Annotated in this window: 50 protein-coding genes and 1 riboswitch (1 of these 51 cut by a window edge); of the genes, 22 read left to right on the forward strand and 28 right to left on the reverse strand. The window is 56.8% G+C overall.

Annotation, left to right across the window (positions count from 1 at the left end; all coding sequences use genetic code 11):
* Nucleotides 1–354 precede the first annotated feature (354 nt).
* The 3 genes from hmsP to ACESQ2_RS03885 all read left to right on the forward strand — a co-directional run bounded on the left by hmsP (nt 355) and on the right by ACESQ2_RS03885 (nt 5,529).
* Nucleotides 355–2,361, forward strand: a complete 2,007-nt coding sequence (hmsP, locus tag ACESQ2_RS03875; protein ID WP_373170172.1) for a biofilm formation regulator HmsP — start codon at nt 355–357, stop codon at nt 2,359–2,361.
* 154 nt (nt 2,362–2,515) lie between these two features.
* On the forward strand, nt 2,516–3,802 hold the full coding sequence (dctA, locus tag ACESQ2_RS03880; protein ID WP_014227166.1) for a C4-dicarboxylate transporter DctC: 1,287 nt from the start codon (nt 2,516–2,518) through the stop codon (nt 3,800–3,802).
* 221 nt (nt 3,803–4,023) lie between these two features.
* The gene (locus ACESQ2_RS03885; protein WP_049071605.1) at nt 4,024–5,529 is read left to right on the forward strand and encodes a pitrilysin family protein; all 1,506 of its coding nucleotides are present in this window, start codon (nt 4,024–4,026) and stop codon (nt 5,527–5,529) included.
* Nucleotides 5,530–5,720: 191 nt separating this feature from the next.
* On the opposite strand, the gene ACESQ2_RS03890 is transcribed toward ACESQ2_RS03885, so the two are convergent.
* Nucleotides 5,721–6,650 carry a sugar kinase gene (locus tag ACESQ2_RS03890; protein WP_042946099.1) on the reverse strand — a complete coding sequence of 310 codons (930 nt, stop codon included), beginning with the start codon at nt 6,648–6,650 and terminating at the stop codon, nt 5,721–5,723.
* 195 nt (nt 6,651–6,845) lie between these two features.
* On the opposite strand from ACESQ2_RS03890, the gene ACESQ2_RS03895 reads away from it, so the two are divergent.
* A complete protein-coding gene (locus tag ACESQ2_RS03895) occupies nt 6,846–8,897 on the forward strand; it encodes an AsmA family protein (RefSeq protein ID WP_046877725.1) in 2,052 nt (683 codons plus the stop codon).
* Between the two features lie 49 nt (nt 8,898–8,946).
* Here the strand turns inward: ACESQ2_RS03895 and ACESQ2_RS03900 are convergent, their stop codons facing one another.
* The 3 genes from ACESQ2_RS03900 to ACESQ2_RS03910 all read right to left on the reverse strand — a co-directional run bounded on the left by ACESQ2_RS03900 (nt 8,947) and on the right by ACESQ2_RS03910 (nt 12,740).
* Entirely contained in the window at nt 8,947–10,269 is a 1,323-nt protein-coding gene (locus ACESQ2_RS03900; protein ID WP_004126314.1) for an MFS transporter, read from the reverse strand.
* A 270-nt stretch (nt 10,270–10,539) separates the two neighbouring features.
* Nucleotides 10,540–11,571 (reverse strand): inner membrane protein YhjD, encoded by a 1,032-nt coding sequence (gene yhjD, locus ACESQ2_RS03905; protein ID WP_004134249.1) that lies wholly within the window; start codon nt 11,569–11,571, stop codon nt 10,540–10,542.
* Between the two features lie 269 nt (nt 11,572–11,840).
* A complete protein-coding gene (locus tag ACESQ2_RS03910) occupies nt 11,841–12,740 on the reverse strand; it encodes a LysR family transcriptional regulator (protein WP_014227163.1) in 900 nt (299 codons plus the stop codon).
* Between the two features lie 119 nt (nt 12,741–12,859).
* Between ACESQ2_RS03910 and ACESQ2_RS03915 the strand changes: the two genes are divergently transcribed.
* Both ACESQ2_RS03915 and ACESQ2_RS03920 read left to right on the forward strand, forming a co-directional pair.
* Nucleotides 12,860–13,618 carry an SDR family NAD(P)-dependent oxidoreductase gene (locus tag ACESQ2_RS03915; protein ID WP_046877724.1) on the forward strand — a complete coding sequence of 253 codons (759 nt, stop codon included), beginning with the start codon at nt 12,860–12,862 and terminating at the stop codon, nt 13,616–13,618.
* Between the two features lie 349 nt (nt 13,619–13,967).
* Nucleotides 13,968–14,576 carry a response regulator transcription factor gene (locus ACESQ2_RS03920; RefSeq protein ID WP_046877723.1) on the forward strand — a complete coding sequence of 203 codons (609 nt, stop codon included), beginning with the start codon at nt 13,968–13,970 and terminating at the stop codon, nt 14,574–14,576.
* Here the strand turns inward: ACESQ2_RS03920 and ACESQ2_RS03925 are convergent.
* The 4 genes from ACESQ2_RS03925 to ACESQ2_RS03940 all read right to left on the reverse strand — a co-directional run bounded on the left by ACESQ2_RS03925 (nt 14,573) and on the right by ACESQ2_RS03940 (nt 18,739).
* A complete protein-coding gene (locus tag ACESQ2_RS03925; protein ID WP_038423812.1) occupies nt 14,573–15,001 on the reverse strand; it encodes a lysozyme in 429 nt (142 codons plus the stop codon). The genes ACESQ2_RS03920 and ACESQ2_RS03925 overlap by 4 nt on opposite strands.
* A 53-nt stretch (nt 15,002–15,054) precedes the next feature.
* On the reverse strand, nt 15,055–15,603 hold the full coding sequence (locus tag ACESQ2_RS03930; RefSeq protein WP_046877721.1) for a GNAT family N-acetyltransferase: 549 nt from the start codon (nt 15,601–15,603) through the stop codon (nt 15,055–15,057).
* 68 nt (nt 15,604–15,671) lie between these two features.
* Entirely contained in the window at nt 15,672–17,324 is a 1,653-nt protein-coding gene (locus tag ACESQ2_RS03935) for an alpha,alpha-trehalase (RefSeq protein ID WP_014227158.1), read from the reverse strand.
* Between the two features lie 266 nt (nt 17,325–17,590).
* Nucleotides 17,591–18,739 carry an iron-containing alcohol dehydrogenase gene (locus tag ACESQ2_RS03940; RefSeq protein ID WP_373170173.1) on the reverse strand — a complete coding sequence of 383 codons (1,149 nt, stop codon included), beginning with the start codon at nt 18,737–18,739 and terminating at the stop codon, nt 17,591–17,593.
* A gap of 121 nt (nt 18,740–18,860) precedes the next feature.
* On the opposite strand from ACESQ2_RS03940, the gene ACESQ2_RS03945 reads away from it, so the two are divergent.
* A complete protein-coding gene (locus ACESQ2_RS03945) occupies nt 18,861–19,484 on the forward strand; it encodes a glutathione S-transferase family protein (protein WP_373170174.1) in 624 nt (207 codons plus the stop codon).
* Nucleotides 19,485–19,537: 53 nt separating this feature from the next.
* Here the strand turns inward: ACESQ2_RS03945 and gorA are convergent, their stop codons facing one another.
* Both gorA and ACESQ2_RS03955 read right to left on the reverse strand, forming a co-directional pair.
* A complete protein-coding gene (gorA, locus tag ACESQ2_RS03950; protein ID WP_014839736.1) occupies nt 19,538–20,890 on the reverse strand; it encodes a glutathione-disulfide reductase in 1,353 nt (450 codons plus the stop codon).
* Between the two features lie 71 nt (nt 20,891–20,961).
* Nucleotides 20,962–21,804 (reverse strand): 23S rRNA (adenine(2030)-N(6))-methyltransferase RlmJ, encoded by an 843-nt coding sequence (locus ACESQ2_RS03955; protein ID WP_009651758.1) that lies wholly within the window; start codon nt 21,802–21,804, stop codon nt 20,962–20,964.
* A 185-nt stretch (nt 21,805–21,989) separates the two neighbouring features.
* Here ACESQ2_RS03955 and ACESQ2_RS03960 point away from each other — a divergent pair, with 185 nt between their 5' ends.
* Entirely contained in the window at nt 21,990–23,261 is a 1,272-nt protein-coding gene (locus ACESQ2_RS03960; RefSeq protein WP_373170175.1) for a phosphatase PAP2 family protein, read from the forward strand.
* Nucleotides 23,262–23,372: 111 nt separating this feature from the next.
* Here ACESQ2_RS03960 and envZ read toward each other — a convergent pair whose 3' ends face one another.
* Together envZ and ompR are read right to left on the reverse strand one after the other, a co-directional pair.
* Entirely contained in the window at nt 23,373–24,734 is a 1,362-nt protein-coding gene (envZ, locus tag ACESQ2_RS03965) for a two-component system sensor histidine kinase EnvZ (protein ID WP_004855221.1), read from the reverse strand.
* The gene (gene ompR, locus ACESQ2_RS03970; RefSeq protein ID WP_001157751.1) at nt 24,731–25,450 is read right to left on the reverse strand and encodes a two-component system response regulator OmpR; all 720 of its coding nucleotides are present in this window, start codon (nt 25,448–25,450) and stop codon (nt 24,731–24,733) included. Before ompR ends, envZ begins: the two co-directional genes overlap by 4 nt.
* Nucleotides 25,451–25,687: 237 nt before the next feature.
* Between ompR and greB the strand changes: the two genes are divergently transcribed.
* From greB to feoC, 5 genes are all read left to right on the forward strand, one after another.
* On the forward strand, nt 25,688–26,167 hold the full coding sequence (gene greB / locus ACESQ2_RS03975) for a transcription elongation factor GreB (RefSeq protein WP_004106676.1): 480 nt from the start codon (nt 25,688–25,690) through the stop codon (nt 26,165–26,167).
* Between the two features lie 101 nt (nt 26,168–26,268).
* Nucleotides 26,269–28,599, forward strand: coding sequence for a Tex family protein (locus tag ACESQ2_RS03980; RefSeq protein ID WP_032751610.1), 2,331 nt, complete (start codon nt 26,269–26,271; stop codon nt 28,597–28,599).
* 411 nt (nt 28,600–29,010) lie between these two features.
* Nucleotides 29,011–29,238 (forward strand): ferrous iron transporter A, encoded by a 228-nt coding sequence (feoA, locus tag ACESQ2_RS03985; protein WP_004126281.1) that lies wholly within the window; start codon nt 29,011–29,013, stop codon nt 29,236–29,238.
* Between the two features lie 27 nt (nt 29,239–29,265).
* On the forward strand, nt 29,266–31,584 hold the full coding sequence (feoB, locus tag ACESQ2_RS03990) for a Fe(2+) transporter permease subunit FeoB (RefSeq protein WP_042934424.1): 2,319 nt from the start codon (nt 29,266–29,268) through the stop codon (nt 31,582–31,584).
* A 9-nt stretch (nt 31,585–31,593) separates the two neighbouring features.
* The gene (feoC, locus tag ACESQ2_RS03995; RefSeq protein WP_014227148.1) at nt 31,594–31,830 is read left to right on the forward strand and encodes a [Fe-S]-dependent transcriptional repressor FeoC; all 237 of its coding nucleotides are present in this window, start codon (nt 31,594–31,596) and stop codon (nt 31,828–31,830) included.
* Between the two features lie 161 nt (nt 31,831–31,991).
* Here the strand turns inward: feoC and ACESQ2_RS04000 are convergent, their stop codons facing one another.
* Nucleotides 31,992–32,261 (reverse strand): YdgH/BhsA/McbA-like domain containing protein, encoded by a 270-nt coding sequence (locus tag ACESQ2_RS04000; protein WP_014227147.1) that lies wholly within the window; start codon nt 32,259–32,261, stop codon nt 31,992–31,994.
* A gap of 110 nt (nt 32,262–32,371) precedes the next feature.
* Nucleotides 32,372–33,154 (reverse strand): pimeloyl-ACP methyl ester esterase BioH, encoded by a 783-nt coding sequence (gene bioH, locus ACESQ2_RS04005; protein ID WP_014227146.1) that lies wholly within the window; start codon nt 33,152–33,154, stop codon nt 32,372–32,374.
* Nucleotides 33,155–33,192: 38 nt separating this feature from the next.
* Here bioH and gntX point away from each other — a divergent pair, with 38 nt between their 5' ends.
* The 5 genes from gntX to rsmJ all read left to right on the forward strand — a co-directional run bounded on the left by gntX (nt 33,193) and on the right by rsmJ (nt 39,174).
* Nucleotides 33,193–33,867, forward strand: coding sequence for a DNA utilization protein GntX (gene gntX, locus ACESQ2_RS04010; protein WP_046877718.1), 675 nt, complete (start codon nt 33,193–33,195; stop codon nt 33,865–33,867).
* Nucleotides 33,868–33,925: 58 nt separating this feature from the next.
* Nucleotides 33,926–34,501, forward strand: coding sequence for a Fe-S biogenesis protein NfuA (gene nfuA, locus ACESQ2_RS04015; protein WP_004106660.1), 576 nt, complete (start codon nt 33,926–33,928; stop codon nt 34,499–34,501).
* A 332-nt stretch (nt 34,502–34,833) separates the two neighbouring features.
* Entirely contained in the window at nt 34,834–36,150 is a 1,317-nt protein-coding gene (gene gntT / locus ACESQ2_RS04020; protein WP_004134706.1) for a gluconate transporter, read from the forward strand.
* Between the two features lie 209 nt (nt 36,151–36,359).
* On the forward strand, nt 36,360–38,402 hold the full coding sequence (prlC, locus tag ACESQ2_RS04025; RefSeq protein WP_014839726.1) for an oligopeptidase A: 2,043 nt from the start codon (nt 36,360–36,362) through the stop codon (nt 38,400–38,402).
* 7 nt (nt 38,403–38,409) lie between these two features.
* The gene (gene rsmJ, locus ACESQ2_RS04030; RefSeq protein WP_373170176.1) at nt 38,410–39,174 is read left to right on the forward strand and encodes a 16S rRNA (guanine(1516)-N(2))-methyltransferase RsmJ; all 765 of its coding nucleotides are present in this window, start codon (nt 38,410–38,412) and stop codon (nt 39,172–39,174) included.
* Between the two features lie 138 nt (nt 39,175–39,312).
* On the opposite strand, the gene dtpB is transcribed toward rsmJ, so the two are convergent.
* The gene (gene dtpB, locus ACESQ2_RS04035) at nt 39,313–40,779 is read right to left on the reverse strand and encodes a dipeptide/tripeptide permease DtpB (RefSeq protein ID WP_025106828.1); all 1,467 of its coding nucleotides are present in this window, start codon (nt 40,777–40,779) and stop codon (nt 39,313–39,315) included.
* Nucleotides 40,780–41,039: 260 nt separating this feature from the next.
* Complete coding sequence (gene uspA, locus ACESQ2_RS04040) at nt 41,040–41,477, reverse strand: universal stress protein UspA (protein WP_004126268.1); 438 nt, start codon at nt 41,475–41,477, stop codon at nt 41,040–41,042.
* 380 nt (nt 41,478–41,857) lie between these two features.
* Here uspA and uspB point away from each other — a divergent pair, with 380 nt between their 5' ends.
* A complete protein-coding gene (gene uspB / locus ACESQ2_RS04045) occupies nt 41,858–42,193 on the forward strand; it encodes a universal stress protein UspB (protein ID WP_004855171.1) in 336 nt (111 codons plus the stop codon).
* Nucleotides 42,194–42,259: 66 nt separating this feature from the next.
* Here uspB and pitA read toward each other — a convergent pair whose 3' ends face one another.
* Nucleotides 42,260–43,756, reverse strand: coding sequence for an inorganic phosphate transporter PitA (gene pitA / locus ACESQ2_RS04050; protein ID WP_014227140.1), 1,497 nt, complete (start codon nt 43,754–43,756; stop codon nt 42,260–42,262).
* A gap of 229 nt (nt 43,757–43,985) precedes the next feature.
* Between pitA and ACESQ2_RS04055 the strand changes: the two genes are divergently transcribed.
* Entirely contained in the window at nt 43,986–45,182 is a 1,197-nt protein-coding gene (locus ACESQ2_RS04055; RefSeq protein ID WP_373170177.1) for an NAD(P)/FAD-dependent oxidoreductase, read from the forward strand.
* 34 nt (nt 45,183–45,216) lie between these two features.
* On the opposite strand, the gene ACESQ2_RS04060 is transcribed toward ACESQ2_RS04055, so the two are convergent.
* The 5 genes from ACESQ2_RS04060 to ACESQ2_RS04080 form a co-directional block, all read right to left on the reverse strand.
* Complete coding sequence (locus ACESQ2_RS04060) at nt 45,217–47,100, reverse strand: sigma 54-interacting transcriptional regulator (RefSeq protein WP_373170178.1); 1,884 nt, start codon at nt 47,098–47,100, stop codon at nt 45,217–45,219.
* A 142-nt stretch (nt 47,101–47,242) separates the two neighbouring features.
* Nucleotides 47,243–48,406 (reverse strand): metallo-dependent hydrolase, encoded by a 1,164-nt coding sequence (locus ACESQ2_RS04065; RefSeq protein WP_049071617.1) that lies wholly within the window; start codon nt 48,404–48,406, stop codon nt 47,243–47,245.
* 12 nt (nt 48,407–48,418) lie between these two features.
* The gene (locus ACESQ2_RS04070) at nt 48,419–49,813 is read right to left on the reverse strand and encodes a DASS family sodium-coupled anion symporter (RefSeq protein ID WP_373170179.1); all 1,395 of its coding nucleotides are present in this window, start codon (nt 49,811–49,813) and stop codon (nt 48,419–48,421) included.
* A gap of 66 nt (nt 49,814–49,879) precedes the next feature.
* Nucleotides 49,880–50,578: an RraA family protein gene (locus tag ACESQ2_RS04075; protein ID WP_373170180.1), complete on the reverse strand. Its 699-nt coding sequence runs from the start codon at nt 50,576–50,578 to the stop codon at nt 49,880–49,882.
* Between the two features lie 10 nt (nt 50,579–50,588).
* The gene (locus ACESQ2_RS04080) at nt 50,589–51,542 is read right to left on the reverse strand and encodes a hydroxyacid dehydrogenase (protein WP_025106833.1); all 954 of its coding nucleotides are present in this window, start codon (nt 51,540–51,542) and stop codon (nt 50,589–50,591) included.
* A gap of 332 nt (nt 51,543–51,874) precedes the next feature.
* Here ACESQ2_RS04080 and ACESQ2_RS04085 point away from each other — a divergent pair, with 332 nt between their 5' ends.
* On the forward strand, nt 51,875–52,207 hold the full coding sequence (locus ACESQ2_RS04085) for a LysR family transcriptional regulator (RefSeq protein ID WP_224259873.1): 333 nt from the start codon (nt 51,875–51,877) through the stop codon (nt 52,205–52,207).
* Here ACESQ2_RS04085 and ACESQ2_RS04090 read toward each other — a convergent pair.
* The gene (locus ACESQ2_RS04090; protein ID WP_004855147.1) at nt 52,173–53,186 is read right to left on the reverse strand and encodes a magnesium transporter; all 1,014 of its coding nucleotides are present in this window, start codon (nt 53,184–53,186) and stop codon (nt 52,173–52,175) included. The two genes, ACESQ2_RS04085 and ACESQ2_RS04090, sit on opposite strands and share 35 nt — an antisense overlap.
* A 56-nt stretch (nt 53,187–53,242) precedes the next feature.
* Nucleotides 53,243–53,426: riboswitch (M-box (ykoK) riboswitch) on the reverse strand.
* 253 nt (nt 53,427–53,679) lie between these two features.
* Here ACESQ2_RS04090 and ACESQ2_RS04095 point away from each other — a divergent pair.
* Entirely contained in the window at nt 53,680–54,237 is a 558-nt protein-coding gene (locus ACESQ2_RS04095) for a DUF1440 domain-containing protein (RefSeq protein WP_219675309.1), read from the forward strand.
* Between the two features lie 50 nt (nt 54,238–54,287).
* On the opposite strand, the gene nikR is transcribed toward ACESQ2_RS04095, so the two are convergent.
* The 5 genes in view from nikR to nikB are tightly spaced (at most 5 nt apart) and all read right to left on the reverse strand, a layout consistent with a single transcriptional unit that may run on beyond the window.
* Nucleotides 54,288–54,704, reverse strand: coding sequence for a nickel-responsive transcriptional regulator NikR (gene nikR / locus ACESQ2_RS04100; protein ID WP_025106836.1), 417 nt, complete (start codon nt 54,702–54,704; stop codon nt 54,288–54,290).
* 5 nt (nt 54,705–54,709) lie between these two features.
* Nucleotides 54,710–55,480: a nickel import ATP-binding protein NikE gene (nikE, locus tag ACESQ2_RS04105; protein WP_046877713.1), complete on the reverse strand. Its 771-nt coding sequence runs from the start codon at nt 55,478–55,480 to the stop codon at nt 54,710–54,712.
* Nucleotides 55,480–56,241, reverse strand: a complete 762-nt coding sequence (gene nikD, locus ACESQ2_RS04110) for a nickel import ATP-binding protein NikD (RefSeq protein ID WP_032719963.1) — start codon at nt 56,239–56,241, stop codon at nt 55,480–55,482. Before nikD ends, nikE begins: the two co-directional genes overlap by 1 nt.
* On the reverse strand, nt 56,241–57,074 hold the full coding sequence (gene nikC, locus ACESQ2_RS04115; RefSeq protein WP_014227130.1) for a nickel ABC transporter permease subunit NikC: 834 nt from the start codon (nt 57,072–57,074) through the stop codon (nt 56,241–56,243). Before nikC ends, nikD begins: the two co-directional genes overlap by 1 nt.
* Nucleotides 57,071–57,671 carry the 3' portion of a nickel ABC transporter permease subunit NikB gene (nikB, locus tag ACESQ2_RS04120; RefSeq protein WP_032694215.1) on the reverse strand. Its footprint extends 344 nt past the window's final position, so the window shows 601 of its 945 coding nt (coding positions 345–945); its start codon lies off the right edge, out of view; its stop codon occupies nt 57,071–57,073. The genes nikC and nikB overlap by 4 nt, the downstream gene beginning before the upstream one ends.

The following is a 57,671-nucleotide window of genomic DNA, read 5'->3' on the forward strand; positions in this document are numbered from 1 at the left end:
CGCCGCCTGCGGGTTTTGTAGCCCGGACAGGCGCATAGCGCCGCCTCCGGGAAAGCGGCCCGATGGCGGCTGTGAACATGTAGGCCGGGCAATTTTGTAGCCCGGGTAAGGCGTCAGCCGCGACCCGGGAATGTCCGCCGGTCGCGCTGTGCTTACCGGGGCTACCGGCCCGCGCCGCCTGCGGATTTTGTAGCCCGGACAGGCGCATAGCGCTGCCTCCGGGAAAGCGTCCCGATGGTATTGCTTCGCGGCCTTGCGGGCGTGAGCGAACAATTTGAGTATATAATCAGCCTGATAACGATCGGTGAGAGGGACCTATACCCGATATGCGTTCAGTTTCAGTGGAGAACCCCGTTGCGCGTCAGCCGTTCACTTACAATTAAACAGATGGCGATGGTCGCGAGCGTGTCCATGGCGTTTGTACTGGTCTTCTGTTCTATTCTGCTGTTCCACTTTGTTCAGCAGAGTCGCTTTACCACGGCCACGCAGTTAGAAAGCATCGCGCGCTCCGTTCGCGAACCGCTGTCAGCGGCTATCCTGAAAGCCGATATCCCTGAGGCGGAAGCCATTCTGAGCCGTATTCAACCCGCAGGCATCGTCAGCCGGGCGGATGTTGTCCTGCCCAATCAGTTCCAGGCGCTGCGGATGCGCTTTATCCCCGAGCGCCCGGTACCGGTAACCATCACCCGTATGTTTGAACTGCCGGTACAGATTTCGCTGCCTATCTACTCCCTTGAACGGCCCGCTAACCCACAGCCGCTGGCCTATCTGGTGCTCCAGGCCGACTCATACCGCATGTATAAATTCGTCATGAGCGCGCTGGCGACGTTAGTGACCGCTTACTTGCTTCTGGTGCTGATGCTGACGGTGGCGATCACCTGGTGCATCAACCGTCTGATGGTACGACCGCTGCGTAAAATCGCCCGTGAGCTAAACGATGTCCCGCAGCACGAGCGTTTGGGCCATCAGCTCACGCTGCCGCGTCTCCATCATGACGATGAAATCGGCATGCTGGTGCGCAGCTACAACCGTAATCAGCAGACGCTGCTGCGCCTGCACGATGAACTCTCTTTGCAATCGACTCGTTTTCCGGTATCCGAGCTGCCGAACAAAGCCTTTCTAATGGCTATGCTGGAGCAAACCGTCGCGCGACCGCAGGCCTCGGCGCTGCTGATTATCGCCTGCGAAACGCTACAGGATACCGCTGGCGTACTGAAAGAGACGCAGCGTGAAATGCTGCTGCTAACCCTGGTTGAAAAGCTGCGGGCGATTATCCCGGCGCAGATGGTGCTGGCTCAGGTGAGCGGCTACGACTTCGCGATTCTGGCCCACGGCATTGACGAACCCTGGCAGGCTGTGACGTTAAGTAAGCAAGTACTCACTGTCTTAAATGAACGTTTGCCGCTGCACGGCATCCAGCTGCGCCCCTGCGCCAGCGTCGGTATCGCGATGTTTAACGGCGAAATTAACGCCGAACAGCTCTACCGTCGGGCGTTTTCCGCCGCCGTAACCGCGCGTCGTAAAGGGAAAAACCAGATTGAGTTCTTCGATCCGCAGCAGATGGAAAAAGCGCAGCGCCGCTTAATGGAAGAGCACGATATTCTGACGGCGCTTGATAACCAGCAGTTTGCCATCTGGCTGCAGCCGCAGGTGGATACCCACAGCGGCGAGGTGTGCGGTGCGGAAGTGCTGCTGCGTCAGCGTCAGGCGGACGGCAGCTGGTCGCTGCCGGGCGATCTGATTGAGCGTATCGAAGCCTGCGGGCTGATGGTACCGGTCGGCTACTGGGTGATGGAAGAGGCCTGCCGGCAGCTTGCCGCCTGGCAAAATCAGGGGATCATGTTGCCGCTGTCGGTCAACGTGTCGTTGCTGCAGCTGCTGCATCACGATCGCGGCGAGGAGATGCTGGCGCTGCTCGCGCGCTATCGTATCGCGCCGGGTACGCTGGTACTGGAAGTCACTGAAAGCCGTCGGATTGACGACCTGCAGGCGATTATTTCCCTGCTGCGTCCGCTGCGTGAAGCGGGCGTGCGGATTGCCCTCGATGACTTTGGTATGGGCTACGCCGGCCTGCGCCAGCTGCAGCATATTAAATCGCTGCCGGTAGACATCCTGAAAATCGATAAAGTCTTTATCGATATGCTGCCCGATGACATCAGCATGGTGCCCGCGATTATCCAGCTGGCGCGGGGGCTGAATCTGCACATTGTCGCGGAGGGCGTCGAAACCGATACCCAGTATCGCTGGCTGCAGGAGGCGGGCGTCGAGACGGTGCAAGGGTATCTTTTTGGCTGCGCCATGCCGCCTGAGGCTTTTATGGCCCGTTTTTTACCCGGTGATGTTGAGGATGCAAGTTTGTAACAACATTGTTAGCTTATGCGAGTCAGTTCAAATAAATTAACAATTACATTGCAATTTCATCACTCGTTATTTCTGAAATGTTTCATGGGTGTTATTTTTAAGCCACGGACGCAATACCCCCTCAAGGTCTGTGGTTATCTCCAAAGGACACCCTATGAAAATCTCTTTCTTTAAAAGCCTCTATGTCCAGGTTCTCTCGGCCATAGCGATCGGTATTCTGCTGGGCCATTTTTACCCGGAACTGGGTGCGCAGATGAAACCCCTCGGCGATGCCTTCGTTAAGCTGATTAAAATGATTATTGCCCCGGTTATCTTCTGTACCGTCGTGACGGGGATTGCCGGGATGGAGAGCATGAAAGCCGTCGGCCGCACCGGGGCGGTGGCGCTGCTCTACTTTGAAATCGTGAGCACAATTGCGCTGATCATCGGCCTGATCATTGTAAACGTGGTGCAGCCCGGCGCGGGAATGAACGTTGACCCGGCGACCCTCGACGCGAAGGCCGTGGCGGTTTACGCCGAACAGGCGAAAGATCAGGGCATCGTAGCGTTCCTGCTCGATATTATCCCCGGCAGCGTGATTGGCGCTTTTGCCAGCGGCAACATTCTGCAGGTGCTGATGTTTGCGGTGCTGTTTGGTTTCGCGCTGCATCGCCTCGGTAGCAAAGGCCAGCTGATTTTTAACGTTATCGAAAGCTTCTCGCAGGTGATCTTCGGCATCATCAATATGATCATGCGCCTGGCGCCGATTGGCGCGTTCGGGGCCATGGCCTTTACCATTGGGAAATACGGCGTCGGTACGCTGGTGCAGCTTGGCCAACTGATCGTCTGCTTCTACATCACCTGCATCCTGTTTGTGGTGGTGGTGCTGGGGTCGATCGCCAAAGCCACCGGCTTCAGCATCTTTAAATTTATCCGCTATATCCGCGAAGAGCTGCTGATTGTCCTGGGGACGTCTTCATCCGAGTCGGCGCTGCCGCGTATGCTCGATAAGATGGAGAAGCTGGGCTGCCGTAAGTCGGTGGTGGGGCTGGTGATCCCGACGGGGTACTCCTTTAACCTCGATGGCACCTCAATATACCTGACGATGGCGGCGGTGTTTATCGCCCAGGCGACGAACAGCCATATGGATATTTTCCATCAGATCACCCTGCTGGTGGTGCTGCTGCTCTCCTCAAAAGGCGCGGCGGGGGTGACGGGCAGCGGCTTTATCGTCCTTGCGGCGACGATTTCCGCCGTCGGGCACCTGCCGGTCGCCGGTCTGGCGCTCATTCTTGGCATCGACCGCTTTATGTCCGAGGCGCGCGCTCTGACCAACCTGGTGGGTAACGGCGTCGCGACCATCGTTGTCGCTAAATGGGTCAAAGAGCTGGACGCGAAACAGCTGGATGATGTGCTGAACAACCGTACTCCGGTAAGCAAATCGCACGAATTATCCTCATAAATCCATCTGTTAGGCCCGTTGTCCCTTGCTGGACTACGGGCTCCTGCGCATAATTAGGGGTCACTGTCGCTTGCGCGGCGGTGACCCTTATGTTTATTTCACGTCAACATGCGACATTTTCATCTCCGTGTGGTCTAACCGACGTACTTAACTCACCATATTTTTTCGGCGGCCCTCCCGTGGGCCGCTGTTGTAACCAGGATTGTTCATCAGGGGTTCACATGCAGGGCACAAAAATTCGACTCTTAACCGGTGGTTTGCTGATGATGGCGACGGTCGGTTATGTGCAGGCAGAAGCGCTCCAGCCGGACCCGGCCTGGCAACAGGGGACACTGGCGAATGGGTTTCAGTGGCAGGTTTTAGCCACCCCGCAGCGTCCCAGCGATCGTATCGAAGTTCGCCTGTCCGTGAATATTGGCTCGCTGAGCGAAAGCACTCAGCAGAGCGGCTTTAGCCACTTTATCCCGCGCCTCGCGCTGACGCAAAACGGTGGCCTCCCGACCATGCAGGCCCGTTCGCTATGGCAGCAGAGTATTGACCCGAAGCGTCCTCTGCCGCCCGCCATCGTCTCTTATGACTACAGTTTGTTTAACCTGAGCATACCGAATAACCGTAACGACCTGCTGAAAGAGGCGCTGAGCTGGCTGGCCAGCGCCAGCGGTAAAATGTCGATCTCCCCGGAAACCGTCAACCACGCGCTGCAGGGCGAAGACATGGTGGCGACCTGGCCTGCGGATACCAAAGAAGGCTGGTGGCGCTATCGGCTAAAAGGCTCCACCATGCTGGGGCACGATCCGGCGGCGCCGCTGAAGCAGCCGGTGGATATTGCTCAGCTAAAAGAGTATTACCACAAGTGGTACACCCCGGATGCCATGACCCTGATTGTGGTCGGCAACGTGGATAGCCGCAGCGTCGCGGAACAAATCAACAAAACTTTCGGCGGCCTGAAGGGCAAGCGCGAAACGCCGGTGGCGGTTCCTACGCTGTCGCCGCTGCCGACGACGCCGGTCAGCATCATGACCGATGCGGTGCGCCAGGATAAGCTGTCGCTGATGTGGGATGCGCCGTGGCAGCCGATCCGCGACTCGGTCGCGCTGCAGCGCTACTGGCGCGACGATCTTGCCCGGGAAGCGCTGTTCTGGCACGTACAGCAGAATCTGAGCAAAAGTAATATCAAGGATATCGGCCTTGGCTTTGACTGCCGCGTGCTCTACCAGCGCGCCCAGTGCGCGATCAATATCGAATCGCCGGGCGAGCGCCTGAACGCCAACTTAACGACCGTGGCGCGCGAACTGGCGAAAGTCCGCGATCGCGGCCTGCCGCAGGAGGAGTTTGATGCCCTGATCGCGCAGAAAAACCTCGAACTGCAGAAGCTGTTTGCCACCTATGCGCGCACCGATACGTACATCCTGATTAGCCAGCGGATGCGTTCGTTGCAAAATCAGGTGGTGGATATCGCGCCCGAGCAGTATCAGAAACTGCGTCAGGAGTTTCTCAATTCGCTGACGGTCGACATGCTGAATCAGTACCTGCGTCAGCAGCTGTCGCAGGATATGGCGCTGGTGTTGCAGCAGCCGCAGGGCGAGCCGGAATACAACATGAAGGAACTGCAGGCGACGTGGGAAAAGCTGATGGTGCCCGCGCCAGCGGCCGCAGCGGCGTCGAGCGCCGCCGGTGATGTTGTGGAAGGGCGTAACGAAGCGACGGATATCCCGCCAGCACAGTAAAGCAAAACCGGATAGCGTGGCTATCCGGTGAGGTTTATGGCTAATCTGTTTTACGTATTGCTGGGTTGGCCCGGAGATTTTCCCGGAGGCGGCGCTTCGGGCTACCGGCCCGCAGACGGCGGTAAACCCGTAGCCCGGCTAAGCGCAGCGCCAGCCGGGGTTCTCGCAGGCGGGCGTCACGCAATCGAAAATTACTGCGGCATCGCCTCGCGCGGGATAATCGCGCCGCGATACTGGATCACCGTGCTGGCGGTCAGGTGTCCGCGTTTTGCCGCAGATTCGGCGTCGCCGCCGGTCAGGCGTACGGCCAGGTAGCCGGCGCTGAACGAATCGCCCGCCGCCGTGGTATCAACCACTTTCTCTTTCGGCAGCTTAACGGCCGGGACTTCCCGCAGCGGCTGGCCGGCAATCGCCACCAGGCAGGAGTCTGCGCCGCGCTTAACCACCACTTCTTCAACGCCGGCGGCGTGGGTGCGGGCAATCACTTCCGCAACCGGCTTCTCGCCCCACAGCGCGTCTTCGTCATCGAGGGTCAGGAACGCGATGTCGGTGCAGGCCAGCATCTGCTGATAAACCCGCTGCGTCTCCTCTTTGCTGCTCCACAGGCGCGGACGATAGTTATTATCAAAGATAACCTTGCCGCCGTTTGCCCGGCATTCCCGCAGCAGGGTCAGCAGCTTCTCGCGGCTGGTCGGGCTGAGGATCGCCAGGCTGATCCCGCTAAGATACAGATAATCAAAGGTCGCCAGCTCTTCGCAGATGGCCGCAGACTGCTCGCTCTCCAGCCAGAACTTCGCCGCGGCTTCGTTGCGCCAGTAGTAAAAGGTGCGCTCGCCGCTCTCGTCGGTTTCGATGTAGTAGAGGCCCGGTAAACGGTCGGCCATGCGCTGAATCAGGTCAGTCTGAACGTTCTCGCGCTGCCAGGATTCGAGCATCTGCTGGCTGAAGGTGTCCGTGCCCAGGGCGGTAACGTAGTGCACGCCCAGCGCGCTGGCGTCGGTCTGGCGAGCGATGTAGACGGAAGTGTTTAAGGTGTCGCCGCCAAAGCCGCGATTAACCGCTGCGCCTTTCTCTGACAGCTCAATCATGCATTCGCCAATGACGGCAATTTTCTTCGACATAGTGATGACCTGAAATTAAATCAATATTAACCCTAGTGTGCGCTGGGGCGCTTTGATGGTCAATGATATTAAAACAACGTTCCATTATTTTTTTGACCTGACGCGGATTATGTGACGAAAACCTCATTCGGCGGAGCAAATGGCGTTTCTCAACTATATTCAGGAGTGACGAGACGCAAAAGGAGTGCAGAAGGGATGAGCAGAACCCGAAAAACCGTGGCTATTATCCTGGGAACGATTGTCGTACTGATCGTTCTGTTTTTTATCGTGCTGGCGACCTTTGACTGGAACCGCCTGAAGCCGACGATCAACCAGAAAGTCTCTGCCGAGCTGAACCGCCCGTTCGCGATTCGCGGCGATCTGGGCGTCGTCTGGGAACGCCAGCCCGGCGAGAGCGGCTGGCGAAGCTGGATCCCTTGGCCGCACGTTCATGCCGAAGATATCGTCCTTGGCAACCCCCCTGATATCCCGCAGGTCACAATGGTCCACCTGCCGCGCGTTGAGGCGACTCTCGCCCCGCTGGCGCTGCTCAGCAAAACGGTCTATCTGCCGTGGATTAAGCTTGAACAGCCCGACGCGCGGCTGATCCGACTATCGGAGAAGACCAACAACTGGACTTTCGACCTGGCTTCGGCGGGGTCGTCGGAGAAAGATGCGGCGCCTTCCAGCTGGTCTTTCCGCCTCGACAATATTCTTTTCGATCGCGGCAAGATTGCCGTTGATGACAAAGTGTCGCGCGCTGACGTGACGATCGTGGTTGATCCGCTCGGTAAGCCGCTGGCGTTCAGTGAAGTGACCGGCGAGAAGGGGAAAGGGCAGCCGCAGAAAGTAGGCGATTACGTCTTCGGCCTGCAGGCGAAAGGGAGCTACAACGGACAGCCGCTCTCCGGTAGCGGCAAAATCGGCGGCATGCTGGCGCTGCGCAGCGAAGGGACACCGTTCCCCCTGCAGGGGGATTTTCGTTCCGGCAATACCCGGGTCGCGTTTACCGGCACGGTCAGCGATCCGCTTAACCTCGGCGGCGTCGATCTGCGGCTGAAGTTTTCCGGGGACTCGCTGGGCGATCTCTATGACCTGACCGGCGTGCTGCTGCCGGATACGCCGGCCTTTTCGACCGACGGGCATCTGCGGGCCACCTTCAAGGAGAAAAACGGTTCACGCTTCGTCTATCAGGATTTTAATGGCCGCATCGGCGAGAGCGATATCCACGGATCGCTGACCTACAGCACCGGTAAACCCCGGCCTAAGCTGGAGGGCGACCTTGAGTCCAGACAGCTAAGGCTGGCGGATCTGGGGCCGCTGATTGGCGTCGACTCCGGCGGTAAAGGCAGCCAGACCGAACGGCGCAAAGGCGAGGCCTCCCCGCAGCCGGCCGGAAAAGTGTTGCCGTATGACCGCTTTGAAACCGATAAGTGGCAGGTGATGGATGCCGATGTGCGCTTTAAAGGACGGCGCATTGAGCACGGCGGCACGCTCCCCATCAGCGACCTCTCCACCCACGTGATCCTCGAACGGGGCGACCTGCGCCTGCAGCCGCTGCGTCTGGGGCTGGCCAACGGCACGATTGCCGGCAGCATTCATCTTGAAGGGGATAAAAAACCGCTGCAGGGGACGGCGAACCTGCAGGCGCGCCGCCTGAAGCTGAAAGCGCTGATGCCAAACGTGGAGATGATGCAGAAAACCCTCGGCGAAATGAACGGCGATGTGCAGCTTCGCGGCACCGGCAACTCCGTCGCCGCGCTGCTGGGCAACAGTAACGGTAACCTGAAGCTGCTGATGAACGACGGTTTAATTAGCCGCAACCTGATGGAGATCCTCGGTCTGAACGTCGGTAACTTTATCATCGGGCAGATCTTTGGCGATGATGAGGTGCGGGTGAACTGCGCGGCGGCCAATATCGACGTGGTCAACGGCGTCGCCCGGCCGCAGGTGTTTGCCTTTGATACGGAAAATGCGTTGATCAACGTCACCGGTACCGCCAGCTTTGCCTCAGAGCAGCTGGACCTCACTATCGATCCGGAAAGCAAAGGCTTTCGCATTATCACCCTGCGTTCACCGCTCTACGTGCGCGGCACCTTTAAGTCGCCGAATGCGGGCGTGAAGGCGGGGCCGCTGATTGCCCGCGGCGCGGTAGCGGCAGCGCTGGCGACCCTGGTGACGCCGGCCGCCGCGCTGCTGGCGCTGATCTCACCCGCCGAAGGCGAGGCGAACCAGTGTCGGGCAATTCTGTCGCAGATGAAAAAATAGTCGGCAAGGAGACGCCCCTGGCCGGATGGCCAGGGGCGTGGAGGGAGAGTTACAGCGATTGATGACGCGTTTCGTGAGTCAGCAGCAGCGCGATCATCGTCAGCGCCGCCATGGCGGCCAGATAGAGCCCTACCGCAGGCAGACCGTAGTTGCCCTGCAGCCAGGCGGCGATGTACGGCGCCACGGATGCCCCGAGGATCGACGAGACGTTATAGGAGAACGATGCGCCGGTATAGCGAACTTCCGTCGGGAACAGCTCCGGCAGCAGCGCGCCCATGGGGCCAAAGGTCAGCCCCATCAGGCTCAGGCCAATCAGCAGGAAGGCAAAGACCAGCAGCGGGTTGCCGGAGCCGAGCAGCGGTTTAAAGGCAAACAGCGCGAAGAGGATGATCAGGGTCGTAATCACGACCATGCTCTTACGACGGCCGAATGCATCCGCCAGCAGGCCCGCCACCGGTACCATCACGCCAAAACCGATAACCGCCATCATCAGCATCCACAGCACTTCGTTACGCGGCAAGCCGAGGCCAATCGGCGCGGCGGCGGTGCTGAAGGTCATGGAGTAGACGGTCATGATGTAAAACAGCGTATAGGTCGCCAGCATGATAAAGGTGCCGAGAACGGTGACGCGCACGTGTTTGGTCAGCAGCGTGCCCAGCGGGATTTTGACCTGTTTTTTCGCGGCGGCTACCTTAGCGAACACCGGCGACTCGTGCAGCGAAACGCGGACGTACAGGCCGATAATGACCAGCACGGCGGAGAAGATAAACGGCATACGCCAGCCCCATTCCATAAACTGCTGGTCGGTCAGCAGCCAGGAGAGCAGCAGGAAGGTGCCGTTCGCGAAGAAGAAGCCGATAGGCGCGCCCAGCTGTGGGAATGAGCCATACAGCGCGCGCTTGCGCGGCGGGGCGTTTTCCGTCGCCAGCAGCGCCGCGCCGCCCCATTCGCCGCCAAGGCCGAGCCCCTGACCAAAGCGCGCCAGCGCCAGCAGCACCGGTGCCATAATGCCAATGGTTTCATAGCCGGGCAGCAGGCCGATAACCACGGTGGAGATCCCCATCGTCAGCAGCGAGGCGACGAGGGTCGCTTTACGGCCTACGCGGTCGCCGAAGTGGCCAAAGACCGCTGAACCGATAGGGCGCGCAATAAAGGCGATAGCGAAGGTCGCCAGCGATTGTAGCGTCGCGGCGGCGGGATCGCCCTGCGGGAAGAAAATGTGCGGGAATACGATAACCGCCGCGGTGGCATAGATGTAGAAGTCGAAGAACTCGATGGCGGTACCAATGAGTGAGGCGACGACGACTTTATTGCGTGAGTTAACCGGAACGGTGTCCTGCGCGTTGTCGAGTGTTGTGGCTGTGGCTTGCATAGATCTTTCTTATTTTTTGCGAACGAAAGGCCATATAGCCACAGCCTTGGGGACATTTCAATCTGTAACAAGGGGCGAGAGAGGCGAAAAAAGAAGCAAAAAGTGAATAATTTCTGTGCCAGAAAAATAACTTCTATGAAATGCTTCACAAAATTCAAATAATGGTCGATAAAACCAGGTTTAGGTTAAATAAAAGTTACATGTTGGATTTATATGCTGAAATGCCAGGTTGGGCTGAATTTTGCGTCTTTTATTCAGCCCAGTGATGGTTTAGTCGTGGGCTTTGCCCGGCATCCGGCGGTCGTCTTTATATTCGGCGGTAGCAATCCATGCGGCGCAGAACAGCGTCAGGCGGGCGAAAAAATAGAAGAAGGCCATTATCCCCAACACCGAACCGAATGCCGCCCCGGATGGGGATTTCACCAGCGCCGGTAGCGTCCAGGTCATAATGATTTTGATTATCTCAAAGCCGACGGCCGCAATCAGGGTGCCGCGAATCAGCGCCTTACGGCGAGGGCGGTGGCGCGGGAGCCGCCAGAAAATCCAGAAAAACAGCAGATAGTTGGCGAAGATGGAAATCGCGAGGCCAATCAGCCGCCACGCCGGTTTCAGCCACTCGATATAATCAAGATAAAGCGCCGAGATAATCATCTGCTGGGCCGAGCCGGCGATAGAGGTGATCGACAAGGTAATGACCAGCGCAACCAGCAGGCCGATCAGCGAGATAAAGTCGCGGAAATACTTAACCCAAATTTTCTCCTGATCCTGCGGCGTGCGTTCCCAGACGTCGCGCGACTGGGCGCGAATGGCCTCACGCAGGTTGCCCATCCAGTTAATGCCGGAGTAGAGCGCCACCAGCAGACCCACAATACCGACGGCGGTACGCTGCTGTACGGCGGTATTGATGGTATTTTTCAGCGTTGCCGCCAGCGTCGGGTCGCTAACGTTAAGCAGGATTTTATCGAAGATGTCCTGTAGCAGCGTGGGATGCGAGGCGAGAACAAAACCGGCGGCCGCAAAAGAGACCATCAGGATTGGGATCATCGATAAAAACGAGAAGTAGGTGATTGCCGCGCCAAACTGATTACCCAGCCTGTCGTTAAAGCGCTCCGCGGCGCGGATGATATGGGCGACCATATGGTTACGCTGAACTTTTTCCGCCGTTCCGGTGACGCTTTTCAGCGCCTGGTTGGCTTTTTTCGCCACGGTAGAGTCGTTTATCGCAGCCATCGCGCTTTTGTTTTTATCCGGCTGCTGGCCCGGATCCTCGGTTGGGCGTTGAGCGTCGTTTTCCGGCGTCATAAATTATTTCTTCCTTTTTTACAGCGATATTCTTCAAAAATTATATACGTAAAATCACGGATGGGGCGTATCGGGGGTATCGGGCGTCGGAATCTGCGAATCACTGAAGCGCTTTCTTGTGTTATTCCCCGGCTGCGCTGCGTTTGTATCGGCCTGGGAGAATTTGATAATGGCATGATATTGTTGGTTTTTACGCCATGCAAAGCGTCAGCCAGCACCCGGCAGGGAATATCGGCACGCTCTCAAATACAGATTTTTCATTATTCGGCCTAATCAACGTAGTTTTTCATTAAGCCGCCCAGCCATTCCATAAACAGATGTACCCGGCGCGAGAGATTACGCCGGTGCGGATAAATGAGCGACACCGGCAGCGGCTCGGCGCGGTAGTGGGGCAGAATTTCTATCAGCTCGCCGGTGCGCAGCCATTCCCGAACCCCCACCCGTGGCACCTGAATAATGCCCAGCCCCGCAAGGCACGACGCCTGATAGGTCTCGGTGCTGTTCACCGTCAAGACGCCGCCGGTTTTGATCCAGCGGACGGCGCCCTCGCTGACCACTTCGAAGCCCAGCGGGCGCACCCCGAGGCTGCTTGCGTAGTGGATCAGCGCATGATCGGCGAGATCGTCCAGCGATTGCGGATAGCCGAAGCGCGTCAGGTACTGCGGGCTGGCGCAGTTGATTTGCGTTAGCTTGCCCAGCGGCCGCGCGATGAGCCCGGAATCTTTCAGCGTACCGACGCGCACCACGCAGTCAAAGCCCTCGCGAACCACGTCGACTAACCGATCGCTGCTGCTGAGCTCCAGTTCGATGCCGGGATACTGCTGCAGAAATGCCGGCAGCTGTGGAATGACCAGCTTTTTCGCTACGGCGACGGGCATATCAACCCGCAGACGCCCGCTGATGCTGGAGGGGTCAAGCTGAAACATGCCGTCCAGCTCTTCAAGATTGCTGAGCAGGTCTCTGGCGCGTTCGTAATAAACCATACCATCCTGCGTCAGCTGTACCCGGCGGGTTGTGCGATGCAGCAAACGAACCCCAAGGTGGCTCTCCAGCGCCTGAATCTGGCGCGAGACGCTTCCTTTCGGCAGGCCAAGGGTATCGGCGGCGCGGGAAAAACTTTCCAGCTCCGCGACTCTGATGAACAGCTGCATTGCGTGAATTTTATCCATGCCGGCGGCCTATTGTTGTTTTTAATGAAACAGTAAAACGTAATTTGCCATATTTATTGTTTTTATAGCAGCTAATAAGCTCTTCAGCGATGCAAACGCAACCAAGAAGGGGTTTTCTGATGACGCAACGTATCGCTTTAGTCACCGGCGGTAGCCGTGGACTGGGAAAAAACGCCGCATTAAAGCTGGCGGCAAAGGGAACCGATATTATTCTGACCTGGCACAGTAACCCGCAGGCGGCGCTGGACGTGGTGGCTGAAATTGAGCAAACGGGCGTGAAAGCCGCGGCATTACCGCTAAACGTCGGTGATGTTGGCAGTTTCGACAGTTTTGCTCAGAAGGTAAGAGAAGTGCTTCAGCAGCGCTGGCAGCGGGAGACCTTCGACTATTTATTGAACAATGCCGGAATTGGCCTGAATATTCCCTTTGCTGAAACCAGCGAGGCGCAGTTTGATGAATTAATGAACATCCAGTTTAAGGGGCCGTTTTTCCTTACCCAACGCCTGCTGCCGTTATTGCAGGACGGGGGGCGGATCCTCAACGTTTCCAGCGGACTGGCGCGTTTCGCGCTGCCGGGCTATGCGGCCTACGCCTCAATGAAAGGCGCGATGGAGGTGCTGACGCGCTACCAGGCGAAGGAGCTGGGAGAACGCGGAATTTCGGTCAATATTATTGCGCCCGGCGCGATTGAAACCGATTTTGGCGGCGGTGTGGTCAGGGATAACGCGCAGGTGAATCAGCATATTGCCGCGCAAACGGCGCTCGGAAGAGTGGGGCTGCCGGATGATATTGGCGATGCCATCGCCGCGCTGCTTAGCGATGACCTGCGCTGGATGAACGCCCAGCGCGTAGAAGTCTCCGGTGGGATGTTCTTGTAATCCCGCGCCCCTCCATAGAGTATGGAGGGGCTAACGTATTTCATGCGCTTCTTATTTCGTAACAGACTTTCCTCATTTCGCCATCGCCTGCGTGTCCGGCTTCGTTTAAACTAGAAAATTAGTATTATTTTTATTTTTTCTTGCCAGTTTCATTAAGGATTTCCTTAATTCAAATGTAATAAATATTGTGGATAAGTAATGGGGCCAATAAGCCCTGTAACTATTCATTGTTATGATATTTAGTTTCGCATCCCTATCGGTAAAATGCCCCAGGCCAAACGGCAAGTTGTTATTTATTTTGGCTGATGTTTGCCTTTTCATCGGGCATTTATTTATTGGAGCGAAACCCATGCAGATACTCATGTTTGACAGGCAGTCGATATTTATTCATGGAATGAAAATTGGCCTCCAGCAATACATTCCAGAGATTGATATTTTTGGCACCTGTCAGGCTGAACAGCTCTGGCAGAAGCTGACGGCGCATCCTGACGCGCTGCTCATGCTGGACGGGGATATGCACGGTGAGTTTTGCTGTTGGCTGCTGGAGGAAAAACAGCGTCGTTTTCCGCACGCTCAGGTCCTGCTGATCGTTTCTGACGATAATAAGGGCTGGCTACAGCGCGCGCTGTCTTATAATGTGCGGGCCATCGTGCAGCGCGAGGAAAGTTTGCCCACTTTCGCTCAGACCATCAACCGTCTCCGGCGGGGGCTGCCCTGCTTGCCGGACAATGGATTAATAATGGCGGAGGTGAGCGATAATAAACAAGTTCATTTGAGCCAGCGCCAGCGGGAGATTTTGCAGCTGCTGGCCGCCGGTGACTCTAATAAACAGATTAGCCGGACGTTAAATATCAGCACCGGCACGGTAAAGGCCCATCTTGAGTCGCTGTACCGTCGGCTGGACGTGAAGAATCGTACCCAGGCGGCGATGGTCTTTCATCGCGTTAGCGAAACTTAATCGGCTCTGGTTTTGAATCTTGCGCACTCTTCGCGCCGCTGTTCGCGGCCGCTGCAAATATTTTCCCATGCGCTCAGCGCGTCAGCGAACCGCTGATGGTTAAGATGGGTCAGGACGGTATCAAGCGCCGGAGACGCCGCCCCGCAGCTAAAGGCTAAAGAGACCAGCGCATCATATTGCGCTTGATTAAGCGTGACCTGGAGTCTGCGCTTAAGTTCGCGCTGGCACTGCAGAAGATCGACGATAAGCAGAGTCTCCGCGATCTCGCGCGTGAAGTGAGGGAACGATTCGTAATCATTGAGAACGTGGCCGTAGCCAATCACGCGCAGGCCGCTTTCGTCCCGATAGGGGGCGAGCGCTAACCCCTGCATTCGCTTAATAAACTCCAGCCCGTGCAGGCTTAGCGGCGGTATGGTTGGGGACATTTATCGCTTCCTCTGTTGTCGGCCTGCAGTGTAGAGGAAAAGCGCGTCGCGCCCTATTCGCCAGATGGCCCAGGCTGGTGGTAATCGCGGCGCAGCAGGCCAAACAGCCAATCGTTGTGCCAGCGACCGTTGAGCCAGTAGCAGTCGCGCAGCTCGCCCTCCTGGTGAAAACCGACCTTTTGCAGCAGATTTTTTGACGCCAGATTGCCCGCGGTGACGGTTGCCGTCAGCCGCCGGATGCCGCCGGCGGAGAAAGCGTAATCGCACAGCGCGCGCAGAGACTCATAGCCGTAACCTTTGCCCTGCGCCCGGGGAGCGAACAGAAAACCCGCTTCAGCGCTATCGGGAGCGTGATGCTGATAGCCGGTGAGGCCCAGGGGAGCGTGGGTGTAGCGGTCGCGCACTACCAGGCACAGCCAGTGGGCCGCGCCCGGCGACCACGCGGGAAGCCGGGCATAAAAAGCGTCGCGAATGTCCGCTACCGGGCGGGGAGCCGCGACGTAAAGCATCACCTGGGGGTCTTGCTGTAAGCTGAGAAAAAAGGGCCAGTCGTCAAGCTGCAGCGGCGAGCAGCGCAGACGTGGGGTAACCAGTTCAGGCATAGCTGGGCTTCCGGCGAAAGTCGATGCCATGAACATAGCAGGACATCGACCGCGGGAATAGTCCGCTTTTACAACGGTTCGCCGTACAGGCCGATAAGCCGGCGCACCACGCCATTCGTCCAGCCAAAGCCATCCTGGAGCGGATATTCACCGCCTCCGCCTTCATGGGGGGTAGCGCTGGCGATATGGTACTTTTCAATCAGCTTATAGTGCTGTTTATAGAAATGATTCACCGTTTGCAGCCAGCTTTGGGCTATCTCATCGCCCAGCGGATCCTGGCCGTACATTTTAAAACCCTGTACCGCCATCCACTGCAGCGGCGCCCAGCCGTTGGGCTTATCCCACTGCTCACCGCTTTGATATTCCGTCGCCATAATACCGCCGGGGGTGAGCAGGCGGGCGCGTACCGCGTCGGCGAGCCTGTCGGCCTGTTCATGGGTCGCCATGCCGACGTACAGCGCGACGAGGCTGGCGGCGGAAAACAGCGCCAGCTGCTCGCGGCGCCAGTCGTAATCGCGGAAACAGCCGCTTTCGTCATCCCACAGATAGCGGGTTACCGCCGCCCTGCGCTCGCTGGCCTTCTGGCGAAAAGCGGCCTCTGTTTCCCGGTCGCCCTTCAGGCCGGAGAGGTTGGCGATGGTGTTCTCCAGCTTGAACAGGAAGGCGTTCAAATCAATGGGAATAAACTGGGTGGTACGGATGCTCGCCAGCCGGGTGATATCCCGCAGCCAGCGGCTGGAGTAATCCCAGCCGGACTCCGCCCCGGCGCGCAGGTCGCGATAGACCTCGTTCGGCGGGCGCCCGGAGTGCTTCGCCGTTTCGACATCTTCCCGCCATGACTCATCGCGCGGCGTATCGCGATCGTCCCAGTAGCGGTTCAGCAGCGAGCCGTCCGGCATCCGCACCACGTGACGGTAGGCCTGATTGGGGATCAGCGATTCCGCGCCGTCCATCCAGAAGCTGTACTCCATCCGCAGATGGTCAAGGTATCGTTTGGCGCCGCGAACCCCATCCTCTTCAAACAGTTCGACCATCAGGGCAAACACCGGCGGCTGCGAGCGGCTGAGATAGTAGGTGCGGTTGCCGTTAGGAATATGGCCGTAGATTTCAATCATCCACGCGAAGTTGTCGGCCATGCATTTCAGCAGGTCTTCGCGGCCGCTTTCCGCCAGCCCCAGCATGGTGAAATAGGAATCCCAGTAGTAGGTTTCGCTAAACCGCCCGCCAGGCACAATATAAGACTGCGGCAGCGCCAGCAGCGATGACCAGGGAATATGATCCTGCGGCTCGCGGGTCAGGACGGGCCACAGATTATCAATATGCTCCTTTAACGATCGCGTGGGATCGGAGACGTAATCCTCGGCGCGGTTTTCCGGCAGCCAGAAGTGGTCTTCAACAAACTGGCGGAGATCGAATCCGGGGGTGCGCCGGACGCGACGGTAGTGAATCAAAATATCCAGCGGGTCCTGCTTCGGCGCGCAGTCGGGGAAGGTTTTGCTATCGGCGAAAATTCGCGACTTCTGGACGTGAGCGAACAGTTCCAGATAGCGATCGGCAGGGGTCAGGGCATCCGAGGCGGGCAGCCCTTCTATGATCTCCGGTTCGGGTTCGGCGTCGAACATTTCATCCAGCTTTAACTCATACGGATCGGCTTCGTAGCACGGATCGATTTCGATCCTGAGCTCATCGTCATCAACGTTGCGTAATTTCTGGCTGAACATAGTGGTACGGACCTCCGGATTGCGTCAGTAGAGGATGCCGGGCGCGCCCGACCTGTCTATTAAGCTTAGACATTCGCAGCGGGAAACGAAAAGAGAAGTGTGCGGTAGATCACGCTTTGTTCTAAACCGTCTGCCCGGGGTTTCTGCTTTAACTCGTTGACCTGGCGCATTAAAACCGTTTTAACCGCTTCGTATTGCGTCGAAAAATTCGGAGATTTCGTTTTGCAACAAAATCTAAATTTCCAGGCGCTTTAGCGATTAAGCCATTACTCCCACGCGGCCTCCAGCATTTCCAGCAGCAGCTCGCTGGTCAGCATAACCGGGTTAGCCTTCATGGAGGATGAGCTGCTGGCGGCGAGGGCCGCGGGTTCCAGCGCTTCGCGGGGGACGCCGAGCTCGCGCAGATTGCCCAGACCGGATCGCTGGCTCCACTCGCGCAGGCTCTCCCAGGCGCTGTTTGGATCGGCGTCCAGTCCGGCGGCCAGCCACTGGCGTACGTCGGCAAAACGCTGGCGGAGGCGTTCGTCGCTAATTTGCGTTTCATTGAGCGCCAGGCCGAAGGGAAGCAGGCTGCCGCAAAGCGCGCCGTGGGGGGCGTTGCTCAGACCGCCTAATGGGCCCGCAAGACCGTGAATGACGCCGAGACCGGCGTTGGCTAACGCCAGCCCACCGCACAGGCTGACCCATGCCATCTCATCGCGGCTATCCGGACACTCTTTGGCCATCAGCGTTCTGAGCGCTTTGATGCCGCGCGGGATCGCCTCCCGGCAGAGAGCGTCGGTAAAAGGATTCGCCCGGGCGCACAGCCAGGGCTCAATCACCTGGGTGAGGGCATCCAGGCCGGAAGCGAGGGTCACCGCGCGCGGGGTGTTGTCGGTGAGCGACGGGTCGACAATCGCCAGGTCCGGCAGCATGCGGTCGTCGCGCAGGCTGACCTTGCGCTGCTGCTCGGGGACGTTGATCACCGCGTTCTTTGTGACTTCCGCCCCGGTACCGGCCGTGGTGGGGATGGCGACGAACGGCAGCGGATTGGCTTCTAACAGGCGCCCGGTACCCACCACTTCCAGATACTCGATCGCGGGTCCCTGCGCGGGAACCAGCGCCGCAATCGCTTTGCCGGCATCTATCACCGCGCCGCCGCCGAGGCTGACCACCGCGCCGACGCCTTTTTCCCGCGCCAGACGAACGCCCCGTTCAATATCCTGCAGGTCGGGTTCATGGGCGATAGACAGCGTGGTGACGTTCAGCTGGTGAGCGTGGAGTTCGCTTAATAAGAACGCCGCGCGCTGCACGCTGGCGCCGTGAATCAGCAGTATCTGTGCGGAGCGGGCGGCGAGCCAGGGGGCAGCGCTGCGAGCAAGGCCGCGTCCAAAGCGGATATTGCCCGGTGTTAAAACGTTAAAAGAGGTCAACATGTCGGGTAACCTGTCCTGGAGAAAAATCGTGCAATCCACTATACACATTATCCGGCTGTACATGCGCCGCCGATGCAGTATTGTGAAACAACCATCTCTTTTGATTGAGGAATTGCTGACAATGCTAAAAATACTGGGCAAACGCTCATCAATTAACGTGCGCAAAGTGCTGTGGACCTGCGAAGAAGCGGGGCTTGAATATCATCAGGAGGATTACGGCAGCGGGTTCCAGTCGATTGAGACCCCGGAGTTTCGCGCCCTTAATCCGAACAGCCTGGTGCCCGTGCTGCGGGATGACGACTTTGTGTTATGGGAGTCGAACAGCATCTGCCGCTATCTGGCGCGCAAAGCCGGGCGGGAAGACCTGCTCCCCACGGCGCCGCGGGCTGCCGCCGAGGTTGAGCACTGGATGGACTGGCAGGCGACGGAATTTAATACTGCCTGGCGCTATGCCTTTATGGGACTGGTACGCAAGGACCCGCGCTTTCAGGATCCGACGGCTATCAAAGAGAGCATTGCCGCCTGGACCCGCTGCGTGCAGATCGTCAATACGCAGCTGCAGCAAACCGGGGCATGGGTCGCCGGTAGCGAGTTTACGCTGGCGGATATTGTCCTTGGCCTGTCGGTGCATCGCTGGAAAATGACGCCGTTCGCCCATCCTGAAATGGCGGAAGTGGAGCGCTGGTATATGGCGCTGAATCAGCGGCCGGCGTTTAAGCGTCACGGGAATAACGGCGTGGCGTAGAGGCAAAAAAAAAGAAGCTCTGGAGAGCTTCTTTTTCAGGCATGGTGCGCGTCTTACCGCATCGTCACAAACTCTTCCGCGGCGGTTGGGTGGATCGCCACGGTATTGTCGAAGTCTTTCTTGGTTGCGCCCATCTTCAGCGCCACCGCGAAGCCCTGCAGCATTTCGTCCATCCCGAAGCCGATACCGTGAATACCGACAATCTTCTCTTCCGGGCCGACGCAGACCAGCTTCATGCGGCACGGCTGGCGGTGTGAGGTCACGGCGGTATACATGGCGGTGAAAGAGGATTTATACACTTTCACCGCTTCATCGCCGTACTGCTCGCGCGCCTGCGGCTCGGTTAAGCCGACGGTGCCGATAGGCGGATGGCTGAACACCACGGTCGGGATATTGCTGTAGTCCAGATGTTCGTCCGGCTTGTTGTTAAACAGACGCTCGGAGAGACGACGGCCTGCGGCAACGGCGACCGGGGTTAGCTCGACGGCGCCGGTATTATCGCCGACGGCGTAAATACCCGGAACGTTGGTGTTCTGGAATTTATCGACGACGATATAGCCTTTATCGTTGGTTTCCACTCCGGTCGCGGCGAGGTTGAAGTTATCGGTTGCCGGTTCGCGACCGATCGCCCAAATCAGGCAGTCTACGGTCTGGCTGCGGCCATCTTCCAGTTCCAGGGTCAGGCTGCCGTCGGCGTTCTTCACAACCGCTTTCGGAATGGCATGGGTATGCAACTGCGGGCCTTCGGCGTTCATTACCTCAACCAGCGTTTCCACGATCAGCGGATCGAAGCTACGCAGCGGCGCGTGTTTACGCACGAACAGGTGCGTCTCCGCGCCCAGGCCGTTAATCACGCCCGCCAGCTCAACGGCGATATAGCCCGCGCCGACAACCGCAACGCGTTTCGGCAGCGCCGGCAGTTCGAAGAAACCATCGGAATCAATGCCGTATTCGACGCCGGGGATATTCGGATGGCTCGGGCGGCCGCCGGTGGCGATCAGAATATGATCGGCGGTTATCGTCTCGCCGTTAACTTCGATGGTTTTCGCATCGACAAAACGGGCGAAGCCTTTAATCACATCGACCTTATTTTTGCCCAGCACGTTATCGTAGGAGGTGTGGATACGATCGATATAGGCGCTACGGCTGGCGATCAGTTTGTCCCAGTCGAAGTGATTGATAGTGGTATCAAAACCGTAATCCGGACCATACAGATGGATGGCTTCACGGATCTGCGCCGCATGCCACATGACTTTTTTCGGCACGCAGCCGACGTTCACGCAGGTACCGCCCAGGTCTTTGGCTTCAATCAGCGCGCACTTCTGGCCGTACATAGCGGCACGGTTAATGGAGGCGATACCGCCGCTGCCGCCGCCAATGGCGATATAGTCATAATGCTTGCTCATGAGTCTTATCCTTAATGTCTGATTGGCGCGATTGTATACCTGAAATCAATAGTTTCCACCGATGACTGCGATTACTCAGGCACGATCCAGCTGACGGTGGTATGGCCGATGCCGGTCGGCACCAGCTTTTTATGCAGCCACGGCAGAACGTTGTTCATCTGCTGCTCCAGCTTCCACGGCGGGTTGATGACGATCATCCCGGAGGCGGTCATCCCGCGCTGGTCGCTGTCCGGACGCACCGCCAGCTCGATTTGCAGAATTTTGCGAATGCCGGTGGCCTCTAACTCTTTGATCATGCGCTTAATCTGCGCCCGTAGCACCACCGGATACCACAGCGCGTAGGTGCCGGTAGCAAAGCGTTTGTAGCCTTCATGAATACCGGTCACGACCGCCTGGTAGTCGCTTTTGATTTCGTAAGGCGGGTCGATCAGCACCAGTCCACGACGAGAAACCGGCGGCAGCTTCGACTTCAGCTGCTGATAGCCATCGGTTTTTTCAACCCGGGCGCGGTCGTCTTTCTGAAATTCGGCGCGCAGCAGCGGAAAATCGCTGGGATGCAGTTCGGTCATTTGCAGGCTGTCCTGCTCGCGCAGCAGCTGGCGGGCAATCAGCGGCGAGCCGGGGTAGTAGCGCAGCTGGCCGCTACGGTTGAAGTGCTGAACGACGGAGATATACGGCTCCAGCTCGGCGGGCAGGTCATCCTGCTGCCAGATGCGGGCGATGCCTTCGAGATATTCACCGGTACGCTCGGCGTGTTCGCTGCTCAGCTGATAGCGGCCTGCGCCGGCGTGGGTGTCCAGATAGAGAAACGGTTTTTCTTTCTCTTTGAGCGATTCAATGATCAGGCTCTGAACGGTGTGTTTAAGAACGTCGGCGTGGTTGCCTGCGTGAAAGCTATGACGATAACTGAGCATGGATACGGTGATTCCGGGATTGAGACAAGATGACCGATAGTTTACCGCAGATCGGCCTGGATTACCGCCGCGCTGTTTCCATTCCGCTTAAAGCGTTGCAAAACATAACCGTGTCATAAAAGCGTCAAACAGAAGGGCTAGCGTCACGTAAAGGCAAGGTAATGGTTTGAATAAAAGGAAAAATAATGAAACTGCACATCACGCTTCTCGCATCGGCGCTCGTGCTGGCGCTGCCGGTTCTGGCGAAAGAGGTTCCTTTGAATCAGGCGGCGGCAATCGCCAACGGCGTGACGCCAGCCGCCGCCAGTCCGGCGTTTGACGCGCTGGAGAGCCAAAGCCTGTCGCAGCTGCGCAACGCGCTGAAGGGCGATGCGGCAACCCTGACTCGCGACCAGCTTGAACACGCCAGACAGAATAAAACACAGGCGGATACCGCGTGGCTGAAGGCCAGCGGTTATGATTTCCAGACAAAAGCCAACCAGCAGGCGGGAATCGAGCTGCTCTCAGCGTTCAGCGCGCTGCCGAAGGCGGTCATACAGCAAAACCTGGCGACCGTCACCGCCATTAACCGCGATGCCGCACAGAGCGCTCGCCACCAGGCGCTGGCGGATGCCGAAGGCATCAGCTATCTCTATTTCCTCAGCGATGCGCTGGGGCCGCGCCTCGGCAAAGCGTTCCTCGCCGCCTACGACAAAGGCGAGCTCGGTAAGGCGGCGGCGCTGATCAAAGCTTCGGAAGTGGGTACCGGGGCGGCGAAAAAGCACTTCAATAACCCGCGCCCTTTCCTGATTCAGGGCAATACCATCCATCTGGTGCCGGACGATGTGGTGGTTAAGGACAATAAGCCCTATACCGCCGACGGCGACTCGTTTCCGAGCGGGCACACCAACACCGGCTATACCGACGCTCTGCTAATGGCGGAGATGATCCCGGAGCGCTTCGACGCGCTGGTGACGCGCGGCGCACGCTATGGCTATTCGCGCATCGTGCTGGGCGTGCACTATCCGCTGGACGTGATGGGGTCGCGGATGGTGGCGCAGCGCAATGTCGCCCACTACCTGAATGACGCGAAGTATCGCGGGCTGTTTAATGAGGCCCGCGACCAGCTGCGTACCGCGCTGGAGAAAGAGTGCGGCACGACGCTGGCGGAGTGCGCGAAAGTGCCTGCGAAAGACGATCCGTATCGCGACCCGGCGATGGTCGCGTTTTATCGCTTTACCATGACCTACGATCTGCCGCAGCAGAAGGGCGAAAAACAGAGCCTGAAGGTGCCGCAAGGGGCTGAAGTGCTGCTGGAGGCTGCGCTGCCGAATCTGTCCGCCGCGCAGCGTCGGGCGCTGATGGTCAAAACGGCGTTGCCCGCAGGGTATCCGCTTTCCGGTGATAATGACGCGCAGCAGTTCTGGCAGCGGCTGAATTTGCCAGCGGCGTATGCGATGGCGAATAAAGCGCATTAAACCTGGTGCAGTCCGGAGGCGGTGCTGGCGCACCTCTCCGGGATACAAGGGCAATGCGGCGGCGTACAGCGTGGCGCCGCCGGGCGTTTTAATGCGGGCGTACCGGCAGTACTAGCTCTCTTTGGCGGGCTTTATCGCGGGCAGGGCGCGCTGCATCGGCACCGGCAGCCAGGCGCGAATTAATAATCCGCCGCGTTCGCTGGAGCCAAGTTCCAGCTTACCGTTATGGTTATCGATAATGCGCTGAACGATAGCCAGGCCGAGGCCGGTCCCGCTAATCGTACGGGCGCTATCGCCGCGCACGAACGGCTGGAACAAATGCTCACGCTGCTCCGGTTTAATTCCCGGACCGTCATCTTCCACCTGGAACCAGGCCCGGTTCCCCTCGCTGCCGCTGCTGACTTTAATCCAGCCGTTGCCGTAGCGGGCGGCGTTGACCACCATATTCGCCAGCGCGCGCTTGATGGAGAGCGGATGCACGCGCAGCGGGATCTCGCCCGGCTGCAGGTCGGTGGCGATTTCTCGCTCGTAGCCGCTTTCCGCCGCAATCACTTCCCCCAGCACCGCATTAAGGTCCGTCAGCTCCATCGGCATCTCCTGGCCGGTGCGCAGGTAGTCGATAAACTGCTCGATAATGGCGTTACACTCTTCAATATCTTTATTAATCGACTCGGCGAGGTAGCCGTCCTCTTCGCCCATCATCTCCGTCGCCAGACGGATACGCGTAAGGGGAGTGCGTAAATCATGGCTCACCCCGGCCATCAGCAGCGTGCGGTCATCCGCCAGCTGCTTCACGCCAGCCGCCATGTGGTTAAAGGCGCGGGTCACCGATCGCACTTCCGACGCGCCGTATTCGCGCAGCGGCGGGGGAATAATCCCTCGCCCGACCTGAAGCGCCGCGTGCTCCAGGTCGACCAGCGGTCGGTTCTGAATACGAATAAAGAGCCAGGCGCCGCCAATCGCCAGCAGCATGATGGCCAGAGTGTAGCGGAACAGCGGCGAGAAGTCGCCCTGGTGGATTTCGGTCAGCGGTACGCGCACCCAGATATTGGGAGAAAGCCAGGTTTTCAGCCACACCACGGGGGAGCTTTTGTTTACCTCGACCCGCACTTCGGTTGGCCCGCCGAGCTGGTGCGCCATCTGCTGACTTAAGAATTCATAATGCTGCGCCCAGCGCAGGCCTGCGTCTTCCGCCGCTTCGTTGGAATAGAGCGAAATGCCCAGCTCGCGGTAAATCTCGCGGCGAAACGCCGGCGGCACCACCAGCTGAGTGCCGTCTTCCAGCTGGAGTTTATCGGTCATCAGCATACGCACTTCGTAGGCCAGAACCTTATTAAACTGCTGAAGACTGGGCAGGATCGCGAAATTCAGCACCACTAAATAGGTCGTCACCAGGCTGGCGAACAGCAGGGTGACGATCAGTAACAGGGTGCGGGCAAACGAGCTTCGCGGCGAAAAGCGCACGCGTTTCATGCCTTAGAGCCGTCCGGGACGAAAACGTAGCCCAGGCCCCAAACGGTCTGGATATAGCGCGGATGCGCCGGATCTTCTTCCACCATGCGGCGCAGGCGGGAGATTTGTACGTCGATGGAGCGCTCCATGGCCGAATATTCACGGCCGCGAGCGAGGTTCATCAGCTTATCGCGGGATAATGGTTCGCGCGGATGGCTCACCAGCGCTTTCAGTACCGCGAATTCACCGCTGGTCAGCGGCATAGGCTCATCTTCGCGGAACATCTCGCGGGTGCCGAGGTTCAGCTTGAACTTACCAAAGGCGATAACCGCTTCTTCCTGCGAAGGCGCGCCCGGCAGTTCGTTAGCCTGACGGCGCAGTACGGCGCGGATACGGGCCAGCAGCTCGCGCGGGTTGAACGGTTTTGGGATGTAGTCGTCGGCGCCGATTTCCAGGCCCACGATACGGTCAACTTCTTCCCCTTTCGCCGTGACCATAATGATCGGCATCGGGTTGCTCTGGCTGCGCAGGCGGCGGCAAATGGACAGGCCATCTTCGCCCGGCAGCATCAGATCCAGCACCATCAGGTGGAAGGATTCACGGGTCAGCAGGCGATCCATCTGTTCAGCGTTCGCCACGCTACGAACCTGGAAGCCCTGCTCGGTCAGATAACGTTCGAGTAGCGCACGCAGGCGCATGTCGTCATCGACAACCAGAATCTTATAATTCTCTTGCATTGTTTATACTCCCAAAGGTTCACTGCAATTGTCAGTACGTATTCTCAAAAAAGCCCGGGTCGCCCACCAGCGAAATCTGGTATATATTCCAGGCTAAATTGTTACAAAGCATATTTAACAGCAGCTTAAGTATACATTTAAGCATAAGACACATTATTTATCCTGTTGGTATGATGACGTGCGACGAATTGTGCGCAGCATTGCACAAAGATCTGTAATCAGGAGCCGGAACCTTCGATGAAAACGCCGCTGATCACCCGTGAAGGGTATGAAAAACTGAAGAAAGAGATGGATACCCTGTGGCGCGAAGAACGTCCGGAAGTCACCAAAAAGGTGACCTGGGCGGCGAGCCTCGGCGACCGCAGTGAAAACGCCGATTACCAATACAATAAAAAGCGCCTGCGTGAAATCGACCGCCGGGTGCGCTACCTGACCAAGTGCCTTGAGCAGCTGAAAATCGTCGATTATTCGCCGCAGCAGGAGGGTAAGGTCTTTTTCGGCGCGTGGGTGGAGATTGAAAACGATGCGGGCGAGACGAAGCGCTTCCGGATTGTCGGCTACGATGAAATCTTTGGCCGCAACGACTACATCTCCATTGATTCGCCAATGGCGCGCGCGCTGCTGAAAAAAGAGGTCGGTGATTTAGCTATCGTGAACACCCCCGCGGGCGAGGCGGCCTGGTACGTGAACGAAATTGAATACGTCAAAGCCAAATAGGTCCGGAACATTCCGAGAGGCTTTGGTCGCGGCTGGCATTTTAGCGTGCCAGTCCGTATAACTATCCCCCTGATTTTTGATCCTAAAGATGAATTAAACCGATGATGAATGATTCGCTCTGCCGCATTATTGCGGGTGAACTTCAGGCCAGGGCTGAACAGGTAGAAGCTGCCGTTCGCCTGCTTGATGAAGGGAATACCGTGCCGTTTATCGCACGCTATCGTAAAGAAGTCACCGGCGGTCTGGATGACACGCAGCTGCGTAATCTGGAAACCCGCCTGGGCTATCTGCGTGAACTTGAAGACCGTCGTCAGGCGATCCTGAAGTCCATCGGCGAGCAGGGCAAGCTGACCGAGGCGCTGGAAAAAGCCATCAACGGGACGTTGAGTAAAACCGAGCTCGAAGATCTCTATCTGCCGTACAAGCCGAAGCGCCGCACGCGCGGGCAGATCGCCATTGAGGCCGGGCTGGAACCGCTGGCCGATCTGCTGTGGAACGAACCCTCTCACGACCCGGAAACCGAAGCCGCTAAATATATCGACGCCGACAACGGCGTAGCGGACACAAAAGCCGCTCTCGACGGCGCGCGCTATATCCTGATGGAGCGCTTTGCTGAAGACGCGGGCCTGCTGGCGAAAGTGCGCGACTATCTGTGGAAAAACGCCCACCTGGTGGCGACCGTCGTCAGCGGTAAAGAAGAGGAAGGGGCGAAATTCCGCGACTACTTCGATCACCATGAACCGATCTCCACCGTCCCGTCGCACCGCGCGCTGGCGATGTTCCGCGGCCGCAACGAAGGCGTGTTGCAGCTCTCTTTAAACGCCGACCCGCAGTTCGACGAGCCGCCGAAAGAGAGCCACGGCGAGCAAATCATTATCGACCATCTCGGCCTGCGCCTGAATAACGCCCCGGCGGACGGCTGGCGTAAGGGCGTGGTGAGCTGGACGTGGCGTATCAAGGTGCTGATGCACCTCGAAACCGAGCTGATGGGGACCGTGCGCGAACGCGCGGAAGACGAAGCCATAAACGTCTTTGCCCGCAACCTGCACGACCTGCTGATGGCCGCGCCGGCCGGGCTGCGCGCCACCATGGGCCTCGATCCGGGCCTGCGCACCGGCGTCAAAGTCGCCGTCGTTGACGGTACCGGCAAGCTGGTGGCTACCGATACCATTTACCCGCATACCGGCCAGGCCGCAAAAGCGGCGGTGGCGGTTGCCGCGCTGTGTGAAAAGTACAACGTTGAGCTGGTGGCGATCGGCAACGGTACCGCCTCGCGTGAAACCGAGCGCTTCTTCCTCGACGTGCAGAAGCAGTTCCCGAAAGTGACCGCGCAGAAGGTCATCGTCAGCGAAGCGGGCGCGTCCGTGTACTCCGCCTCCGAGCTGGCGGCGCTGGAGTTCCCGGATCTCGACGTTTCCCTGCGCGGCGCGGTCTCTATCGCCCGTCGTCTCCAGGACCCGCTGGCCGAACTGGTGAAAATCGATCCGAAATCCATTGGCGTCGGCCAGTATCAGCACGATGTCAGCCAGACCCAACTGGCGCGTAAGCTGGACGCGGTGGTGGAAGACTGCGTAAACGCCGTCGGCGTCGATCTGAATACCGCTTCCGTCCCGCTGCTTACCCGCGTCGCCGGTCTGACCCGCATGATGGCGCAGAATATCGTCTCCTGGCGCGATGAGAACGGCCAGTTCCAGAATCGCCAGCAACTGCTGAAGGTCAGCCGTCTGGGGCCGAAGGCCTTTGAACAGTGCGCGGGCTTCCTGCGTATCAACCACGGCGACAACCCGCTGGACGCCTCAACCGTGCACCCGGAAGCGTATCCGGTGGTGGAGCGCATTCTGGCGGCGACTCAGCAGGCGCTGAAAGATTTGATGGGCAACAGCAGCGAGCTGCGTCATCTGAAAGCCGCTGACTTCACCGATGAGAAATTCGGCGTGCCGACGGTGACCGACATCATCAAAGAGCTGGAGAAGCCGGGCCGCGACCCGCGCCCTGAGTTTAAAACCGCCCAGTTCGCCGATGGCGTAGAGACGATGAACGACCTGCTGCCGGGGATGATCCTCGAAGGCGCGGTGACCAACGTCACCAACTTCGGCGCGTTCGTTGATATCGGCGTTCATCAGGACGGCCTGGTGCATATCTCTTCCCTGTCGAATAAGTTCGTTGAAGACCCGCACACGGTGGTCAAAGCGGGCGATATCGTGAAGGTGAAAGTGATGGAAGTCGACCTGCCGCGTAAGCGCATCGCGCTGACGATGCGTCTGGACGAACAGCCTGGCGACAGCAACGCGCGCCGCGGCGGCGGTAACGATCGTCCTCAGGGCAACCGCCCGGCGGCGAAGGCCGCTAAACCTCGCGGTCGCGAGGCGCAGCCTGCGGGCAATAGCGCGATGATGGACGCGCTGGCGGCGGCAATGGGTAAAAAACGTTAATTCTTTCCGGCCCCTTTTGCTAAGGGGCCGCCTTTCTTCCGGCATTCGCCATATTGTGCAAACAAGCATCAGTATTTTCTTATAACGTCGTAATAAGCGCGAATTACGGACGGCGATATTATTATTTTCATTTCGTTAACTATCGAAACTTTAATTAAACATTTAGTCATTAAGAATAATCATCACCTCCGCCACGGCGAGAAAAAAGAGTTTGCTCAATATCAACAAAAGCTCAATTTTCTCTTTAAAAAGCGAAACGGCCGCATTATATGTATTGATGATAAAAACTATTCTCATTATCATTATTTGCATTGAGTATTTTTTCTTCTTCGTTAGCTACGGTCCCTGGCGCCGCGTCTCCGGCGCATACGGAAAACTCTCTTTTCAGTTGGCGATAAACAAGTAGGTCCTATGCAATTTACACCTGATAGTGCGTGGAAAATCACCGGTTTCTCCCGCGATATTAGTCCGGCGTATCGGCAGAAGCTGCTGTCCCTCGGGATGCTGCCGGGTTCTTCTTTCAATGTGGTTCGCGTGGCGCCGCTCGGCGACCCTATTCATATTGAAACCCGACGCGTTAGCCTGGTATTACGTAAAAAGGATCTTGCGTTAATTGAGCTGGAAGCGGTTGCACAATAATGCCTGACCGGCACTAAGAGTATGAATATGAAAAAATTAACCCTTGGCTTAATTGGTAATCCTAATTCCGGTAAAACCACGCTGTTCAATCAGCTCACCGGCGCGCGCCAGCGCGTCGGTAACTGGGCGGGAGTGACCGTTGAACGCAAAGAGGGTGGTTTCAACACCACCGATCATCAGGTCACGCTGGTAGACCTTCCGGGCACGTATTCCCTGACCACCATCTCCTCGCAAACCTCGCTGGATGAGCAGATTGCCTGCCACTATATTCTCAGCGGCGACGCCGACATGCTGATTAACGTGGTCGATGCGTCCAATCTGGAACGTAACCTCTATCTGACGCTGCAGCTGCTGGAGCTTGGCATCCCCTGCGTGGTCGCGCTGAATATGCTCGATATCGCGGAAAAACAGAAGATCCGCATCGATGTCGACGCGCTGGCCGCGCGTCTCGGGTGCCCGGTGATCCCGCTGGTTTCCACCCGCGGGCGCGGTATCGAGGCCTTAAAAATGGCGATCGATCGCCATCAGCAGAACCAGGCTATTGAACTGGTGCACTATCCGCAGCCGCTGCTGCGGGAGGCGGACAAGCTGGCGCAGGCCATGGCCGCGGATATTCCGCAGCGCCAGCGTCGCTGGCTGGGTTTACAGATGCTTGAAGGCGATATTTACAGCCGCGCCTACGCCGGTGACGCTGCCCACAAGCTGGACGTGTCCCTGGCGCACCTGAGCGAAGAGATGGATGACCCCGCGCTGCATATCGCCGATGCCCGTTACCAAAGCATTGCCGCCATTTGCGATGCGGTCAGTAACACCCTTACCGCCGAGCCCAGCCGCTTTACCGCGGCGATGGATAAAGTGATCCTCAACCGCTTCCTCGGCCTGCCGGTCTTCCTGTTCGTTATGTACCTGATGTTCTTGCTGGCGATTAATATCGGCGGCGCGCTGCAGCCCATTTTTGATGCCGGTTCCGTGGCTATCTTTATCCACGGTATTCAGTGGGTTGGCTATACCCTGCATTTCCCGGACTGGCTGACGGTGTTCCTCGCCCAGGGGATTGGCGGCGGTATCAATACCGTACTGCCGCTGGTACCGCAGATCGGCATGATGTACCTGTTCCTCTCTTTCCTTGAAGACTCTGGCTATATGGCGCGGGCGGCGTTTGTGATGGACCGCCTGATGCAGGCGCTGGGGCTACCGGGGAAATCCTTCGTGCCGTTAATCGTCGGTTTTGGTTGCAACGTTCCGTCGGTGATGGGCGCGCGTACGCTTGATGCGCCGCGCGAACGTTTGATGACCATTATGATGGCGCCGTTTATGTCCTGCGGCGCGCGGCTGGCGATTTTCGCCGTCTTCGCCGCCGCCTTTTTCGGCCAGAACGGCGCGCTGGCGGTCTTCTCGCTGTACGTACTGGGGATCGTGATGGCGATTGCGACCGGACTGATGCTGAAGCATACCATTATGCGCGGCGAAGCGTCGCCGTTCGTGATGGAACTGCCGGTGTATCACGTTCCGCACGTGAAGAGTCTGATTATCCAGACCTGGCAGCGCCTGAAAGGCTTCGTCCTGCGCGCGGGTAAAGTGATCGTTATCGTCAGTATCTTCCTCAGCGCGCTGAACAGCTTCTCGCTGAGCGGTAAGATCGTCGATAACATCAACGACTCGGCGCTGGCGTCGGTCAGCCGGGTGATTACCCCGGTATTTAAACCGATTGGCGTACATGAGGATAACTGGCAGGCGACCGTCGGGCTGTTCACCGGCGCGATGGCAAAGGAAGTGGTGGTGGGGACGCTGAACACCCTCTACACCGCCGAAGATATCCAGAACGAAGCGTTTAATCCGCAGACGTTTAGCCTCGGCGATGAGCTGCTGGCCGCGGTAGATGAGACCTGGCAGAGCCTGAAAGATACGTTCAGCCTGAGCGTGCTGGCCAACCCTATCGAAGCCAGTAAAGGCGACGGCGAAATGGCAACCGGCGCGATGGGCGTCATGGGCAGCAAATTCGGTAGCGCCGCTGCGGCGTACAGCTACCTGATTTTTGTCCTGCTCTATATTCCCTGCATCTCGGTAATGGGGGCGATTGCCCGCGAGTCGAGCCGCGGCTGGATGATGTTCTCCGTCCTGTGGGGGCTGAATATCGCCTATTCACTTTCTACGCTGTACTACCAGACCGTCAGCTTTAGCCAGCATCCGCGCTATAGCCTGGTGTGCATTCTGGCGGTGGTGCTGTTCAATATCGTGGTCTTTGGCCTGCTGCGCAGAGCGCGCAGCCGGGTGGACGTCTCGCTGCTGGCGACGCGCAAAACGCCGTCCACCTGCTGCCAGAGTCCGGCGGGCGATTGCCACTAAGGAGCGATGATGGCGTCATTAATTGAAGTCCGCGATATGCTGGCCCTGCAGGGGAGGATGGAGGCAAAGCAGCTCAGCGTCCGCCTGAATACGCCGCAGCCGCTGATTGACGCCATGCTGGGCCGTCTGCAAGCGATGGGGAAAGCGGTGAAAGTGACCGAAGATGCCGATGGCTGCCTCTCCGGCAGCTGTAAAAGCTGCCCGGAAGGCAAAGCCTGCCTGCGGGAGTGGTGGTCGCTGCGCTGATTGGGCTGTGAAGGCAGGTTTCCCGGATTGCGGCTAACGCCTTATCCGGGCTACGAGTTTGTGCGGTTTTGGGCTTGGTAGCCCGGACAGGCGCAACGCGCCGCCTCCGGGAACCGACTGCGGCATATACCGCAAGCGGGTCCTGAGACCCGCTTTCTGGCTTACTTGTAGACGTCCGCGTTAGCGTGAACCGTTTTCTCGTTCTTCTCGCCTGCAATCACCACAAAATAGGTGCCGCCCAGCTCATCCGCTTTTTTCGACAGATCGCGCTTTGCATCCATCGGAGAGGTTGTTCTGGAGGTGGTAATCGAACCGATTTTGGTCAGGTTCAACTTAGCCACTTCGTCTTTTTGAATTTCCTTGGCGGCGAACGCGCCGAAGGACAGGGAGCCAATCACCAGAGATGCAACAATTCCTGTAACAAGTTTCATAGCCTCTACTCTCCATTAGGTTGTTTTTTTAGGTCACGGGGCCAGCGTGAAATAGTCAACCTCCGCAACAACCTAAGTATTGCTGCACCCTGCGTTTTTACCACGTCCCGCTAAAAAAATTTATCGATCTCACGCTTCAGCTCGATCAGCGGAGCGCAAAACGCCTGCGGATGTGAAATGAACGGCGCATGGGCGGCTTTATCGAAGACAATCGACGTGCTTTTGGGCCACAGCGCATCGAGAAGCGGAATGATTTTACGCGGTACCAGACCGTCCAGCCGACCGTACAGGCGCAAAAAAGGCATGGCGAGGGCGGTCAACGGCTGGCGTAAATCGGCGGTTTTGAGGATCTCCAGCCCGCCGTTTAAAACGTCCGGCGACGGCATCGGTAGCGACAGCACCGTGCTCTTCAGCGCTCTCGCATCCTGACGCGCGCTTTCGGTACCCAGGGTTTGCAGCGCCAGAAAGCGTTCGACGGTGCGTTGAAAATCTTCGCTCAGCTGCTGCTGAAATCCGCTCAGCACGTCGGGCTTAATCCCGGGCCAGCTGTCGTGAGCGCTAAAGCAGGGGGAAGAGGCCACGGTGACCAGCGCCTGCACGCGATCGGGATGGGATAACGCGACCTGGCTGGCCACCAGCCCGCCGAGGCTCCAGCCTAGCCAGATAGCGCGCTCTGGCGCGTTTTCCAGCACCCGCTGGGCCATCTCTTCCAGCGACATCGCGCCAAAGCCGCCGCTGCGGCCATAGCCAGGCAGGTCGACGAGGTGCAGCGTAAAATGCGAAGCCAGCTGCGGCGTGATGCAATCCCACACTTTGGCATTCAGCCCCCATCCGTGCAGCAGCACAAGATGACAATTTCCTTCGCCCGTGGTCTGCCACGCGATCGTTTTCATCAGTTACTGTTCTCTTTCCACCAATACGAGGGGGAAATATGCTAACAGCACACAGCTTATGCTGGCTATGCCAAATGCCGCTGGCCATCGCCAGCTGGGGGATCTGCTCGCGATGCGCGTCGGCGCTGCTGGCGTCTGCACCGCTGTGCCCGCAGTGCGGCCTGCCGGCCCAATCCAGCACGCTGCCCTGCGGGCGCTGCCTGCAAAAACCGCCGCCGTGGCAGCGGCTGGTGACGGTGAATGACTATCGACCGCCGCTGAGCGGCCTGATTCACCAGCTGAAATTCAATAAGCGGCCCGAGCTGGCCCCGGCGCTGGCGCGTCTGCTGCTGTTGCGCATTCGCCAGCGTCGGGATCTTCCCCGCCCGGACCGAATAATTAGCGTGCCGCTCTGGCAGCGTCGCCAGTGGAAGAGGGGATTTAATCAGAGCGATCTGCTGTGCCGACCGCTCTCCCGCTGGCTGGACTGCGCCTGGCGCAGCGATGCGCTAACCCGCCGGCGCCGCACCGCCACCCAGCATCAGCTCAGCGCCAGATTGCGCAAACGGAACCTGAAAAACGCCTTCCAGCTTGAATTGTCGCTCCAGGGCCACCATATCGCCATTGTGGATGATGTCGTCACAACCGGAAGCACCGTCGCCGAGATATCCCGCCTGCTTTTGCGAAACGGCGCCGCGACGGTTCAGGTATGGTGTATATGCCGTACCTTGTAGACCCCTGCTGATGGGCGTATAATAACCCAGTAAAATAGTCAACTATTAGGCCAACGCTATGATCCGTATTTCCGATGCTGCACAAGCGCACTTTGCCAAACTGCTGGCAAATCAGGAAGAAGGGACACAAATTCGCGTATTTGTGATCAATCCCGGCACCCCTAACGCCGAGTGCGGCGTGTCCTACTGCCCACCGGATGCGGTGGAAGATTCCGATACCGCGCTGAAGTTTGAGCAGCTCACCGCCTACGTCGATGAGCTTAGCGCGCCGTACCTGGAAGACGCTGAAATCGATTTTGTTACCGACCAGCTGGGCTCCCAGCTGACGCTGAAAGCGCCAAACGCCAAGATGCGCAAAGTGTCCGACGATGCCCCGCTCATGGAGCGCGTTGAGTACCTGCTGCAGTCGCAGATTAACCCGCAGCTGGCCGGCCACGGCGGGCGCGTCACGTTGATGGAAATCACCGACGATGGCCTGGCGATTCTGCAATTCGGCGGCGGCTGCAACGGCTGTTCGATGGTTGACGTGACGCTGAAAGAGGGGATCGAGAAGCAGATGCTGAACGAGTTCCCGGAACTGAAAGGCGTACGCGATCTGACTGAACACCAGCGCGGCGAGCACTCCTACTACTGATTTCCCCGCCCGGCTGCCTTTTCGCGGCCGGGCGACTCCCCTCATGTTACCGCGCAACATTTCCCGCTAAGCGACCCGGCAGAAACCCGGGAAAGAGTATGACTTAAGTCTCATATTTGAAATTTTCACCGCCCAGGTGATTCTCAAACTTCATATGTTACCCGTATCATTCACTTCAGGCGCCACAGATAAAAAAATAGCCAGCTATCCTTTCTCTGGGTAAGGATAAAGCCAGCTTCTACGGCGTCAGACATTTTTTGTTCCGGTCGGAACGGATGAAGTCAATGTTGAAACTATGACGTTACCCATAACAAATTAAGGCCAGGTAAATCATGCCATTAGTCATCGTTGCTATCGGGGTTGCCCTGTTATTGTTGCTGATGATCCGTTTCAAGCTGAACGGGTTTATCGCTCTGGTTCTGGTGGCACTTGCCGTCGGGCTCATGCAGGGTATGCCTCTGGATAAAGTTATCGTCTCCATCAAAAACGGCGTTGGGGGAACCCTCGGCAGCCTCGCGCTGATCATGGGCTTCGGCGCGATGCTCGGTAAAATGCTGGCGGACTGCGGCGGCGCGCAGCGTATCGCCACCACGCTGATTGCCAAATTTGGTAAACAACATATTCAATGGGCGGTTGTGCTCACCGGCTTTACCGTCGGCTTCGCCCTGTTCTATGAAGTGGGCTTCGTACTGATGCTGCCGCTGGTCTTTACCATCGCCGCATCCGCCGGTATCCCGCTGCTCTATATCGGCGTCCCGATGGCGGCCGCGCTCTCCGTCACGCACGGTTTCCTGCCTCCGCACCCGGGCCCGACGGCCATTGCCACTATTTTCCATGCCGACATGGGTAAAACCCTGCTGTTCGGTACGATTCTGGCGATCCCGACGGTTATCCTCGCGGGGCCGGTTTACGCGCGCTTCCTGAAAGGTATCGATAAGCCGATTCCGGAAGGCCTGCATAACCCGAAAACGTTCACTGAGGAAGAGATGCCGGGCTTCGGTGTCAGCGTCTGGACCTCTCTGGTGCCGGTTATTCTGATGGCTATGCGCGCCGTGGCCGAAATGGTTCTGCCGAAAGGTCATGCCTTCCTGCCGATCGCGGAATTCTTCGGCGACCCGGTCATGGCCACGCTGATCGCGGTACTGATCGCCATGTTCACCTTCGGTCTTAACCGCGGTCGTTCCATGGAGCAGATTAACGATACGCTGACCTCCTCGATCAAAATTATCGCCATGATGCTGCTGATCATCGGCGGCGGCGGCGCCTTCAAGCAGGTGCTGGTCGATAGCGGCATGGATAAATACATTGCTTCTATCATGCATGAATCCAATATGTCCCCGCTGTTTATGGCATGGTCGATTGCTGCGGTACTGCGTATCGCGCTGGGTTCCGCCACCGTTGCGGCGATCACCGCGGGCGGTATCGCCGCGCCGCTGATCGCCACCACCGGCGTGAGCCCGGAACTGATGGTGATCGCCGTTGGCTCCGGCAGCGTTATCTTCTCCCACGTTAACGATCCGGGCTTCTGGCTGTTTAAGGAATACTTCAACCTGACCATCGGCGAGACCATTAAGTCGTGGTCGGTGCTGGAAACCATTATCTCAGTGTGCGGCCTGGTAGGCTGTCTGCTGCTGGGGATGGTGGTATAAGCTGCTTGTCAGCCTAAAACGAGCCGGGTCGCCGCGAGGCGAACCCGGCTTTTTTATGCGCTCTGGCCACAACGGCCAGACTTATCGCAGTAATACCCGCCTGCGCGCGGCGCCTGACATTGAAATTCAGCAAACTATCCCCCATTCTAGATCTCATGCTATAGCGCCGGACGCGCGCTTCATTCACCCAATTCAACAGGACTGCGCATATGACCAATCCATTACTGACGCCTTTTTCATTACCGCCATTCTCTGCCATCAAACCCGAGCACGTGGTCCCCGCGGTCACTAAAGCGCTGGATGATTGCCGGGCGGCGGTAGAGCGCGCGGTGGCGCAAGGGGCGCCGTATACCTGGGAAAATCTTTGCCAGCCGCTGGCGGAAGTAGACGACGTGCTGGGGCGTATTTTTTCCCCGGTCAGCCACCTGAACTCGGTCAAAAACAGTCCGGAGCTGCGCGAAGCCTACGAGCAGACCCTGCCGCTGCTTTCGGAGTACAGCACCTGGGTTGGGCAGCATGAAGGCCTGTACAAAGCGTACCGCGACCTGCGCGACGGCGACCATTACGCCACCCTGAATACCGCGCAGAAAAAAGCGGTAGATAACGCGCTGCGCGATTTTGAACTCTCCGGTATTGGCCTGGCGAAAGAGCAGCAGAAACGCTACGGCGAAATCGCCGCCCGCCTCTCCGAGCTGGGCAATCAGTACAGCAACAACGTGCTCGACGCGACCATGGGCTGGACCAAGCTGGTCACCGATGAATCTGAGCTCTCCGGCATGCCGGAAAGCGCGCTTGCCGCAGCGAAAGCCCAGGCTGAAGCCAAAGAGCAGGAAGGGTTTCTGCTGACCCTGGATATCCCGAGCTATCTGCCGGTAATGACCTACTGCGACAATCAGGCGCTGCGTGAAGAGCTGTATCGCGCCTATTCCACCCGCGCCTCCGACCAGGGGCCGAACGCCGGAAAATGGGACAACAGCCCGGTAATGGCGGAAATCCTCGCCCTGCGCCACGAGCTGGCGCAGCTGCTGGGCTTTGACAGCTTTGCCGACAAGTCGCTGGCGACCAAAATGGCCGAAAATCCGCAGCAGGTGCTCGACTTCCTGACCGACCTGGCTAAACGCGCCCGTCCGCAGGGTGAGAAAGAGCTGGCCCAGCTGCGCGCCTTCGCCAAAGCCGAATTCGGCGTGGATGAACTACAGCCGTGGGATATCGCTTACTACAGCGAAAAACAGAAGCAGCATCTTTACAGCATCAGCGACGAACAGCTGCGCCCCTACTTCCCGGAAAACAAAGCGGTTAACGGCCTGTTCGAGGTGGTTAAGCGTATTTACGGTATTACCGCGAAAGAGCGTACCGATGTGGACGTCTGGCATCCGGAGGTGCGCTTCTTCGAGCTGTACGATGAAAAAAATGAACTACGCGGTAGCTTCTATCTCGATCTCTACGCTCGCGAACATAAACGCGGCGGGGCGTGGATGGATGACTGCGTTGGCCAGATGCGCAAGCTTGACGGCTCGCTGCAAAAGCCGGTCGCTTATCTGACCTGTAACTTTAACCGTCCCGTCAACGGTAAGCCGGCGCTGTTCACCCACGATGAAGTGATCACCCTGTTCCACGAGTTTGGCCACGGTCTGCACCATATGCTGACCCGTATCGACACCGCCGGCGTGTCCGGCATCAGCGGGGTACCGTGGGATGCGGTCGAGCTGCCGAGCCAGTTTATGGAAAACTGGTGCTGGGAGCCGGAAGCGCTGGCCTTTATCTCCGGCCACTATGAAACCGGCGAGCCGCTGCCGCAGGAATTGCTGGAGAAAATGCTGGCGGCGAAGAACTACCAGGCGGCAATGTTTATTCTGCGCCAGCTGGAGTTCGGCCTGTTCGACTTCCGCCTGCATGCGGAGTTCAGCCCGCAGCAGGGCGCGAAAATCCTCGAAACGCTGGCGGAAATTAAGCAGCAGGTGGCGCTGATCCCCGGGCCGTCGTGGGGCCGTTTCCCGCACGCCTTCAGCCATATTTTCGCCGGCGGATACGCAGCGGGTTATTACAGCTATCTGTGGGCCGACGTCCTGGCGGCGGATGCCTTCTCGCGCTTCGAAGAGGAGGGTATCTTCAATCGCGAAACCGGCCAGTCGTTCCTCGACAACATCCTTAGCCGCGGCGGTTCGGAAGAGCCAATGGTCCTGTTCAAACGCTTCCGCGGTCGCGAGCCGCAGCTGGACGCGATGCTTGAGCATTATGGTATTAAGAGTTAATCCTGTTGTGAAAATTTGTTTAATTGATGAAACGGGCGCCGGAGACGGCGCCTTATCTGTTCTGGCTGACCGCTGGGGGCTGGAGCAGGATGAGGACAACCCGATGGCGCTGGTGATGACGCCGGCGCATCTGGAGCTGCGCAAGCGCGATGAACCGAAGCTTGGCGGCATCTTTGTTGATTTTGTCGGCGGGAGCATGGCCCATCGGCGCAGGTTCGGCGGCGGCCGCGGCGAGGCGGTGGCGAAAGCGGTGGGAATCAAAGGCGACTATCTGCCGGATGTGGTCGATGCGACCGCCGGTCTGGGAAGGGACGCCTTTGTGCTGGCGTCAGTCGGCTGTCGCGTGCGGATGCTGGAGCGTAACCCGGTGGTTGCCGCGCTGCTCGACGATGGCCTGGCGCGCGGCTACGCCGACGCTGAAATCGGCCCCTGGTTGCAGGAGCGTCTGCGGCTGATTCACGCTTCCAGCCTGACGGCGCTGACCGATATCACTCCGCGTCCGCAGGTGGTCTATCTCGACCCGATGTTTCCGCATAAGCAGAAAAGCGCGCTGGTGAAGAAAGAGATGCGGGTATTTCAGTCGCTGGTGGGGCCGGATTTAGACGCCGACGGTCTGCTGGCGCCGGCGCGTCAGCTGGCGACCAAACGGGTGGTGGTTAAGCGCCCGGACTACGCGCCGCCGCTGGCGGATGTGGCGACGCCTAACGCGGTGGTGACCAAAGGCCACCGTTTTGATATCTATGCTGGAACGGCGGTTGAGCCGCAGGGGTAAGCAACCTGCGTCAGGACCCTTTCCCCGGGGGCGGCGCGATGCGCCTTGCCCGGGCTACGGGTTCTTGCGATCTGGGGGTTCTGTAGCCCGGATAAGGCGTTAGCCGCAATCCGGGAAACCTCGTCGACCGCTCCGTTTTTACGCGCTTTTTGTATTAATCATCCTGTTCAGCCACGGCACCATGATCGCCATGACCACCGTTACGCCCAGGGTCACCAGGCCAATTTTGCTGAAGACATCGGTATAAATCGGCAGCGTCTGTAGCGGGTCGGTAATATTATCCGGTACGGCGGTGAAGGTCGCCACGTAGCCGCCCAGCAGGAACGCGGCCGCCTGGGTTAAAAACCACATCCCAAGAATAAAGCCCATCAGATGCTGCGGCACCAGCGCGGCAACCATCGCCAGCCCCAGGGCGCTAATCAGCAGTTCCCCCAGACTCTGGAACAGATAGACCAGCACGATAAACCACGGCGAGGTCAGCCCCTGGGCGTCGGCAAACCACATTCCCGCCGCGGCTGCCGTGAGAAAGCCCAGCGCGCACAGGAACATGCCAAGGGTAAACTTCATCGGCATAGTCAGGTCTTTGCCCTTATTGCCCAAACGCGTGTAGATAGCGGCGAGGATCGGGCTGGCCACCACCACCCAGAACGGGTTTAGCGCCTGAAAGCTCACCGGGTTAATCGCGAAACCAAGTATTTCATGGTGAACGTTATTGATAGCAAAGAAGTTGAGCGAGGTGGGCATCTGCGCGTACAGAATATAAAACAGCACCGCTTCCAGCATCAGGATAAAGGCGACGAACATTTTGTTGCGCCCGGTTTTATCCAGCTTGAAGGCCTCGCGGAAGAAGAAAATCGTCACCACCACTGAAAGGATAATCAGCACCAGATTGGCGATTTTGACATTATGCATTAGCCAGGCGCAGAGAAAAATCATGACCACCGTACCGGCCAGCACGTACAGTAAATTGCGCAGGCTCAGCGGTTTGTGGTCCGGCTCAGAGCCGATATCTTTCACCATACCCCGACAGGCGAAGTAAACCAGCAGGGCGACGATCAGACCGGCGCCGCACAGGTTGTAGGTTACCGCATAGCCGAACTTGTCGGCAATCACCGGCGCCAGCGAGAGCGACAGCAGCGAACCGATATTGATCGACATATAAAACAGCGTGAAGGCGCCATCCAGGCGGGCATCTTTTGGCGGATAGCATTTGGACAGCAGGCTCGCCGGGTTAGCTTTAAACAGGCCGTTACCCACCGCAATGGTCCCCAGCGCGATGAAAATCAGATTGGGTTTGAGCAGCGACAGGCCGGTCATAAAGTAGCCTGCGGCAAGCACAATCGCGCCCAGAACCAGCGTACGTTTCGTACCCAGCAGGTGATCGCCAACATAGCCGCCGATGGAGATAAGGCCATATACCAGCGCGGCAAACGCGCCAAAGGTAATAAACGCCTGCTCCTGAGAAAAACCGAGCTGTTTAACAAAGAAAACGGCCAGGATCCCCTGAACGCCGTAATAGCCAAATCGCTCCCATAGTTCCACAAAGAAGATCATGAAGAATGGGCGAGGTTGCTGCAGCAAGCCTGTCGGTGCGGTTGAATTCATCTTTCTTCGCCTTTAAGTCCTGTCCGGAAAAGTATGAACGCGTATGCCAAAACGCGCTGAAAAAGGTTAATTTTGCGTAATGATATGATGTTTATCTATTTGGGCGAATTATTATATGGCTATATTGCTTTTGAAATGGTTGATCAACCTGGCATTGTGGCGATTATTTGGATTTATATGCTTTTTTTGCGGCGGGTGGGGGAAATAAAAACGCCCGCGTTGGCGGGCGTTGGTCATCAGCGAAATGAAATAACGGCCTGTTATTCGTCTTCTTCGTCGCGCAGCGGGACAATCAGCATATCCACGTGAACGGTGTTGATGAGCTGACGAGCCGAGGACATCAGTTTGCTCCAGAAGTCCTGATGGTGACCGCAAACCACGAGGTCCATATCATACTTTTTAATCGCATCAACCAGCACCTGGCCAAGATCGCCGCTGCCGCTCAGGGTCTCAGTGATCGGATAGCCCGCGTTGGTGGACAGCTCGCTTAACGCGTGGTGAGTCTCTTCGGAGATGCGTTTCTGCATGTCGCCCAGATTGACGTCAATAAGGCCGGTGTAGAGATCGGAGTAATTCACATCCACGTGGATCAGGGAAACTTTTGCATTGTAGGGGCGGGCCATAGAAACGGCTTTTTCTACCAGTACTTTGCTTTCCGGGGACAGGTCTACTGCAATAAGAATATGTTTGTAAGCCATGGTGTTACTCCTTCCATAAGTTGTCGATGACCGTTGGACCTGACAGCCAGCGCTGCCGCTTCGCCCGCGTCCTGCGTGCTACATTCGCGGGGGGGAGTCCTTAAGGACCTAATTGTAGAAGATATTTCTACCTTATAGCGCCCCTCGCGATCCGTCAATCCACCTTGTTCAGCGAATAGTTAAACAAATATATCCGACTTATGCATTGATAATGATTAACGTTGTGGTAAAAAAATTAACTGATCTCCTACACTATTTAATGAGCCGGTCGGATAAATAAACGTGATCGGAATCGCACTCTTTCACAGTACAGTCGGTTTGATATTGGGGAGCGGTAGTCCCGGAGGGAGCCTCCGAGGACGGGTCGCCGGGGAGGAGGTATGATCAGCACTGTTGCGCTGTTTTGGGCCCTGTGTATCGTATGTGTAGTGAATATGGCACGCTACTTCTCGTCGCTGCGTGCATTGCTTGTTGTGCTACGTGGTTGTGACCCTTTGCTCTATCAATATGTCGACGGCGGCGGTTTTTTTACGTCGCACGGGCAGCCCGGCAAACAGGTGCGCCTGGTGTGGTACATCTACGCCCAGCGCTACCGCGATCACCACGACGATGAATTTATCCGCCGCTGCGAGCGGGTTCGTCGGCAGTTTATTCTCACCAGCGCGCTATGCGGCCTGGTGGTGGTCAGCATGATTGCCCTGGCTATCTGGCACTAGCTTCACGATACAAAAAAAACGGGCCAGTTTCCTGACCCGTTTATCTTTCTTGTTTCTGATATTCGCTTAGATAATCTGCAGCGAGAGCCAGTACAGCGCGCCGGACAGCAGAATCGCCGCGGGCAGGGTCAGTACCCAGGCCATCAGGATGCTGGTGACGGTTTTCTTCTGCAGACCGCCGCCATCAACGAGCATCGTCCCCGCTACCGAGGAGGAGAGCACGTGGGTGGTGGAAACCGGCATACCGGTATAGCTCGCCAGACCAATCGATACGGCGGCGGTCATCTGAGCTGACATACCTTGTGCGTAGGTCATCCCTTTCTTACCGATTTTCTCGCCGATGGTGGTCGCCACGCGACGCCAGCCGATCATGGTGCCGATACCCAGCGCCAGCGCAACCGCCATAATAATCCAGATTGGCGCGTACTCGATGGTGCTCAGCATATCGGTTTTCAGCTTCTTCAGCAGACGCTTATCGTCAGCATTCACTTCCGGCAGCTTAGCCACTTTGTCAGTGGTGTCGGAGATGCAGAGCATAATACGGCGCAGATGGCTACGCTGTTCCACGGAGAGCGTGTCGTAGCTTTCGGTACCGGTTAGCATCGTCTTCACGCGGTCAAGTGCGTTGATGGTGTTTGCCGGGTGGCAGTGGAACTCGCCGTTTGCGGCAGCCCCTGCGTCCGGAGACGGGATGAGCTGCTCGGCGCCGGTCGCTTTTTTCAACAGCTCAGGACGCTGCTGGAAGAAGGTTTCCACGTTGTTGACCGCATCGCGGGTACGGGTGATTTCGTAGCCGGAAGCGTTCATATTGACCACGAAGCCAGCCGGAGCCACGCCGATCAGCACCAGCATCACCAGGCCAATGCCTTTCTGACCATCGTTCGCGCCGTGGGAGAACGCGACCCCAATGGCGGACAAAATCAGCGCAATACGCGTCCAGAACGGCGGCTTTTTCTTGCCATCTTTCTTTTCACGCTCGGCTGGAGTCAGGTGGATACGGGCGCGTTTTTTGGTTCCGCTCCAGTAGCGACGCAGAATGAAAATCAGGCCGCCCGCCACGACCAGGCCAACGATTGGCGAGACGATCAGCGAGCCAAAAATACCCATGACTTTCGGGATGTTCAGCGCGTCCACCACCGACGTACCGGTCATCAGGGCATTGGTTAAACCAATACCGATGATCGCGCCGATCAGGGTGTGCGAGCTGGAGGCCGGAAGGCCGAAGTACCAGGTGCCGAGGTTCCAGATAATTGCCGCCAGCAGCATGGAAAAGACCATGGCGAGGCCATGTGCTGAACCCATGTTAAGCAGCAGGTCGGTCGGCAACATATGCACGATGGCATAGGCTACGCTGAGACCGCCCAACAGAACGCCGAAGAAGTTAAAAAGAGCCGCCATCGCCACAGCAAGCTGCGACCGCATTGCGCGAGTGTAAATCACCGTTGCAACCGCGTTTGCGGTATCATGAAAACCATTGATCGCTTCGTAAAAAAGCACGAAAGCCAGAGCAAGCAATAACAGTAATCCGGTATGTAAATCCAGACCGGCAAATAAATGTACCATAGGACGTTACGCCATTTTGAGGACATGAACGCGGCGCATTATCAGTGACTTTCGCGGCGCGGGCAAAGTGAAATATAGACTTTTTTTGATTTTCTTCCTGTTTAAGTTTTACCTTGTTGGGAGTATTCCTATATCTTTCAATGAGGTACGCAAATCTGTTTTTTTCAGTCTGGTGCGACCAGAATGAAAAATTTACAATTCCCGACAATCGGGATATGAGGAATGTTGTGTGGAAAGGTTTGATGCCATCGTAATCGGCGCCGGAGCGGCGGGAATGTTTTGTGCAGCGCAGGCGGGGCAGGCAGGCTGTCGGGTGCTGCTGCTCGATAACGGCAAAAAGCCCGGGCGGAAGATCCTGATGTCTGGCGGTGGCCGCTGCAACTTTACTAACATGTATATCGAACCCGCGGCATATCTCAGCCAAAACCCGCATTTTTGCAAATCTGCGCTGGCGCGCTACACCCAGTGGGACTTTATCGATCTGGTTAGCAAACACGGTATCGCCTGGCATGAGAAAACCCTGGGCCAGCTTTTCTGCGATGATTCCGCCGAGCAAATCGTTAACCTGCTGCTGGCCGAGTGCGAAAAAGGCGGCGTACACATTCGCCTGCGTAGCGAAATTATCAGCGTAGAGCGGGATGATGAGGGCTATACGCTACAGCTTAACGGCGAGACGGTGGCGGCGAAAAAGCTGGTGGTTGCCTCCGGCGGATTATCCATGCCCGGCCTGGGCGCCTCGCCGTTTGGCTATAAGCTCGCCGAGCAGTTTGGCCTGAAGGTGCTGCCGACCCGCGCGGGCCTGGTGCCGTTTACCTTGCATAAGCCGCTGCTCGAACAGCTGCAGGTGCTTTCCGGGGTGTCGGTGCCGTCCACCATCACGGCGGAAAACGGGACCTTCTTCCGGGAAAATCTGCTCTTTACCCACCGCGGGCTGTCCGGGCCGGCGGTACTGCAAATTTCCAGCTACTGGCAGCCGGGAGAGTTCGTCAGCATCAATCTGCTGCCGGATTGCCATCTTGATGACTTCCTCAACGAGCAGCGCGCGGCGCATCCCAATCAGAGCCTGAAGAACACCCTGGCAATGCAGCTGCCAAAGCGGCTGGTTGAGTGCCTGCAGCAGCTGGGGCAGCTGCCGGACGTCACCCTGAAACAGCTAAACGTTCGCGAGCAGCAGGCGCTGGTTGAGACGCTGACCGCGTGGCGCGTCCAGCCGAATGGCACCGAAGGCTATCGCACGGCGGAAGTGACCCTCGGCGGTGTCGACACCAACGAACTCTCTTCGCGCACCATGGAGGCCCGCAAGGTGCCCGGTCTGTACTTTATCGGCGAAGTGATGGACGTCACCGGCTGGCTGGGAGGCTATAACTTCCAGTGGGCGTGGGCGTCAGCCTGGGCATGCGCGCAGGCTTTAGCGGAACAGAAATAACCGCCTGCTCTGTATCAGCGGACCCGGCTCCGCCTTATCCGCTGATATTGTGCTGCTTTAATTTGCGCCACAGGGTCGTGGGGCTGATGCCGAGCATCACCGATGCTTTGGTTCTGTCCCCGTCGGTTTTTTCTATGACATGGGTAATCAGCCGTTTCTCTTGTTTCTTTAATAAATCGGTTTCATCTGATGCCACGCCCGCGGCCGGGAATTGAGAGCTCTCGTTGGCGTCATCCGGTGAAATTTGACCGATCTGCAGCAAAACGTCTTTGCTCACTCGATCGATGTCCAGCAGGACGATGAGCCGGTAGATAACCGCCTGAAGTTCACGAATGTTGCCAGGCCAGCTATAGCGATGCAAAAAATCCACCGCGTCGGGGGTAAATGTGATTTGCCTACCTTGCTGATAAAGCAGGTGCTGAATCAACAACATGATATCGCCCGGTCGTTGGCGTAAGGCCGGTAGACTCAACTCAAGAATATTGATTCTATAATACAGATCCTGCCTGAACTCACCGCTGGCGACGAGCTGGCGCAGATCTTTATTGCTGGCGGTGATCAGGCGAAAATCGGCGGTGATCAGCGTATCGCCGCCGAGACGAGAGAATTGCTTCTCTTGTAACACGCGCAGCAGCTTAACCTGTACCGATAACGGCGCTTCGCTGATTTCATCGATAAACACCGTGCCGTTCATCGCCATTTCAAACACCCCCGGTTTTCCGCCCTTGCGCGCGCTGGTAAATGCGCCGTCGGCATAGCCAAAGAGTTCACTTTCCAGAATGCTCTCGGGAATGGCCGCGCAGTTAATCGCGATAAAAGGGCCGTGGCTTCTGGCGCTATGGTTATGAATACTCTGAGCGAAAAGCTCTTTACCTGTGCCGGTATCGCCCAAAATATGAATGGGAAGTTCGTGGCGGGCGCACAGTTTAGCTTTTTTTATTACATCGCGTATCGCCGGAGACTGGCCAATAATGTCGTCGAAAGACCAGGTTGTGGAAAAACCGCGGAGTTTACTTTTTTTGCTGATACTATTTTGCCAAAGTGAACTCTCCTGGTTTAATCCTGTAATAATGCTATAAGATGTTTGGCGGTTGGAAAAATGACGTATGGAAATAAAAATAGGTTGGCCGTTAATATCAACGGCCTGTTCTTTAATATCTAATTCGTTAATAATACTGGGGTAAATATCTTTAAATGCCTCTTTTTTGAATATTTTATCTCCGACATGACACTGGAATAAGCTCAGGCCGATAGCATTAATATTTATGATCTCACCCAGCTGATCAATACACATGATGCCCTCACGTGCTTGATTGAGCGCGGCGTGGCTCATGATGAGCTTGGTATTTTCTCGGTTGATATATTTTAATAGGCTATAGGCTTCATTGATGGCCTGCTCAATCGAAATATTATCGGTGTCTCCCATAATAGCATTGAGGTTATATTTTTTAGCCATTTCAGCAACCGTAAGGCCGCCGATGACCGTATGGTAATCGTTCTCTGAAAGATTTTTTATAACGTTTTCAATATCATTGTGGTTGTATACCTGGCAAATTTTAAACTCTTCGTTAGTCATGTTCTGATAATGACGTAAGGCATTACAAAATTGGGGGAAACCAACCGCGGCGATTTTTTGTGATTTGATTTTGGCCTGTTGTAAAATGCGATAAACGCCGTGAAAATCATGGGCGATCTCAATGACCGGGATACTAATATTGTTACGCAGGAGGGCGGCGGTGCCGCCTCGGCTAATAATTATCTTAGCGCCGGACTGGATCATCTCATTCGCTTTATCGAGAACGTCAGAATAACGAAATTCATATACCGGAACATCGAGTTTCCTCTCAATAAGAACATTCATGATGCGTTGGGTTATTGTTTTGGAAACTGAAAAAATGACAATTTCATTATTCTTCATATATTATTCGCTCAGGTGTTCTGGGTTTGCAATGTTTATTATATGGTGAGCACAGGGAGAATCAATGAGGGTGGTCATATAATACGATATTAAGAATAAAAGCCTTACGCATAGGAAATGCGTAAGGCTATGTTATTAGTGATTAGAAACGCAGGCGGCGGTAGACAATTTGACCGTTGCATAAGGTAGCGCAGTTATCGATATAACGGTCACCTTCGAGTTTGACCCCGTGGGTATCTTCAAAAATGACGTTCTCTTTTCGCAGCTTAACAATGGAAATATCAGCACTGGCGCCGGGCGCCAGGGTACCAATTTGTCCCTGCATCTTCATCAGGCGGGCCGGCGTGGCGGTTACCGCGCGAACGATATCGAAGAAGGACATTCCCATATTGAGATATTTCGACATGACGTGGAGCAGACTGTAGACCTTATCCGTCCGTAAGCTATTTCTCAGGGTGAGATCGGTGCTGATGATATCGGGATAAAATCCCTGCTCCATGGCGGTTCTGGCAACGTGAAAATCAAAGTGGGCCACGCCGTTTGAACAGTCGAAGATAACCCCTCTGGTCTGCGCCTCTTTTATTGCCGCATAGACCTCGCCCTGTTCATCGAGAATCGAGTGGCCGGTACCGTGGAAGCAGTGGGCGTAAATATCATCGGCATTAAAATAGCGGATCAGTTCATCGGCGCAGAGAAGAGAGTCCGTGACGTGAACGCAAATCGTGGTATCCAGTTTACGCGCCAGGGAGACGGTAGAGAGAAGAGGGTCGCTGGCGTACTGTTTCCCTTTGGCGATATCCTGGCTGTAGCGTAGTTTCAATCCCAGAATATTGTCTCTGTTGCTATTCAGCGTTTGGGCGATTTTCTCCTCGTTGTAATTCGCCGGGTTGGTATTTTCCAGATACCCGGTCGGCCCGCCCCCGAGGGTGGAAAGCCCGACGTTGACCACGTTCAAATAGCTTTTGATTTTCACCATGGCAGGATGAATCACGCTATTGCGAAAAAGCTGATAATTCACCCAGCCGCTGCTGCCGGCATCGACCATGCTGGTGACCCCGTTGGGCAAGCATACGATGTCAGGGTTGACGCTGATGGCGGTCCCGCCGTGAAAAACATGACCATGGAAGTCGATTAAGCCAGGCAGCACGATACAACCCGCGGCATCAATCACCGTTTCGGCCTGCAAATTGTCAACGGTATTTAAGTCCACGATGCGATCGCCGATAACGCCAATATTACGATTAATATAATCATGACCTTCGGGATCGGCGACCAGACCGTTTTTAATCAGAATATCCAGTTTCATTTTATGCTCCTGTTAAATGCCGATAAATTTCCAGTAAGGAATACCGATCAGGAAGAAGATTAATACGTTGACCACCACCATGATGGTGCCCAGCATCCAGAACGTTTTTTGCGGGACGTAGCCGCTGGAGAACGTAAATACGCCCGCGCCGTTGCCGTAGTGCGTCAGCAGTGCGCCATAGCCTGCGGAGAAAGCCAGAGAAAGCGCCACGTACATCGGGTGCGCCTGAGTCGTCATTCCCAGGGTAAAGAGTACCGGATAGAAAGAGACGACGAACGCGCTGTTCGAGACAAAGAAATAGCGGACGGCAAGGCTGATAAAGACCAGCACGGCAATCGCGCTGATTTCATTGAGATGCGACAGGTCGAGATAGTTTTTGATAACGTCCACCAGAAAGACGTAGAACCCGCCTTTTGATAGGGCAACCGCACAGCCATAAAACGCGCCATACCAGACGAAGGTCTGCCAGGCCGATTTTTCGCTCACCACGTCATTCCAGCTCAGCACGCCGAAAAGCAGCAGACAGGCGAGGAACGCCAGGCCGACGGGAATAAAGGCGATGCCGGTGATGGAACCCGTCATCCAGCCGAGCACGCCCAGGACAAAGAACACGATCAGCAGCTTCTCTTCACGTTTTACCGGACCCAGCTCACGCAGGCCCTTCTCGGCAATTTCATTGACGTTATCGATAACTTTCAGTTCCGGCGCGTAGATTTTATACAGTATCCACGGCGCGAGCAGCAGCACCAGTCCGGCTGGCACCACGGCGGCTTTAAACCAGGTCATCCATTCGAGATTCACTTTCATGATCTCGTTGGCCAGCGAGACGGTAATTGAGTTGGTCGCCATCCCCGTCAGAAACAGGCTGGAGGTTCCCATTGAGACGACGTACATCAGGATGGTCAGATAGGCGCCGATTTTGCGGCTACCGTCGTCGGGCTTCGAGCCCAGCGCTTCGGCAATGTTCCTGAAGATGGGATAGGTAATGCCTCCCGAACGGGACATATTTGAACCCGTTGCCGGGGCCAGTACGGTATCCGTCACCATCATCAGATAACCCAGGGTGAGGGTATTTTTTCCATAGCGTTTTAGCAGCAGATAGGCGATACGTTTACCCAGTCCGGTAATAACAAACGCTTTGCAAATAATAAAGGCGCTGATAATAAACCAGACCATAGGGCTGCCAAAACCGGCAAACAGGGGAGCGGGGTCGAGAACCAGAGAGGCAAACCCGAGAATAATCAGCATAATGACCGCATCGGTAAACGGGCGCAAAACCAGCCCGCACAGCATCGCCAGATAGATGCCAACCATATGCCAGGTCGGTGCGGAGACGCCTTCCGGGTGCGGTATTATCCTAAATAAAACGGGGAAAAAGATAATGGGCAAGAGTTTTAAATAAAGCATTTTTATTACCTTTGCTTTAAAGCCACGGCCCGTCAGGGCACCGCGGCCTGATATTATTTAATCAAATTAACGATACACGTCGTCGATAAACTCAACGCCGGTCTCATCCAGTGATTTTTTGACCCAAAGGCGATTCGCGGTGCCGTTTTTGGCGGCCTCTACTTTGCTGGCATCGAATTTTGCATACTCTTTGGCTTTATTCAGTACGGCTTCTGCGTCACCGAGGGGAATAACAATCACGCCATCCGCATCGCCGACGATCAGGTCGCCCGGACAAACCGCGACGCCGCCAACGGCGATCGGCGTGTTCACCTCCCCTGGACCTTGTTTAAACGGGCCTGCCGGGTTGGAGCCGGTAGCGAACAGCGGAAAATCGAGAACCGACAGCGCATCGATATCGCGGATAGGCCCGTCCAGCACGATACCGGCGATTTTTTTCATGCAGTGGGCATAGGCCACCATGATTTCGCCCATTAATGCCCGCGAACGGTTGCCTTCGTTGGAGACCACAATCACATCGTTCTCACCCGCCATATCCAGCGCGGCGTGCAGCATCAGGTTATCGCCCGCGCGGACTTTCACGGTGATGGCGAACCCCGTCATAATCGGCTTTTTCGGCGAAGAGATACGTTTAATGCCGTTACCCAGAACGGCAATACGGTTCATGGTGTCAGCAATATTCGCCGCCGGGAGCTGTTCAAATTCTTTAAGAAGATCGACGCTGCAGGTCGGACGCTTTAAAAAAATACGGTTACCAATAGTCATTTTTTTCTCCTTAAAAACCCGGGACCGGCCAGGACGGTTTCTTACCGGATAAGACTTCATCAATGCCAATCGCGGAATGGAGCGAGGCTCTGTCGGTCGCTTCAATGGTGGCGGCGCCAATATGCGGGGCAATCACGATATTGCTTAGCGAGAAAATCGGGTCGTTGGCATCAAACGGCTCTTTCTTTAAAACATCCACGCCCGCCCCGGCGATAGCGTGGGTGCTCAAGGCGTGATACAGCGCTTTTTCATCAACCAGCTTTCCGCGCGCGGTATTAATGAAATAGGCGGTAGGCTTCATCATGGAAAACTGTTTCTCTCCGACAAAATCGGTGGTTTCCGCCGTCGTCGGACAGTGCAGAGAAACGAAGTCGCTCTCTTTGAAAATACGGTCAAAATCGTTGGTAAGCTCTACGCCTTCGGGGATCTGCTGCTGGGTTTTATACGGGTCATAGGCGATAACTTTCATATTAAAGCCATGCAGCGCTTTGATTGCCACGCGTGAACCGATATTCCCGACGCCAATTAAACCCAGCGTTTTTCCATCCAGCTCCACTTTTGGCGTGCGCAGTTTTGCCCAGTAATAATCTTCAAGCATCTTTTCCTGTACCAGCTTGAAATTACGCGAGCAGTGCAGCATATAAAATATGGCCAGTTCGGCAACGGACATGCTGTTAGCAATTGGCGCATTTAATACGACGACGCCGTGACGTTTAGCCGACGCCAGATCGACCGTATCGTAACCGGCACCGTGACGCGCAACGACTTTCAGCTTTTTAGCCGCTTCAAATACGCGGTCGGACATTTTTGAAAGGCGGACGATAATACCGTCGCAATCGACGATGTCGCGAATGATATCTTCTTCTTCCATCCCTGAGCCGTTAATCAGTTGATAACCGCGGCTTTCCAGATATTCTCTCCCTTCTGCCATGATTTCCTGCGGGAGTAAAATTTTGTACGTCATTTAACTATCTCCAGTGTTGATTACGTGGAGGTAATTGCATGGCGTGTGCCATACATTCATGCAAGATGAGTATTTTTTGTAATGCTTTGATATGTATGTGTATTTTGTTTTTGTGGTCAACGAATTGTGGTGATGTTCTTCACATACCTGAACGCCGGAGTGAGGCCGGTTATTTAATTATGAAATGGCTGAAATGCATAATTAAATGTGCGAATGGCGAGCTTCACACTTTATTTTATTTATATACGGAGAGCATTTTCTTGTAGCGATTGACATTGCCCGGCGGACAACTTAAAACGTAAGCCAAAGGTTAATCGGGAGAGGTTTCGGCAATGAATAAATCACAGGTGGAGATATTCATGCTTATGGTTCGGGAGGGGAATGTTCATTTTGTATCGCAGCGGCTGAGTATTGCGCCTTCGTTGATAACAACCAGCGTATGTGCGCTTGAAAATGAACTGGGTTTCAACCTGATTAAGCGCGGCAGGAATATCAGAAAAGTTATCTTAACGGAAAAAGGACACGCTTTTTATCGGCTTGCTCCAGAGTTACTGAGATTGCTTAATGCGATTGCGGATATTCGGGCGGGAATAAAACAGCCCGGCAAGTCCTCCCCGCCGGGCAAAATAATCAGTTCAGCCCCAGGAAATACTGGGCAATTTTGAAGTAGATAATCAGTCCGGTACCGTCGATAAGGGTGGCGATAAACGGCGCTGAAACTACAGCCGGGTCGATGCCGACGCGTTTGAGCGTCAGGGGGATCACCGACGACACCACCGCGCTCCACAGGGTAATGCATACCAGCGTCAGGCTGACAATCAGGGTGATCTCCATGCCGATGCCCATCATCCAGGCGCGCAGGCAGCCCGCCAGGCCGAGCGTAATGGCAATCAGCAGCGAGGTTGAGACCTCTTTACGGATTACGCGCCCCATATCGCGCAGCCGCACCTCGCCGAGCGCCATGGAACGCACGAGGGTGGAGGTGATCTGCGTTCCGCTATTGCCGCCGGTACCAATCAACAGCGGAATGAAAAAGGCCAGCGCAATCGCCGATTCCAGCGCTTCCTCAAAATGCTGTAACACGCTGCTGGTATAGGCTTCGGCGACAAACAGCAGCAGCAGCCATACCGAACGTTTTTTCCACAGCGCCCACGGGCTGGTTTCCAGGTAGGGCTTTTCCAGCGGCAGCGTCGCGCCCTGACGCTGAGCATCCTCGGTCACGTCATCTTCCAACAGATGCGCGATCTCTTTTTCCATCAGGCAGCCGACCAGCTCGCCTTTTTCGACCACCGGCACGAGGTCGAGCCCGCGCTCGGCCAGCTCGGCGACCACCTGCGGCCGCGGGTCGTCAGGCCTGACGCGAAACAGGCAGCTATCCATTAAATAACGAATGGACTGGGCGGTATCGCTCTCCTGCAGCAGCTTTTTAATCGATAAACTGCCGCGCAGTTTTTTCCCGGCGACGACAAAAACCTGGCCGGGGATCTCATCGCTGGCCAGCTGAGAAACGAACAGCTCACGCGCTTCATGAACGCTGAAATGTTCCGGCAGGGTAATGAAATCGGTACGCATGTACTGGGCGATCGCGTCGCCGTCGAACGCTGCGGTAGCCTGATGTGCGGCGCACAGTTGAATGGAAGACATGGTGTAATTCCCTATAAAAAATCACTCATAGGGGCGAACAAGACAGGATGAGCACAGGCAGATCCCTACGTCCTGGTTTTAGCACTGCACAACGTATCTGCCCGGCATGAACGCCGTCAGAAGTTACCTTGGCAACACCTTGATTCGATGGAAGCCTGTATTTCCCTGAGTGGTCTCTCTCGATACCAACAGGGCGGTAACTTATGTTTATGCAGGAGCCTCGCCATAACGAGATCGTTAAATGAGGCGTGATTATTAGCGAAGAGAGATGATTAACCAAGCATATAATTCATGTGGTTTATTAATTGTTGAGAAAAGACGAAAGTTTATTACGATCAGGGCGATACAGGGATTTTGCCCTCTTAGGGTGAACAAAATTTTTTCAAACTATACTTAGCGATGGATGCGTTATAAATGCTATTTCCCGCGAGATTGTTGGTTGAAAAAACTGAGGTGACCCATCGTATAAGCGATATTTAAGAGGAACGCTGTTATGTTGAAAAACAGGATTAATCTTCAGGTTATTATCTGGACGACGCTCATTGGAGGGTTCATCAGCTCTCTGGTGAAGTCGGGAACGGAATCTAATATGCCGCCCCGCGTGGCGGGCGAGATATCGCCCCCGGCGGCGCATATCGACGCCTGGCTCGGCTGGCTTGGCATTAATTCACACTCGCTGGACTACGTTTATCAGGGGGTGACAATCCCCGGCGCCGTCATGCTTTACCACTGGCTGTTCAGCTTTGCTTTTGCCTTTCTCTATGTCTTCATTTCCGCATACTGGCCGAAAATCCGGCTTTGGTACGGCGCGGCCTATGGTCTGATTATTACTCTCGTTATGCACGGCTTCCTCATTCCCGCGCTGGGCTTCAGGCATCCCGCCTATTTAAACGGGGAAACCGGGTGGCTGTGGAACCTGAATGGCTACGAGCTGTGGAGCGAAACCCTCGGACATATTTGCTGGTCGTTTTCGATTGAAATCAGCATGATTGCCGTTCTTGCCCTGCTGGCAAAACCGATACGAGGCGCATGGGCCAACGAGTCGCCATAATGGCGTTAGTCCCGATCGCGCGTTAAAGAGTCATTTATCGCATCCCACGGCTATGAGTGGGGTGACTCCTTCTCCGTTGGCAGACACTGCAAATGGCCGTGGCGCACGCCGCGCTGGGCGATAACGTCATCGGCAAAATGCTGAACGTCGCCCATATCGCCTTTCAGCACGGCGATTTCCAGACAGTCGTCATGGTTGATATGTACGTGGAGGGTGGCGACGGAGAGGTCGTGGTGATGATGCTGGGTGGAGACTAAACGGCTGGCTAAATCGCGCTTCTCATGTTCATAAACATAGGAGAGTACCGCGAAGCCCTGGGTGCCGTGCTCCTGAGCGCTTTCCTGGGCCAGCGCGCCGCGCAGAATATCGCGGATGGCTTCGGAGCGATTATGATAGCCGCGGCGCTGGCTCAGGCTATCCAGCGTGTCGAGTAAATCGTCATCAAGAGTAATCGTGATACGTTGCATCTGTTTTAAACCTTATTACGGCGCACGGGAAAGGCGGGAAGTACCGCATTTTGTAACACGCGACCGGCGTGGGAAGAAAACGTTAATTTGTCGCCCACGACCTGCGTCTCAACGATTTGCCCCTCATCCATCACCATCACCCGCTGGCAAAAACGCTCCACCAGACGTAAGTCGTGGGTGATAAACAGACAGGCGGTGCCAAACTGTCGCTGAAGCTTTTTGAGCAGACCAATGACGCCCGCCTGGAGCACCAGGTCGAGGTTAGACACCGCCTCATCAAGGATCAGCAGCTGCGGCTCAACCGACAGCGCTCGCGCCAGGCAGACGCGCTGTAGCTGTCCGCCGCTCAGCTGCGGGGGGCGCTTATCGAGCACGCTATCATCGAGATCCACCGCCCTGAGCATGTCGCTTGCCCGGGCCAGCTGTTCCGCTTTCGTCAATGACAGCAGATGTCGCATGGGTTCACGCAAAATCTCGCGTACCGTTTTACGCGGATTCACCGCGCTGATGGCGTCCTGAAACACCATCTGAATATCCCGACGGAACGCCTTTTGCTTGGCGCGATTGAGCCGGGAGAGCGGTTCTCCCCGCCAGCAGACGCTGCCCTGAGTGGGGGATTCCAGGCCAACGAGCAGGCGCGCCAGGGTGCTTTTCCCGCAGCCGCTGCGTCCCAGCAGGGCAACGGTTTCACCGCTTTTCAGCGCTAAAGAGACCTCTTTTAGCACCGTTGAATCGGTATATAGATGGGTTATCGCGGATACGCTCAGTAATGTCATCAGGCCAGCTCCAGTCCGTAGAGGGCGAGATGCGCCGCCACCAGGCTGCGGGTGATGCTGTGCTGCGGAGCGTTGAACAGGCTTTCGACATCCCCCTGTTCCACAATGCAGCCGCTATCCATCACCGCCACATCGTCCGCCAGCCGCGCCACGACGCCCATATCGTGAGTGACCAGCAGCATCCCGGGCCCACGGTTTTGCATAACACCTGCCAGCAGATCGAGAATGCGCGCCTGGGCCACGGCGTCCAGGTCAGTGGTGGGTTCATCGGCAATGATAAACGGCGCCTCGCACAGCAGCGCCATGGCAATCATCATCCGCTGCAGCATGCCGCCGCTCATCTCGAACGGATAAAGCTTCAGGACGCGCTGCGCCTCCTCCAGCCCAACGGCTTCCAGTACCGCCGTAAGCGTGGCGTCGTCTGCGGGTTTATCCAATGCCCGGCAGGTTTCCCGCGCGTGGGTCGCCATGGTGTGCAGCGGATTAAAGGCGCTGCGCGGGTTCTGCATAATGGTGGCGATTTTGCTGCCGCGCAGCTCGCCGGGGGAGACCGGCTGGCCGTCGGCGAGGATCATCCCCGCCGTTTGCCGTACGCCGGGAGGCAAAATGCCCAGCGCCGCCGCGCAGGTTAGCGATTTTCCGCTGCCGCTGCCGCCAACCAGCGCCAGCACGCGCCCGCGTTTGAGCGTCAATGATACGCCGTGCACCAGCGGACGCTCGGCCTGTAAGACAATGTTTTGCAATGTAATTTGTTGCGGCATTAGTGGGCGTGCTCCGCGATCAGATGAGGATCCAGGCGATCGCGCAGCGCGTCGCCCACCATGTTGAAGGCCATGACGGTGATAAACAGCGCCAGTCCCGGCCAGAACATTTGCAGCGGCTGGGTCCAGATATACTGGCGGGCGTCGTTAATCATTACCCCCCACTCGGCGGTTGGCGCGGTGACGCCGAGGCCGAGAAACGACATCCCGGCGACGTGCAGCATCATATGCCCGATATCCAGGGTCGCCAGCACCAGCAGCGACGGAATGACCGCGCCGGCCAGATGGTCGACGAATACCCGCACGTGTCCCGCGCCGGAAAGCCGCGCGGCGAGCACAAATTCGCGCTGGCGCAGGGAGATTGTCAGGCTGCGCACCATCCGCGCATACCACGCCCAGTGCGACAGGGCGATGGCGATAATTACGTTGGTCAGCCCGGTTCCCAGTACCCCCACCATAAAGAAAGAGAGGATTGAGGTCGGGAAGGTCATAAACAGATCCGCGATGCGCATGGTGGCCTGATCGACGCGGCCGCCGATAAGTCCGGCGCAGCCCCCGACCAGGAGTCCCAGCGCCAGCACCAGCAGCAGGCAGGCCATCACCGAGCCGAGCGATACGCGGGTCGCCGCCAGCAGACGCGAGAAGATATCGCGCCCCAGATGATCGGTACCGAGCCAGTGCTGGCTGCCGGGCGGCAGCAGGCGCGAAGGCAGATCGATCGCCTGCGGATCGTACGGCAGCCACCACTGGCTGGTGAGCGCAACGACCGCCAGCAGGGCGATGATAAGCAAAGAAATGCGGACGGACCCGCGTGAAGAGAGGAAAAAGTTCACGAGCGCGCTCCTTCATGGCGGCGAATGCGCGGGTCCAGCGCGGCGTTCAGCAGATCAACCATCAGGTTACAGACCACAAAAACGATCACCATCATCAGGGTGAAACACTGAATCACCGGATAATCGCGATTAAAAATCGCCGAGACGGCGTAGCGGCCCACGCCGGGCCAGGCAAAGATATTCTCGATAATCATCGTGCCGCCAATCAGCTCGCCGATATGCATCCCCACGGCGGTAATCATCGGCAGCGAGGCGTTGCGCAGAATATGGCGGCGCTCGGTTTGCCTGTCGTTCAGGCCGCGCAGTCTGGCCCAGGTTACGTGACGCTGCCCGGCGACTTCCAGCATGCTGGCGCGCAGCAGGCGGGCGTTGATCGCCAGCGACATAAAGGCGATCGACACCGCCGGCAGAATGATGTGCTGCCAGCCGCCATAGCCCATCGCCGGCAGCCATTGCAGATAAACCGAAAAGAACATCACCAGCAGGAAAGCCAGCCAGAAGTTGGGCATCGACACGCCGAGAAAAGCGATGATCCGCACAATAAAATCCGGCAGGCGGTCGCGGTGCCGCGCCGCCCAGATGCCCAGCGGCACGGAG

The organism is Klebsiella sp. Q11 (assembly GCF_964241505.1).
GTDB lineage: Bacteria > Pseudomonadota > Gammaproteobacteria > Enterobacterales > Enterobacteriaceae > Klebsiella > Klebsiella michiganensis.

Bases quoted from the DNA above. Each gene is read 5' to 3' on its own strand.
- nikE (WP_046877713.1), bottom strand. From the start codon at position 55,480: ATGACATTACTGAGCGTATCCGCGATAACCCATCTATATACCGATTCA.
- gorA (WP_014839736.1), bottom strand. From the start codon at position 20,890: ATGAGCAAGCATTATGACTATATCGCCATTGGCGGCGGCAGCGGCGGT.
- ACESQ2_RS03885 (WP_049071605.1), top strand. From the start codon at position 4,024: ATGCAGGGCACAAAAATTCGACTCTTAACCGGTGGTTTGCTGATGATG.
- ACESQ2_RS03910 (WP_014227163.1), bottom strand. From the start codon at position 12,740: ATGGATAAAATTCACGCAATGCAGCTGTTCATCAGAGTCGCGGAGCTG.
- ACESQ2_RS04060 (WP_373170178.1), bottom strand. From the start codon at position 47,100: ATGAAGAATAATGAAATTGTCATTTTTTCAGTTTCCAAAACAATAACC.
- ACESQ2_RS03920 (WP_046877723.1), top strand. From the start codon at position 13,968: ATGCAGATACTCATGTTTGACAGGCAGTCGATATTTATTCATGGAATG.
- ACESQ2_RS04080 (WP_025106833.1), bottom strand. From the start codon at position 51,542: ATGACGTACAAAATTTTACTCCCGCAGGAAATCATGGCAGAAGGGAGA.
- ACESQ2_RS03940 (WP_373170173.1), bottom strand. From the start codon at position 18,739: ATGTTGACCTCTTTTAACGTTTTAACACCGGGCAATATCCGCTTTGGA.
- ACESQ2_RS04095 (WP_219675309.1), top strand. From the start codon at position 53,680: ATGTTGAAAAACAGGATTAATCTTCAGGTTATTATCTGGACGACGCTC.
- ACESQ2_RS04075 (WP_373170180.1), bottom strand. From the start codon at position 50,578: ATGACTATTGGTAACCGTATTTTTTTAAAGCGTCCGACCTGCAGCGTC.
- nikR (WP_025106836.1), bottom strand. From the start codon at position 54,704: ATGCAACGTATCACGATTACTCTTGATGACGATTTACTCGACACGCTG.
- yhjD (WP_004134249.1), bottom strand. From the start codon at position 11,571: ATGACGCCGGAAAACGACGCTCAACGCCCAACCGAGGATCCGGGCCAG.
- gntX (WP_046877718.1), top strand. From the start codon at position 33,193: ATGCTAACAGCACACAGCTTATGCTGGCTATGCCAAATGCCGCTGGCC.
- ACESQ2_RS04065 (WP_049071617.1), bottom strand. From the start codon at position 48,406: ATGAAACTGGATATTCTGATTAAAAACGGTCTGGTCGCCGATCCCGAA.
- ACESQ2_RS04000 (WP_014227147.1), bottom strand. From the start codon at position 32,261: ATGAAACTTGTTACAGGAATTGTTGCATCTCTGGTGATTGGCTCCCTG.
- dtpB (WP_025106828.1), bottom strand. From the start codon at position 40,779: ATGAATTCAACCGCACCGACAGGCTTGCTGCAGCAACCTCGCCCATTC.
- pitA (WP_014227140.1), bottom strand. From the start codon at position 43,756: ATGGTACATTTATTTGCCGGTCTGGATTTACATACCGGATTACTGTTA.
- ACESQ2_RS03945 (WP_373170174.1), top strand. From the start codon at position 18,861: ATGCTAAAAATACTGGGCAAACGCTCATCAATTAACGTGCGCAAAGTG.
- gntT (WP_004134706.1), top strand. From the start codon at position 34,834: ATGCCATTAGTCATCGTTGCTATCGGGGTTGCCCTGTTATTGTTGCTG.
- ACESQ2_RS03935 (WP_014227158.1), bottom strand. From the start codon at position 17,324: ATGTTCAGCCAGAAATTACGCAACGTTGATGACGATGAGCTCAGGATC.
- nikD (WP_032719963.1), bottom strand. From the start codon at position 56,241: ATGCCGCAACAAATTACATTGCAAAACATTGTCTTACAGGCCGAGCGT.
- bioH (WP_014227146.1), bottom strand. From the start codon at position 33,154: ATGAAAACGATCGCGTGGCAGACCACGGGCGAAGGAAATTGTCATCTT.
- envZ (WP_004855221.1), bottom strand. From the start codon at position 24,734: ATGAAACGCGTGCGCTTTTCGCCGCGAAGCTCGTTTGCCCGCACCCTG.
- uspA (WP_004126268.1), bottom strand. From the start codon at position 41,477: ATGGCTTACAAACATATTCTTATTGCAGTAGACCTGTCCCCGGAAAGC.
- dctA (WP_014227166.1), top strand. From the start codon at position 2,516: ATGAAAATCTCTTTCTTTAAAAGCCTCTATGTCCAGGTTCTCTCGGCC.
- feoA (WP_004126281.1), top strand. From the start codon at position 29,011: ATGCAATTTACACCTGATAGTGCGTGGAAAATCACCGGTTTCTCCCGC.
- ACESQ2_RS03915 (WP_046877724.1), top strand. From the start codon at position 12,860: ATGACGCAACGTATCGCTTTAGTCACCGGCGGTAGCCGTGGACTGGGA.
- ACESQ2_RS04090 (WP_004855147.1), bottom strand. From the start codon at position 53,186: ATGTCTTCCATTCAACTGTGCGCCGCACATCAGGCTACCGCAGCGTTC.
- feoC (WP_014227148.1), top strand. From the start codon at position 31,594: ATGGCGTCATTAATTGAAGTCCGCGATATGCTGGCCCTGCAGGGGAGG.
- ACESQ2_RS03980 (WP_032751610.1), top strand. From the start codon at position 26,269: ATGATGAATGATTCGCTCTGCCGCATTATTGCGGGTGAACTTCAGGCC.
- ACESQ2_RS03895 (WP_046877725.1), top strand. From the start codon at position 6,846: ATGAGCAGAACCCGAAAAACCGTGGCTATTATCCTGGGAACGATTGTC.
- feoB (WP_042934424.1), top strand. From the start codon at position 29,266: ATGAAAAAATTAACCCTTGGCTTAATTGGTAATCCTAATTCCGGTAAA.
- uspB (WP_004855171.1), top strand. From the start codon at position 41,858: ATGATCAGCACTGTTGCGCTGTTTTGGGCCCTGTGTATCGTATGTGTA.
- ACESQ2_RS04070 (WP_373170179.1), bottom strand. From the start codon at position 49,813: ATGCTTTATTTAAAACTCTTGCCCATTATCTTTTTCCCCGTTTTATTT.
- ACESQ2_RS03900 (WP_004126314.1), bottom strand. From the start codon at position 10,269: ATGCAAGCCACAGCCACAACACTCGACAACGCGCAGGACACCGTTCCG.
- ACESQ2_RS03960 (WP_373170175.1), top strand. From the start codon at position 21,990: ATGAAACTGCACATCACGCTTCTCGCATCGGCGCTCGTGCTGGCGCTG.
- ompR (WP_001157751.1), bottom strand. From the start codon at position 25,450: ATGCAAGAGAATTATAAGATTCTGGTTGTCGATGACGACATGCGCCTG.
- ACESQ2_RS03890 (WP_042946099.1), bottom strand. From the start codon at position 6,650: ATGTCGAAGAAAATTGCCGTCATTGGCGAATGCATGATTGAGCTGTCA.
- ACESQ2_RS04085 (WP_224259873.1), top strand. From the start codon at position 51,875: ATGAATAAATCACAGGTGGAGATATTCATGCTTATGGTTCGGGAGGGG.
- ACESQ2_RS03925 (WP_038423812.1), bottom strand. From the start codon at position 15,001: ATGTCCCCAACCATACCGCCGCTAAGCCTGCACGGGCTGGAGTTTATT.
- ACESQ2_RS03930 (WP_046877721.1), bottom strand. From the start codon at position 15,603: ATGCCTGAACTGGTTACCCCACGTCTGCGCTGCTCGCCGCTGCAGCTT.
- nfuA (WP_004106660.1), top strand. From the start codon at position 33,926: ATGATCCGTATTTCCGATGCTGCACAAGCGCACTTTGCCAAACTGCTG.
- greB (WP_004106676.1), top strand. From the start codon at position 25,688: ATGAAAACGCCGCTGATCACCCGTGAAGGGTATGAAAAACTGAAGAAA.
- prlC (WP_014839726.1), top strand. From the start codon at position 36,360: ATGACCAATCCATTACTGACGCCTTTTTCATTACCGCCATTCTCTGCC.
- ACESQ2_RS03955 (WP_009651758.1), bottom strand. From the start codon at position 21,804: ATGCTCAGTTATCGTCATAGCTTTCACGCAGGCAACCACGCCGACGTT.